Below are 57,671 nucleotides of genomic sequence, written 5' to 3' on the forward strand. Positions count from 1 at the left end.
ATGGAATCTGATGACCAATCGTACAATCATTTCTCCGGAATGAATGCCATATTCACTGGAAAAATAGTGAAGAAAGAAAGGGGGAATATCTACTACAAGTTACCACAAATCATTTCTCGATTATAGAAAAATCTTTGGCTACTGTTATTTTATCAACCAGCAATAAACACCTCCGCTCTCTCTCAAAAGATATTCAAAAACGTTATCCTGAAATAAAAGTATTTACCCAATGAATCTCTGGTGGAAAATGAAAAATACTATCAATGTATGAAAAGTATGACTGAAAAAAAACACTTATTGGTCTTATTGATAGCTGGATTGATGAATCGAGTATTTGGGAAAAATCTGATAGCATAGTCCTCGCTAAAATGCCATTCGATCCACCCAGTGATCCGTATTATCTTGCTCGAACCATTGGCATGAAGAATAATTTCGAGGAATATGGCTGTCCTCTTGCAATTGCAAAAATAAATACTCTTGTGGGAAGAATACGCAACGTGAATGAAGATGCTCCGATATATTGTCTCGATGAGCGACTCACAGAAACCACATGGTGACAAAAACTCTACAAAGAAATACTATAAAATACTCATTTTCGATAGATTTATCGATATATATCATGACTCATATTATTTTTTTGTAAATATATTCATCGGTTTTTCGCGGTGGAAGATTTGAAAAGCAGGAACTTTCTTATATAATTGCGCAGATTTCAGAAAAGAAGATACAAAATAAATTCTATATCTTCTCGATAATATCATTCAGAGTGGATTATTTTTTCATTCGTGTAACTTACTTATATTTTTCCCAATACATATGTTTTCCCTCATTACCAAAATATTCGGCGATCCATCAGAGAAAAAACTAAAGAAATACGCGAAAGATCTGGAAAAAATCAAAAAAATAGAAGAACGCCTTCTCGGTGAGATAAAAACAATTGAGGAAGTACAAGCAAAAACTCATGCATTTCAATCACTTTTTGAAGGACTCGATATCGAAAAGGAAGATGATAGACCGAAAATCCGTGAAATTCTGGAATCCATAAAATACGAAGCTATAGCACTTCATAGACGCGCTTGTGCACTCATTTATGGGAAGGAATTCGATTTCGGGAATGAAAAAAGAATCACATGGAACATGATTCCGTATGATGTTCAGATTATTGGTGCTCTTGCCCTTCACGAAGGAAATATCGCAGAAATGCGAACTGGTGAAGGAAAAACACTCGTGGCTACCATTGCAGCCTATCTCAATGCTCTTATTGGTACCCCGATTCATATCGTCACAGTGAATGATTATCTCGCACGTCGTGATGCTATGGAAATGTCTATTATCTATGGTGCTCTTGGTCTCACAACTGGAGTTATTACTCACAACCAGAGTTTTGATGAGAAAAAGAATGCCTATAATGCGAATATCGTATATGCAACGAACAATGAGCTCGGATTCGACTACCTGAGAGACAATATGGCTATCAACAAGGAGCGTCGAGTAATGGGAAAAAAATGGTTCGCTATTGTCGATGAAGTGGACTCCATTCTCATTGATGAAGCTCGAACACCGCTCATTATTTCTGCACCAGATGCAGAACCAACCACCAAATATGTCCGATTTGCAGCTCTTGCCCGTTCTCTGGTGCATGAGAAAGATTATAAAATCGATGAAAAACAAAAAACCGCTACTCTTACAGAAGATGGAATCAAGAAAGTAGAAAGTTTTCTCGGTGTGGACAATATTTATGTGAGTCAGCATTTCAATGATATACACCATGTAGAGAATGCTCTAAAAGCTGGAGCCGTATACCAGAAAGACATTGATTATCTCGTGCGGAATGATGAAATTCTCATTATTGATGAGCACACTGGACGTGTACTTCCTGGTCGTAGATATTCTGATGGTCTTCATCAGGCGATCGAAGCAAAAGAGAATGTCACTATCCAACAAGAGTCAAAGACACTTGCGAGTGTAACTTTCCAGAATTATTTTCGTCTCTATCCGAAACTCTCAGGAATGACAGGAACAGCAAAAACAGAAGAAGAAGAGTTCTATAAGATTTATCATCTGGAAGTTATCACTATCCCAACCAATAAACCGATCAAGCGTGTAGATCGTGGGGATTTGCTTTTCAAAAGTGAGAAAGGAAAATATACATACGTCGTGAAGCTTATCAAAGCGCTTCATGAAAAAGGTCAACCAATTCTCGTAGGAACTGTCTCTGTAGCCAAAAGTGAATATCTTTCTGCTCTGCTCCAGAAAGAAGGAATTCCTCATGAAGTCCTCAATGCAAAACAAGATTCACGAGAAGCAGAAATCATCGGTGCAGCTGGGCAATACGGCGCTGTCACCATTGCTACCAATATGGCAGGACGTGGAACTGATATCAAAATCGATGATCGTGTCCGAACACTCATAGGAACCGTCAAGATTGAAGGTGCTGCAGGTATCCAAGAGTATCCACTCGGTGGACTCTATGTTATCGGTACAGAAAAACATGAAACACGTCGCATCGACAATCAGCTCAGAGGACGTTCGGGTCGCCAAGGTGATCCTGGTCTTTCACAGTTCATGCTTTCTCCACAGGATGATATCATGCGTATTTTTGGTGGGAATAAACTTTTTGCGATTCTGGCAAGTTTCGAATCTCATCCTGAAGGAGATCCACTGATCGAGAGCAATATGCTCATGAAAAATATCATGACTATTCAGAAACAAGTGGAGGGTCGAAATTTCGATATTCGAAAACATATTCTCGAATATGATGATGTTCTCAATCATCACCGTCTTGCGATATATAACCGAAGAAACAAGATTCTCGAAGGAGTCGATATTCATGGTGAGATTCTCAATATGCTCGAGACTGAAGTTGCTCGCATCATCAGTATAGCTCAATGAGAAGAGAAAGAAGTGAGTATAGAGAGTCTCACGAGAGTTGTCGAGTGACTCAATGCTTTTTCTGAATCAGAAGGACTAGTTACTGACGATTTTGCGAATACGAAAAACTACGAAGAAGTAACTGAACGCGCATATTCCCTTCTATCAGGAAAGATAGAAAGCCTCCGAAATACAGGAACAGAAGAAGAATTTGCGGAATTCGAACGCAGACTGACACTCGCTGCTATTGATGAACTGTGGATGAATCATATCGACAGTATGGCACACCTTCGGGAAGAAGTAGCTTTTGAAGGATATGCCCAGAAAAATCCTCTTATTATCTACAAAGAAAGAGCCTACGATAAATTCGTGGCCCTCATAGAAACTATCGGACTTCGCGTAACGAAGTGACTCCTTACAGCAAGACCAAAGGAAGCAATAGAAGAGGTAAACCTCGAAGAAACACTTCTCTCAAAATATGCAGAGTCTGGTGAGGCAACGTTCGATAATCATGCCTCATCAACAGCAAGTCGCCTCTGACATTCAGAATACAATGGAGGCGAAGAGATGGAATGAGTCAAAGTTATCCAAGCAAATAACGAAAAACGAAATGAATATGTCTGAGTATGACGTAACGATCTATGTCCGTGTGGAAGCGGAAAGAAGTACAAACAATGTCACGGAAAACAATAAACAGAACCCCTCTTTTATATTCTAAAAAATAATTCATGTCTGACACTCAAGAAATATTCGAAACAACAGAGTTCGATGAAGGAAACAAAACCGTCAAAGAAGTTATTTCTTTCTTCCGAGATCTTATCATTATTCTTCTCGTTGTGCTTTTCATTCGAATGTTTATTGTCACTCCATTTCGAATCAATGGAAGCTCTATGGAAACAAATTATCATGACAAAGAATATATCCTTGTCGATAAGCTCTCCTATCTCAATCTTCCTGTTACCTATAATACAACTGGAAGTGGGGAGAACATGTGGACCAAGATAGAAAAAACGCTACTCTGAAATCTTCCCGTTCATGTATGAGATCCGGATCGTGGTGATGTGGTTGTAATTACTCCTCATATTGATAAAGAACGTGAATATTATATCAAGCGTGTTATTGCCCTTCCTGGAGACACTATCAAATTCGAAGATGGAAATGTTTTTATTAGGAAGGCAAATAGTGGTTCTGGTGATTTTGTAGAGCTTGATGAGACCTATCTTTCCTCTTCGAATAAAGGCAATACCCGTCTCCCTGACTCTGTAGAACAAAATATATTCACAATTCCTGAAGGATACTACTGGGTGATGGGAGACAATCGCAATAACTCTGCCGATTCTCGTCAGTGTTTCCAGAACTGTTATGGAAACAGTGAAACTGCACATTTTATCGGACGAAAAGATATAGTAGGAAAAGTATTACTCAACTTTTGATACTTTAATATTTTCAATACAGGATGACTTCTTCGTGACGGGAAATTCACATGGACACATCCACCACGATTCCTGAATCATCCCCGCACAGCAACGTATCCAGAACTCAACTAAACAACTCACTCTTCAAAAATTCAAGATTTCTCTCGTAGAATATCTTGAATTTTTACTATTTAATAATGTTTCTCATGTTTTATCTCATTGATAAACCAATTCAGATGACGAGTTTCGATGTGATACGAAAACTCCGAAAAATCCTGAATATCAAGAAAATCGGACATTCTGGAACGCTCGATCCACTCGCGACTGGTTGTCTTCTCATTGCTACGGGAAATAGTACAAAACTGATTCCAGAACTCGAGAATACATATAAACGCTATACTTTTCGTGTACGTCTCGATGGAAAAACAGATTCACTCGATCTCGGAACAGAAGTTATTCCAATGGATACCAAAAATATCCAAGAAAAAACCGCAGAAGAACTAAAAATATTTCTCGAAAATCAAAAAACGCAAATTCCTCCAAAATACAGTGCACTGCATGTTCATGGAAAACGTGCCTATGATCTGGTGCGACAAGGAATCGAATTCGAGATACAAGAAAGAAATATACATATAAAGGATGTGAAAATACTTGATTTTTCTCTTCCGGATACCATTTCTATCAGTCTGACTATATCTTCTGGAGGATATATCAGGTCCCTTGCTCCCACTATTAGTTCGTTTTTCGGACTCGAGAGCGGTTATATCAGTGAACTCCGGCGAACCCATATTTTTCTGGATAGAGGACATTATCTGGAGGAATCGATGTGTACCGATATCGAAAACCCGACGCCCATTCCTTACGATATTCTTTTTCCACATATACCAACTATTTCGATAGAAGAACCGGTCTACCTCGATCTGAAAAATGGAAAAGAAATTTTCCTTCAAAATAAGCACTCAGCTCTTGCTTGAGGAATGAAAGTATTTCTCAAGTATTGAGATATTTTCCTTTCTCTTTGCCTTTTTGATGGAGAAAAATTCACGGTTCTTCGGAATAATGTCTAATCTTCACGGAAAATTTACATTGGAGATTTGCTTTTCTGAATATTGCGAGTACTCTTCAGCCCAATGAAACGATTTCTTCTTTCCATCATTTTCTTTTTCTCCTTATTTTCTAGCATATTGATGCCTAGAAATAGTCTTTTTGCAGCCCAAGAAAATGAAGAAGTAACCAATGAGGTAACGACAGGAAGTGGAGAAGATATACTCGAAAAAAGTGCATCAGGCAGTATCACACCACAAGAAGATTCTCACATTATCACACCCGAGGAAGAGGAGCAAGTAAAGAAAGATCTCAATGAATATATCATCGAGTCATACAAAATTCAAGGGACAAAAATTCTCAAAGAACTCGATGCACAGCTCCAGAAGAGTTTACCTGAGGAGAGTGAAAGGAAGGAAGCCTACAAGAAAATACTAACATCACTTGAGTTACGAGAAAAACGTCTGGAAAAGATGAAAGTCAGTGAAACAAAAAAAGCGATTCTCAAAGAATTTCTCGAACATATGATATATATTCTCGAAAAGAAGGTGGAAAGTCTCCAAAAATAAAACTCTTGTTTGCAATACAGGAGTTTTATTTATAATGGCTCCATAATTTTGTATTCTATGCACCACGATCTATCCATCTGGATCAAGAAAATCCTTATTCTTATTTTCATAGTCTTCGGATTTTATATTCTATATATTCTCTCCCCTATCATTCTCATAATAGGAATTGCAGGATTCATTACTATTCTCGTGAATCCGCTAGTAGAAAAATGGGAGAAGTATCATATTCATGCAGGAGTGACAGTCATTATTGTATATATTATCATATTGCTTCTTGGAAGTATTGTGATTGGAACGCTTATACCGATTATTATTGACTATCTCACAGATACAGTGACTCTGGTGATCAATTGGGTGAACCAAGCTCAAGAGGTATATATGCGAGAAGGAATTACTGGATTTCACTTCAATGCATATATTGAGAAAATAATTCTTTTTATTCTGGGAGAAAATAATATCGAACATACTCTCGATATAATCAAACAAAATGCGGGAAATATCCAATCTATCCTCACCAATCAAATATCATCTCTCACAAGTGGCGGAATATCAATAGTCAGTGCCGTCGGGGGTGTTGTCACGAATTGGATTCTGATAGGGATTACCACATTTCTCATGGTACTCGAACGAAAAACTATTGGAAACTTTATCATAGAAATTGCCCCTGATCGCATCGATACATACCTCAGGAATCATTACCGATCGATTCAACAAGTGTGTACATCATGGATTCGAGCCACACTGATTCTCTCATTGAGTATATTTGTTACAACGTACATTGGACTTCTTTTGGTAAAATGGATTTTTGGTTTTGATACATGAAGTACCTTCACATTGGCACTTATTGGCGGAATCATGGAATTCATTCCATATATCTGACCACTGATTGCACTCATTCCTGCTGCTATTATTGGACTCTGAACTTCTTGGAAGGCAGCATTTGTCATTATTATCCTCTATATCATCATCCAACAACTCGAGAATAATGTTTTTGTTCCTTATGTTATGAGCAAAGCGCTCGATCTTTCTCCATTTCTCGTTTTTATTGTTATGCTTGCAGGGGCTTCTCTTGGGGGAATTGCTGGTATTATTCTCGCTATCCCAATCACTGGAGTCGTTCATGTGATGTATAGCGACTACAAAAATAGAAATCAGAGTATTCACGAAGTATCTACAGAGACTACGAAAAAAGGCAATATAAAAAGAAAGGTGGAGAAACATTAGGAGACATTTATCAGGAAAACTATTGTTTTTTATATTACAAGAGAGAATTATTATACTTCAATAGAAAAATTGTGGACAAATTTGCAAGAATAAGACGAAAGTGTTATTCTACAAGAAGTATTATTTTATTCTTTTTATGGTAAACAACACTCAAGAATCTGCTTCATGACAGGAATCTACTACTCCATGAACGGATGATAACACTTTTCTCACGAAGAAAGCAGATACCTCGGTATATAGTGACTTCTTCCAGGAAACAAGTGACGGGAAAATCAGTGTCGGAAAAAAGGCGGAAAAGTCGGGCCTCGAAACGGTCACAACTGTTCTTTCGTATGTTTTACCGATTGCTATTGTAGCGGTGATTTTGGGTTCGCTTCATGTTTTCTTGCGTTCTCAAGAGACTGGCTCATTCGCGACAAAATATCCATTCCTATGCCCGTATATGAGCTATGGTGTAAACCTTGATACTGAAACTCGAGGATGCAGTACAATCACGACCATTGGAAATATCTACGCCGAGAAGCAAAAACAACTTCAGGAAGACATTCTCAAAAAACTCAATGAATACATTCCCATTAAGATTACCCGAAATCTCATGGCGAATTCCAAGGAGAAACTTTTTGTGATAGATATGCATGACAAGAAAGTACGGGTCGACACAATTATGAATCAATTTCAAAATGTCATGAATACATCACAATATATGGTGAATAACATCCAATGTACTGGTATAAGTATTGATGCTGATGGTGTACTCACTACACAGTGTACTATCGATGGAAAAGATATTGGTGCAGACAATACCAACGGAGGGCTCGGATCATCCCGTATAGAAGCTCTTGATTTTATCGAGGCATTGAATGATACTACAAAGAGTCATTTTATTCTTCTCAATCCTCCAACAACGCTCAGTTCTGATAAAATCAACGAAACGGAAGGAAATAAAATCTTCAGTACACGAACAACTCTTCCTATTCAGGTACGATATGTACCATTTGATGAAAAATAATAACTTTTTTCTTTATGCTTACGAATTCCCAAAAAGAACATCTCACCTATACGGCTATCGGACAAGTTACAATTCTTTTTGTGCTTGGAATATGGACTTATTCATATATCGTTTCTGGTATTGATAAGATCAATGCTGCTACTGAAGTAACAAATGCAAATATTGATACGTATCAAAATACGGAAGCAAACGGATTGACACTCACTGATCTTGACACTATTATCGGGAAAAGAACTGAATATACTGAGCTCCTCAAGATTATGAAATCAGATGTGGATGGAACAAAAGAGGTTCTCAAGAAAAGTCCTGCTGCGCAAAATAACACATATCTTGAATGGCTCAAAGACGCCATGGGAAATGATGTAACGCAAGATGAGAAAAAAGTTATCAACCAATACAAGAAAAAACTTAACAGTATCCTTCCAACACTCAGTCCTGTATCAGGAACTATTGAAGAAGACAATATAACTCTAAAAGAATACGTCCAATTTATTGAAACAAAGATTCTCAAAAAATTCAATCTGGAAAGTAACCTTATCCTTTGAATGCAAGGAATTACGATCGGAAAAGAAGGCACAGAAATACCAGAAAATATTGGAACATTTGATCTCCAAATATCTTTCAAGGCAAAAAATAAAGATATTACGGATTTTATCCAATTCCTGAATATTACAGGTAATCCTGAGCTTCTCACAAGTACAGGTGTCATGACGGAAAAAGATATTCCTGGTGTCATGACAAATCCTCTGATTACAATCGTGAATTTTGGACTCCAAGATCCTGTAGAAGATCAACCAACAGACAAAGAAAATTCTGGACGTGTCACTCTGCGATTCTATGTACGTGGTGTTTCTGCAACTGATATGATTGCTCTCGAAGAAAATATCAAAGCACGTGAAAAAGTGTTGAGTGAATCTCTCACTCAGAATATAGAAGAATGTACAAAACAATGATCTTTGTGTGGAGATACGAAAACAGCACTCAGTACCCTTTCTCAGAAATTCCAAGAGTACAAAAATGGAACAAGCGGTATAGTTTCATCACCTACTGCAGATGCAGCAAGTCAAGTATATATGCTCGCTCAGAGAGCCAATACACTCCGATCTCTGGAAGATGAATTCGAAAAAATCGTTGTGTTCACCAAGAAATAATAAAAAAATATGTCTACTTCCTCTATAGAAATACTCAAAGAACAAATCTACAAATGAGAAAACGTCAGTCAAATCTGTGATCTCATGATTATTGGTGCGGTGGAAATAGGAAGTTCTGATATTCATATCGAACCTCTGACCAATATTGTCCGCCTCCGGTATCGTGTAGATGGTACTCTTCGTGAGATTCTTGAGTATCAGACATTTCTCCATCAACAGGTTGTAGCCAGATTCAAGATTATGGCGAATCTGAAAATCGATGAATCACGTATTCCACAAGATGGTCGTATCTCTACTGTTATCAACAATAAAGCTCTCGATCTTCGTGTCTCAACTCTGCCAACAGTTCATGGAGAAAAGATAGTAATGCGTATCGTAGACAAAAGTAAAAAAATTCCTGATCTTTTCGAACTCGGTATCGAGTGACACAATAAGGAATTGCTCGAGAAAGCAATTTCTCTTCCAAACGGAATTATCCTCACTTCTGGACCAACTGGTTCTGGTAAATCGACCACTCTCTACTCTTGCCTCTCGAAGCTCAATTCTCCTGATGTGAACATCATGACGCTCGAGGATCCAGTAGAAAGTCAAATCGATGGGCTCAATCAATCTCAGATGTTTCCAGACATTGGATATAACTTTGCCTACGGACTCCGTACTGCTCTCCGCCAAGATCCTGATATTATCATGGTTTGAGAAATCCGTGATCATGAGACCATCAATGTCGCGATCGAAGCAGCCTTGACAGGTCACCTCGTGGTATCGACGATCCATACGAATTCTGCTGCTGAGACAATTACTCGTATTCTCAACATGGGAATACAGCCATTTCTTCTTCCAGCTTCTATCAATGCTATCATCGCGCAACGTCTTATCCGAAAACTCTGTAAGTGTAAAAAACCTGTAACAATGCAGGATCTCGATCCGCACGTTCGTTCTCGTGTAGAAAAAGCTCTCAAGAGAACCAAAAAAGAAGAACTTATTTCTCGTATCCCTGCAGAAATTCTCCAGAAACCATTGTTTTATCAGGCAGTTGGTTGTCCAGAATGTGATAATGTCGGGTACAAAGGTCGAGTTGGTATCTATGAGATTCTGGAAATCACTCCAAATATCAAGAAAATGATCATCGAAGGATCAAGTGCTACAGCTATCAATGACACTGCAATCGATGATGGAATGACTTCGCTCGAGCAAGATGGTATCATCAAGGCGCTCAATGGACGAACTTCACTGGAGGAAGTCTATGCAGCGGCAAAAGAAAATACATAAAACCTTTATCTATACTCTATAAACGGAACTATGCCTACAAACACCAATGCAGATATCATCATCATGGATATCAAGGAATGAATCCAAGAAAAAAAGGAAGAAAGTATTCTGACGTACATGCTGGGGATTGTTTTCAAGAAATGATCTATCAGTTTGCGTCAAAAAGTAGTATTCTTCCGAATCATGGCGACAATGGTGAATGCGAATCTCACGGTTCTCAAGAGTCTTTCTGCACTGAAGAAACAAGAGAAGGACAAGAATATGATAAAGTTCTATGAATTTATGATCGGAAAAATCCAGGGATGATCACCGATGCACGATGCTCTGGAACAATATTATTGATGTTTTGCTGATGCTGAAGTATCTATCATAGAAGCCTGAGAAAAAACAGGAAAACTCAATCAAGCGCTCATACAAATCGCAGATCAGACAGAAAAAGTAGACTCAATCACACGAAAAATCAAAGGAGCTATGACCTATCCGATTCTCCTGATTGTCGGTATGGTGATATGTGTGACAGTCCTTATGGTAAAAGTTATTCCGACATTGACTTCGTTTTTCTGAGATCCTGAGACTCTTCCAACTGCGACACAATACATCCTGAAAACGAGTCATTTTTTCCAGAATAATTGGCTCACACTTGCAATAATAGGAGTTGGATTTTATGTGGCTCTCAATATCTGGAAACGAACAAGAGAGGGAAAATATCGTTACGATGGCATGTTATTGCATATGCCTATTTTTGGACCACTCCTCAGAAAAGTAGTACTTTCCCGCTTTGCACGTGTATTCTCGAACTTGATTGCCAGTGGAGTTTCTGTTGTAGAAGCGATTCGTATCGTAGCAAATGCTGTCGGTAATGAGGTATACCACCAACGCCTTCTCCTACTCCGAAATGATGTGAAAAATGGTATGAAGATGGCTGAATCCCTCGAAGATGACCCACTCTTCCCTGATCTTCTTATTTCTATGCTTCGCGTAGGTGAAGAAACCGCACAAATCGGGGAAACAATCATCAAGATCGCGGACTTCTACGATGAAGAAGTGGATATTGCTATCGGTGGTATCCAGAAAATGATTGAACCAATTATTCTATCTATTATGGCGGTTGTTATCGGTTTTATTGCGGTAGGTATTATGCAACCGATTATGAACCTCGCTGGTGCTATCTCTGGAGGATAAGAATCAAGAAAACAAACGAACATGATCTGAAATAGAAATGAGAAAACTTCATTTCTATTTTTTTATACGAAAATTTGCTTTTTCTCATATTTCCCTATAATGCGCAAGCTTATTTCATAACTCGCATTATTTATGCATACTCTCGAAGCAAAGATCCGTACAGAGACCGCTCGTGAAACCCGTGAAAACGGTTCAGTTCCAGCAGTCGTATACGGCAAGGATGTCCCTTCGACAAGCGTAAAGGTGGGAACTTCTGAGTTCATTCGCCTCTACCGAGAAGTCGGACAAAGTCATGTCTTCACTCTCAATGTAGAGAAGAAGTCTTACCCTGTTCTTATCCAAGAACTCCAGAAGCACCCTGTGACTGGAAAACCTCTTCATATCGACTTCCTCACAGTAGATATGAAGGCTGAAGTTCATGTTCATATTCCTGTGACTCTCGTTGGAACATCTCCAGCAGTCATCGAAGGTGGACAAATTCACCAATCACTCGAGTCTATCGAAGTAAAATGTCTTCCAAAAGATATCGTTGATGCGTTTGAGGTTGATATCTCTGCGCTCGACCATATGGGAAAGACTCTTCATATTTCTGATGTGAAAATTGATGCGAAAAAATTCCAAGTTCTCTCTCATGCGGAAGAAGCAGTCGTCACTGTACATGCTCCGAAGAAGCAAAAAGAAGAAACTGAAGCAACATCCGTTGCAGACGTTGGTGTCGCTACAGCAAAAGAAGAAAAAGCTGAATAATCGAAATACCGCCTTCGGGCGGTTTTTTCTTGCTTTTTTCTGGAAATTCATATTCTTTCTTGTGATATATACTCAGGAATTATCCCCTGTTTTGTCATCCCGAGGAACGAGGGACCCCTTTCAAACTCATCTTATGATGAAGAAATTATATTTATACTCATAATTGCAAGAAAAAGAGATTTCTCCTTCGTCGAAATGACAAAAGGCCCATAAAGATTACCAATAACTAATCACCATTCTATGCTCATAAAACTCGTTGGTTCTGGAACAGAACTCGAAAATCTCCAAACACTTGTAAACCAAGCACTGACAGAACTCGCGCTCGCAGATGCTGTACGCGTCGAAACTACCGATGATCCAGCCTACAAGATGGAGCTTGGAATCACAGAAAATCCTGCTCTTGCTATCGAAGAGGAATCTATCGAATTCCGCGATATGATATTTCAGGGTGAAGTACCTGCATATGATGAGATCAAGAGCATGTTCATCTCTATTCTCGGTGACGATGAGGATCATGAACACGGAGGTTCTTGTGGAACGGGAGGATGTGGAGATTGTGGTGGTGGATGTCATTAATCTCCTGATTCGTCAACTCCAATTCCTTGCGATAAAGCGAAATAAATGCTACTCTAAATGGAGTAGTATTTTTCTTTATATACATATGAAAATCAATGTCCTCTATCGTCTCGATGCTCCGTCCGGAGTTATCGAATCAGCTGAATCTACAAAACTCCCAGAAGATGTCGAAAAGACAGTACTCGCAGAACTCGGAAATCTCCTCAAAGATCCAGAGGTTATTACATGAGTACAAGATCGGGTAAACGCAATTCAAGATATCACTCAAAGACAACTTCTTCAGGCAACTCTCAATCGTATGGAACGAGTCGGCGATGGTGTTGCTGCAATTCACCAATCCACTCATGATAGACTCTCTTGGCTTCAAGATACAATCTCAGTCTAAATCATCTTCTGAAATTCCTCTATCCCAATACACTTCACACCAAGGCTTTCCGCCTTGGTTTTTTTTGAGCCCGCATCTGTCCCGACAATGAGATAATCAAGCTTCGCGGAAACTGAAGTTCGTACTTCTCCACCATTTTTCTCGATGAGTTCATGGATCTCATCACGAGAAATACCCTCAAAAGAACCAGTTACACAGAATGATTTTCAGGATAGTGGGCTGGTGAGTTGGTGAGTTGGTGAGTTGGTTTTAGGAAGAGTAATTGTGAGTTCATGAAGGAATCTCTCAATAAGCAGACTGTTCTCTTCCACATATTCAACAAAAGCACGGGCGGTTTCTGGTCAGATATCCTTCACTGCAATAAGATCTTCTTCTGTAACTGAGAAAATAGCGCTCAGGATTTTGTCATTCCGAGTGGAGGCGATAGTCGCAATCGAGGAATCTGCTTCGAGAAGTTTTTGAGCAGATCCATTCGACTCTACTCACTTCATTCGTTCCGCTCAGGATGACAACACAACGTTCGTGATCAACTTCGCCGTTTTCTTCCCAACATTCGGAATCCCAAGAGCCACAAATAACCGATCAAGCGTCGTATTTCGAGCATTTTCTATAGATTCCAGAAGGTTATTCACTGATTTTTCCTTGTATCATTCGAGTGAGAAGAATTCCTCTCGGTGACGAGAGAGATGAAATACAGACACGAAATCCGTAATCCATCCAAGCTCAAGAAGCAGTTCAATCTGCTTTTCACCCAGACCATCGATGTTGAGTCATTGTTTCGAGACGAACATTTCGAGTTGACCCTGGATTTTCGCTGGACAATGACGATTCGGACAAAAAATAGCAACTTTTCCCTCATCCTGTTCCAGTTTTGTCGAACATACAGGGCAAGATTCTGGAGGCAATAACTTTTCTTCGCCTCCTGTACGAACTTCTGTGATGACTGATACAACCTCAGGAATCACTTCCCCCGCCCGCATGATAAAAACACTATCCCCTACTCGAACATCTTTTTTCGCGAGTTCATCATAGTTATGGAGTGTAGCACGTTTTACGATAACACCTGTCACTTCTACTGCTTCCAGATTTGCGACTGGAGTCACAGTACCAGTTCGTCCAACAGAATGTTCGATAGAGAGTACCTTCGTGCGAACTTGCTTGGCTGGGAACTTGTATGCGATCGCATAACGAGGATGATGCTCTGTGCGTCCGAGTGAATCCCAGAGAGTCATATCATCCACCTTCAATACCATACCATCGATATCAAAGTCGAAATGCTCTCGCCGATTCCGAGTCTCATCCTCGATAATCTCGCACAATGTATCGATTCCGTCCACTTGCGTGAATGGGAAATCTTCACGCTCAAATCCCCAATCAGAAAGAAGAGTCATGAGTTCGTGATAATTCTGAATTTTGAATCCTGAATATTCAATATCTTGTTCTATCTGTGGTACGCTATAGGCAAAAAACTGGAGATTGCGCGAACGGGTAATCAGTGGATCGAGTTGACGCAGTGATCCAGATGCAGCATTTCGAGGATTCGCAAAAAGTTTTTCCTCAAGTTCAAGTCGCTCTCGATTCACACGTTCGAACGTCGTCCGACTCATCATAACCTCTCCGCGGATTTCCATACGCGGAACCTCTCGAAGCGAGAGAATATCTTTCGGAATATCCTGTATCTCGAATGCTCCAAGTGTCACATCTTCCCCTTCCACACCACTTCCACGAGTGATAGCTTGCACGAGTTTCCCATATTCATAGATGACCGCGAGCCCGAGTCCATCATATTTCGGCTGGACATAATAAGAAAACCCACCTCATCCCCTGTCCCCTTCTCCTCCAGAGAAGGGGAATTGTACCTGAGCCCCCTCTCCTTTAGGAGAGGGTTGGGGTGAGGTGAGTATCCGTAGCATCCGCTCATTCCATTCCCTAACTTCTTCGATACTGTACGTATTATCGAGAGAAATCATCGGATAGAGATGCTTCACCTTCTGGAATTGTTCGGATGCAAGGATAGCAAGCCGAGCTGTTGGAGAATCCACGTCAAACATGTCATGATCAGATTCCAGTCGAGCCAGTGCATGGAAAAGCTGATCATACTCGGTATCCGAAATAATCGGCTGTTCATCGATATGATAGAGGCGATTATGTTCGCGCACCACTTCACGCAGCGAGAGAATATCATCTTTTTTGAGATTATTTTTCCGAGCGAGAAAATCGTTCGAAAGCGAGAGAAGTTCAGATTGATTCATGAGATGAGTATAGAAATTTTTCGGAAAAAAGAAATATTGACAGATGAAAATTATAAATATTATATATATAACTTCTAACTTAAAAAAACTATGTGACTTGATTTTTCGGAAACCCAAAAACCTAATTGAGGAGCTTGATATATTCCATCGCGAGTTACACAATGATTACCGCCTTTAAAGGCCGATGAAACATCGGCTATCATTCTAGCAAAGATGCTCGCGTGATCCGAAAACCCTTCATGAATACAATGGATACTCCAACATCTCTATAAAACATGAGACGTTCTACGTCAAACATCTCTTCGAGTTGAGAAAAGAATTGCCCCAGAAACAGAACATCGTTGGTCTGGAAGATGCGTTCTCATGTGCTATTGTGGATGAGTGGAAGGTTGTCCACATAATGAATCTCCACTAATTAGGTAATATTTTTTGCCTTTTCCTCACTTTCTCATATAATTCTCCCGTTTTATTCGGGATTTTTATTTCTCATAAAATCGAATTTTTAATTTCTAATTCAGAACTGCAATGCAATCTACTGTTACTCGCAAGAATAGCTACCTCCTCTCTGTCACTGTGAAGGAATCAGGAGTAGAACTCGAAAAGGCGAAAAAAGTTGTCATCGAGAAAATCCGCGCCGAAGGTCGTGTGAAGGGATTCAAGAAGGGATCAAATATTCCTGATACTGTTATCATCCGTGAATACGGTGAGGAATTCATCCAGAACCAGGCACTCGATCATGTTGTTGAGAAGCTCTATCCGAAGATGCTCAAGAAGGACAATATCCTCCCTATTGCTCCTGGAAAAATCACCGAAGTAAAATCTCTTGATCCAATCGAGCTCATTATCGAGATCGAAACACTTCCAGAGATTGAGATCGATGAGAAGAAACTGGGCAAAATCAAAGTAAAGAAAACTCCATTCGAAGTCACTGACGAATCTGTGGATGCTGAGATCGAGGCTATCAAGGCTCGATTCACACATTTCCACGAAGCTGGTTCTCATACTGATGATGGTGCAGATACTTCTACTCTCACTATCGAGAATGGAGATCGTGCCACTATCTCTGCACAGGGATACGACAAGAAGGGTGGTGAAGCTATCGCGGAAACTCGCGTTCCGAACTATCCACTCGTGATTGGTTCTGGAAATTTCATTCCTGGATTCGAGGAGAAACTCATTGGTGCAAAAGTTGGAGATGAAGTGGCTTTCGATATCACTTTCCCGAAGGATTACCATAGCGATGATTTCAAGGGACGAAAGGTTCATTTTGTTGCCAATATCGAAAAGATCGAGAAACCACACACTCCAGAATTCACTGAAGAATTCATCGAGAAACTCCGTGGCAAGAAGACAGATCTCGCAGGTCTCAAGGAGATTATTCGAGGAGAGCTCTCAGCCAAGAAAGAATACGAAGCTCGCGCAAAAGACGAAGATACACTCATGCAACAGATGATCGAGGCTGCTTCATTCGAAGTAGGACCTGAACTTCTCGCGAATGAGATCAATCAACTCTTTCAGGAACATACAGCCAATCTCGAACAACAAGGATACAATATGAAGATGTACCTTGATCACCTGAAGAAATCCGAAGAAATGTACAAGGAAGAAACAGTAAAATCTGAAGCAGAACGTCGTCTCAAGGCAGAACTCCTTCTCCGTAAGATTCGTGAACTCAAGGGTACAGAAGCAACGGAAGAAGAAATCAAGGTAGAGGTTGAGAAAGTGATTTCTCAGTATGAAAATGAGGCAGTCGTGACTCGTCTTCGAGAAAAACTCGTTCCAGGAGATGCTTACTACGAAGATATCAAGAATCGTCTTGCATACCGAAAAGTAGTTGATACATTCTTCGAATAGAAACTCAAATCCCTCCTAAATCGGAGGGATTTTTCTATCATTTTCTCTCAAAACATTGACATAGCCACGAGAATACATATTATCCATTCATGCAAAAGAGTATTTCCTCTACATTCTTCTATTTCTCTTTCTTCTTTCAGAATACACTGAAGGGGAGATTTATGGAGTTTTAGAAATATTCCAAGAAATCATGTACCTCTCCTTCAGTAAAAACTGGAGGAGTTTTTATTTTCTACTATTTTATTTTATGAATGCACGTGTTCAGACGGAAGTTATGATTAATCCAATAGTAATGGAATCAATTATTGTCGATAAAAAAGAACAAAAAGAAGGAAGGAAAGTAATACAAGCCACTTGTAACGGAAAAGTTATAAGAATATTATTCCCTGATTATAGAGAGAATGGTGAAGGTATTCCTATCATAGACGCATCTGGAAAAGAAATTGGGAAACTCCCACAAAGTTCACCAATCATAGAAGCAATCCTCAAAGTGCAAAAAGTGGTCTATCTTCAAAATGCTATGGGAAGCCCTATTGGCAGATGAAGCTGGGTAAAAGTATAGAAAACTAAACCATCACCTGACTCTCAATCTCCATCAATATTCGCTCGATAACTTGTCGATCATTCCATGGTCGTGGGCCAAACTGAAGCACTTGTGTTGTCTCAGCACCTTTCCCTGCTGCGAGGAGAATATCTCATTTCTGAAGCATCAAGAGAGCTGTACGAATCGCATCTTCACGATCGGGAATAATCCAGAATCAGTTTCCTTCTTTTCGCTTGATACCAACTGCAACATCACGAATGATAGCAAGTGAATCTTCTGTATATGTATCATCATCCGTGAGAATCACAACATCGGAAAGAATATCGACAATACGTCCCATTTTTGGTCGTTTTGTTTTATCTCGATCACCTGTCGCACCAAAAAGAGTAATAATTCGTTTTGTTCCTTCGATTTTCTTCAGAGTCTCGAGAACACTCTTGAGAGACTCTTCCGTATGTGCATAATCGACAAATATCTTTGCACCGCGCATATTCGGAATTTCTTCGAGACGCCCAGGAATTCCACCTATTGTTCAGAGCATTTTCTGAATAGTTGCAATATCGACTTTCTGTGAGACTAATACACAAATCGCCGCAAGAATATTCATGATGTTGAACTCGCCCTGAAGTTTCGAATCAATATGGAACTGAGCAGAAGCCATACGAACATCGAATGAAACTCCCGTAGCAGAAAGAAAAACATTCTCTGCACGTACTTGCGCAGTAGGTGAGAATCCAAAAGTATACACATTATCGACAACAATATCTTTCGAGAGAAATCGAGAAGCATAGTCAGAATCAATATTTACCACACCGACTTTTCGTATATTCTTACGGATTCCGTATTTGTACAGATTCTTGAAAAGAAGAAGTTTCGTATCGACATAATTCTCCATCGTCTTGTGAAGATCGAGGTGATCCTGACTCACATTCGTGAGAACGGCAACGTCATAACGGAGACCGTAGACACGATTGTAGTAGAGTGCATGACTCGAGGTCTCCATGACGAGATAGTCACATTCTGCATCCTTGGCTCGACGGATAAAATCCCAAACAACAAATGGTGATGGCGTTGTCATTTTGAGTTTATTTTCTTCCTCTTCCCCATTGATGATCGTATTTACCGTAGAAAACATCGCTACTTTTTTCCCTGCAGCAATGAGTCCTTTTGCGACAATATTCGATGTCGTTGTCTTCCCCTTTGTTCCTGTGATGCCAATCACGACCATATCTCGCGCAGGATTCCCTGAGAGATAGTATGCGAGCATCCCTCGAAAAGAGTGATACATGACACGAATTGGAGAATCGAGAGCAATCAGTTTTCGGAGGAAATTAAGCATAATTCTAGAAATTATAAATCCATTTAGCCATTGAATTGACTTGAATTTTATGGGAAATACTCTATTATTCAACTAGAAAATTGCATTTTCCTTTACATTTCTTTTTATCTGTTTTTCCTTCTTTATAGCACAGAACTATGGCAAAATTTCTTATCGAAACCGGTGATGACAATGAAATTCTCAGATCCATCTCAGATACTATCCGCAATGACGAAATCCGAAAATACAAATCCCTCGCAGAAGATATGGTAAAGTATGTGAAAAATGTAGACAATGGTGCTGTCGGACTCGCTGCACCCCAGATAGGTGTCAACAAAAGATTAATTGCCGTCTCTTTGATGCAAGATTATGAAGATGAGAACTTCCGTACTATTGCCATGATCAATCCTGAAATCACAGAACATACGGAGGAAACTTGTTCTGATAAAGAAGGTTGTCTCTCTGTTCCTGGGAAATCAGGAGAAGTAGAAAGATGGACAGGTATCAAGGTTACATTTCTTGATCCTGATGGAAAAAAATACGTCATGAAGCTCTCGAATCTCTCTGCACGAATCGTACAACATGAAGTCGATCATCTCGATGGAATTCTCTTCACTGACAAAGTGAATACACCAATCCTCCAGAACAAAAAAAGAGCCTAGGCTCTTTTTTTTAGAATGTTTTCGCAACATTATTCAGAAGTGTTCGTTTATCTCATGCATAACGGATATTCTCGAGATAACGGATGAGTTTCTCGAATACGAGATATGGATTCAGTGAATCATAGATAAATGCATTCCCTTCGAACTTCATCGGATCAAATTCTGAGAAGCTTCCGATAAGTGGATGATTCTTTGGAAGGATTGATACTACAGAAGATTTTGTGAGATTGATGAGATTCAACTCACCAAGACCATCAGTTATGCAGGCATCGCACGCGCTCATATCCTCTTCGGAATCTGACTCGATGATCCCAATATTGAGCACTCTGGAAGCATCCATGATAAATGAATGGATCACATCATCTCGAATATCGAGCAAGATAACTGCTCGGACGGACTTTGGAAATGCAAACTTTCGAAGCAATGCTTCTCGTTTCTGTTCTTTCTGATTGAGAGTTTTTGGCATAACAACTATGTATATGTGTATGAATATGTCTTCATAATAGCATGTTCGAGGGAAAAAGGCGAAAAAATCTATTTGACATATTATGAATATAAATAATTGTAATATATAAAAGTTGGATTTTTCAGGATTTCTGGATATAAATTCGCCGATTATCACTGTATTTTCTATGAATAAGAACTTCTGGTCGGAACTCGCATCCCAGTGACCCATATCAGCACTTGCCCCTATGGATGGCTATACAGATAGCCCCTACCGTCAGATTGTAAAAAAAATAGCACCTCAAACGGTGGTTTTTAGTGAATTTTTCTCAGCCGATGGACTCGTACATTCGAAAGAGCTCCAGAAAAAAGCGCTCACTCATAATCCAAGCGAATATCCACTGATTATCCAGATTTTCGGGAAAGATCCCGTCATGTTCCGTGAAGCAGCAAAAATCATAGAATCCTACGGCATCACCGGAATCGATATCAACATGGGTTGTCCTGCGAAAAAAGTCGTCAAAAGCTGACATGGATCATCACTCATGATCAATCGTGATACCGCATTCAAGATTGTAGAAGAGATGGCGAGCGCAGTCAAGATTCCTATTTCCGTAAAAACACGTCTTGGTTGGGAAGATTATTCTCCACTCATTGAGTTCTGTCAGTGACTCGAGAATGCGGGTGCTAATCTCATATCCGTACATGGACGTACCTACAAACAAGCATTCACTGGAAAGGCAGATTTCACTGGCATCTACGAGCTCAAACAACATCTCCATATTCCTGTCCTCTGCAATGGAGATATCCTATCATATGAAGATGGGGCGCAAAAGATGATTCATCCTGAGAATAGATGAATACAGTGAACTAAGAATCTTAACTCTGAATCCAAAGATTGAGCCTTTCACAAAAATCTTGACGGTTTTATGATTGGTCGTGCATCTTTCGGTAATCCTTGGTGTTTTCTCCCAGGTAACTATATACCAACACTTGGTGAAATCCTCGAAACCATGAAACTACATGGAGAACTCCTGTGGGAATGGAAAAATAGAAAAGGAATGATGGAAGCACGAAAGCACCTTGTCCAATATCTCCATGGATTCCCATGAGTGAAAGAATACCGAACAGCACTCGTGCATGTAGAAAAACCAGAAGATATCTATGAAGTTCTCGAAAAAATCCGCAACGACCATCCGACACTTCTCTCAGAAAGACTCAAGAACACAAGCCCAGAGAGTAATCTCGCAGTATGGGATTGCGAATGTAACTAAGGATAGAACACTTCTTTATCGAAAGAGTGAGGCAGAAGCAAAATCTCTTGATTCGGAAAATGTGCACGAATATTCTTTTCGAGAAATGATGAGAAAATAATATGCTTCGTGTTGTCTGGTAGTACGCTCTTCAGGAGCGTAACATATCACCACTTAAAAATACTGACAATCATCCGCACAAGAGATAAGTCTCGTGGAATAAAAGCGAGGAGTGAAGCATTATTTGGAATCTGATTTTCTTCTGTGATATGCTGTGGAAATGGAGCAATAAGCCCAACGTCATGATGCGAAAGAAATACAGAAACATTTCTTCCTCGAGTATATCGTGCCACTTCTCGAACTCACCATATTCCCACATAGCGTAAAACGGAATGCATCCAGATCGCATCTGGCTGGTTTTGTTCGAGTATTTTTCTCAGACGAATTCACCTCCAGAAAGCAAAAAGAGACACTATAAACATAATTCTCCGTTTCCATGGAGTTGTTTTTCCATGATATCCGAAAAATAAAACTCTTTTCCCAAGAGATGAGAATGATTTCTTCACTGTTTCTATATAGTATTCCGCACCACCGATGAGATCATCATAATCATGCACAAGCAAAATCTGCTCTTTTCATCCGAAAATCTGACTCACACTATCTATCCAAAAATGTTGATCGTACTTTGAAATATCTATTGGATCTGGAATATCTTGATAAATGTATTTTCTGAGAATCTCCAGAAGAGAATCAACTGGTTCTAATGGATTGATAGCAAGTTCATCAGGAATAAATACATCGAGTCATCCTTTTTTCCATCCAATAATTGGAGTACCACATGCAAGCGACTCCAGAGCTGTCAATCAAAAAGTCTCGAGAAAACGTGATGGCATAAGAAGAAAGTCTGCCTCTTGATATAACTCTCGAAGTTTCTGTGGTTTTACTTTTCCATAATATTTCACATTCTCTGGATATTTTATCGCAAGTTCATGAATGGTATTTTCATATCAACCATCAGAACAAATATACCAATCCAAATATGGACCAAATTGGTCATCTTGCATGCTTTTCTCGATAGCCTCTATGATAATATCGACTCATTTTTCATAGACGAGTCGGGAAGCAAAAAGAAGTTTTATGTGTTTTTTATCGTGAAGCATGACTTCATCGTGAAGAGTAAGAAGCAAGATACAGCCCTATGACAATGAACAAGGAAAGCGACAACATACTTGATTCGAATGTATGAAGAAAGAAATTCATAATCAAAATGGAAATGAACATTCCCGAAAGAATCACATGAACTCGGAAAAGTCAGAAAAGTATGAATCACATAAGAATAAGAAATATGAATCCTCATAGAAATCCGCCTTCTATAAATTGCTGGATATACCAACTCTCAGGGATGTAATATGTATCGGTTTTCTCTATCTCGTTTTTTTCTTTCCCCGCAAGATCGAGTACATGGCGATATGCTGGACCTGCAGAGCCAAGTCATTGTCCAAGAGGATGGGATACAGATCGTTGGACTCCGATAAGCATGCGTTCTGCATGTCATTTTGACGACCCACCACGCTCTATGATAGCTTTTATGTTTCCACCATACTGGAGAAATATACCACCGATTCCGAGAAGTGCAATAAGGGCTAATGCAATAGTTTGTTTTGGGAAATTTTGGTACAAATATCGCCCAGAGAAAAGTATGATAAATCATACTCAACCGAAAAGCCCCAAGAGTGCGCTTCGAGAATATGTGTAAATAATACATGCGATAAACAGCAACACAATTCCTCCAATGACAAAATGCCATGCTTTATAATTTCGGAAATAGTATACAAAAACTCCAATATAGAGAAGAAGGAATGCTCCCATAGTATTTGGTCAATCAAAGAGCCCCTGAAATCTCCGAATATTTGCTCACTCTACTCCATGAAAAATCGGAACTGCAGAACCAAACTGCCAATTCGAAGGATTTCCTGAATAACCAAAATAGAGAAGAATATCTTCCGAAAGCGGCCACTTGAGAAGCATACCAAGAAATAGTGCTATTCAACCGGAAATAAGGAAAATCCGTATATAATATGATGCTGGTCGAGAGAGAAAAATAAAGCCATGAAAGACAACAAAAAACACAACCAAGAATTCAAAATCATACCTCCCTCCATACACGAGTCCCGAAATACCTGTTGTAAATAGTGTAATACATGCAAGAAGAATAACATACACTCCTATAAGGAAATCGTATTTTGTCCACTGTATCTTGATTTTTCACTGCACATATCCAATAAAGAGACAGAAAAGCATCACAAAAATAAGCCCTTCTTTCAAAAATGAGACTCATGGAATCCCAAGTTTCTGTGATGTAAAAACAGACAGAAAAGTTGTGAACGGAAGAATACCGATCAATATCCTGAGAGAATAATCGTAGATGCGCTGAAGATGCATAAGAAAATGACAAAAGTTATTCTTGCGAATAATAGACATTTCTCTATAATACGCAAGACTTTATGAGTTATTTATTCTCTTTATTTTTCTATGAACACCGACGCAATCAACACTCTCAAGAAAATACGAAAACCGCACGTTAATAGTACTTGTATCGGCTGTAGCGCTTGTACCGCTATTTCAGGGAATGTCTTCGAACTCAATGACCAAGGGCTATCCATCGTACGACACTGTGAAACATACGAATGACAAGATGTCGATGATTCTATTGCTGCGTGTCCAGTGAATGCTATCAGCTGGCAAGAAGCATACGAAAACGGTGAATACACCAACGGTGTTGTCGAACATCAGGATATTGTCTAGCAATTATTTTCTTGTTATTTGAAAAATCTCCATAATTAATGGAGATTTTTGTTATACTTTCTTTCTTTTCTGCAGTGAAGAAAATCCATGCATTGCATTGGGACGGTACTCTACATAGCGAGAAATATTGAGGAGAATTCCTGTCGCAATCAGGAGTGAGATCAGAGATGAGCCTCCATAACTCACAAATGGCAAGGTAACTCAAGTAAGTGGTACTACATTGAGGTTCACTCCAACATTGATGAACATCTGTACAAGAATCAGTGTAGTGATGCCGAAAGCAGCATACTTTCAGAATGGATCCTTCACGCCTCGAGCAATCGCATACCCACGATAAGCAATCATCAAATATGCTGAAAAAAGAAGCATCACACCAAAAAATCCGAGTTCTTCCACAATAACCGAAAAGATAAAATCTCATTGCACTTCTGGAAGATATCCGAATTTCTGGATGGATTTCCCAAATCCAAGACCAAAAAATCCACCACTTCCGATAGCAATGAGCCCTTGCTTTATTTGATAATCTTTCCCATCAGGATTTTGTTTCTCGAATAATACTTGAGTATCTTGGAAGAAGTTATCAATACGTCATGAAATATATGCTAGAGAATTTTGTTTTGGATCGCCCAATTTCCCCAATCCATAAATGCTTGCAGCCCCAATAAAAGCAATAAAAAGCGTCACAAGCAGGTAGCGAATATTTCATCATGCTACGAAATATATTGCCGTAACAACAGGTGCAATAATGAGAATAGAACCAAAATCTGGCTGAAAAGCAAGAAGCAAAAATACAGAAGATGCAATCAGAAAAAATGGAATAAACCCCTCAGTAAAACTCGGAAGCATGGAACGGCGTTTCTTCACAAAAAATGCGAGAAAAAGTACTAACCCAAGCTTCGCAAATTCCACTGGTTGAATCGATGGAAGTCCAGGAATATTGAGCCATCCTCGTGCACCATTGTATTCTACTCATACAAAAAGCACAGAAAACAATAACAACAGGGAAACGAAGAAGATTATTTTTACATGTTTTTCGAAAAAGAAGTAAGGAATCTTCGAGAAAATCATGAGAGAAAAGAGTCCGATAATAACGTGCGCAATGTTCTTCGAGAGATAGAAATAGTTATTGGATTCTGAAAGAAGTCACTGGCTCACCATACGAGAAGTGATCTTGAACGATGGATATACACTCACGGAACTAATCATAATCATTCAGAAGATTACGAGTGCAATAACAATAAAAACGAGTGTTGAATCAATACTTTTTTTTTGCATTTGTAGGGAAAAAGAGAAGGAAAAAAATACCGAGCAAGCTCGGTATAAGAGATATTAGAGAGTTCTTTTTCTCATCAATAGAAATGCGAGAGGCAGAATCACCACGAGAAAGAAAAATGGATTCATACCTGTCAGAGGAAGTTCTTCAGTAACTGGTACAACTGGAGTAGCTCCTGTTGCTGTCTCAGAAGTAGAGTCTACTGGACGGAGATTCGGAAGCCCTGAAGTAGTAGGAGTCAATCCTGTACTAGTAGTCATCACTGCATTTGGATTGGTTGGAGCATTGAGCGATTCGTCACTCTTTTGGAGTATAGTCGGAGTGATGAAATCACGAATCGCAAGAGCACCATCAGTGATCACTGCACCACTTTCTGCAACAACAGATATAACAGTAAGTGTGTAGGCAGTTCCTTCCTGAAGTTCCGTGTCGAGATTCACGCCCACCATAGAGCTATCCTCTATACTTCCAGTGAGAGAAGCAATCTTCAGTGTACTATTATCAGATTGTTTGGTGATCTTGAGTTTTACTGTGTCGAGATTTACTCTCTCAGAAAAGATGACATTCAAGCGAAAGTTATCTACCGTGTCTACTGAAGTAACCTTCAGTGAAGCAATTGTCTGATCTGAGACGGTATCGGACGTCATGTCACCTGTGGCCGCAAGAGCTACACCGCCAGAAACAAAAACAAGAAACGAAAGAAGAAGAGTAAAAATATATTTCATATTTGAAAATAAGGAAAAATGAATAAAATCTGTGTGAATAATAAAAATTCTCTATGAAAAGGCAATACCACATGTGGAAAATCCAGAAATATGGCTTTACAATGGTTGAAATTATGCTCGTAATAGCAATGATTGGGATTTTTATCGGTGCTACCAATTCATTCAACTGGAAACCACAGACGGATATAGAGAAAGCTAATCGAATAAAGTACGCCGTTTCTGATAAGCTGCGCGATGAATCTCTAAAAATCTTCACTGGGCATATGCCAAACTATGATGGAGAGATTGCACGAGAAACAACATTAACAATTGGGAGTGGAGGCATAGAAACAACTTATAAAGACGCAAATGGAGTTATCTTGTCAACAGGAACATTTCAGCGACCTTTCTATGATGGCGATCGAAAATATTCTATCATCAATGTTGCATGGTGTACTGGTTCAACTATAGAATCTGCCGTTTGGAATGGTACTGGACAAATTCTTATGACACAAACTGGTACATTTTTTAGTACTGGATCGGCGGGTGTTATCAATAGAAATATCATTATGCTTTTTGTGGAAGTATGATATGATTCTCGTTCTCGAAAAGTTTCATTCGATAGACGTACAGGAAAGATCAGTGTCGATAGCTAGCCACCGATGATGGCCTTCTGAGACAGTAAGTACACAAAATCACTGATTCCCTCATGACTCCGTGCCGAGAGAAATATTGGTTTTAGATCTTGAAACTGCATCAGAAGGTTCTTTTTTTGTTCATCAGAAATAGTGTCAGATTTATTGAAAACATAGATTCGTTTTTGATGTGCCCCGATTTTTTCGAGTGTCTCATCGACAATTCGGATTTTCTCATCGATCCAAGGATCTCCAGCATCTACCACATGAAGGAGAATATCTGATTCTATCGAATCCTCAAGCGTGGAACGAAATGCGGCAATCAGATTCGGTGGAAGATCACGAATGAAACCAATTGTATCATTCAAGAGAATCTCTTGTCCTCTTCCATCTTCCGTCTCGATATACATCTTCCCTACACTGGTTCCGAGTGTCGCAAAAAGCTTATCTTCTGCAAGGACTCATTTCTTCGTCAGTGCATTGAAGAGAGATGACTTCCCTGCATTGGTATATCCGACAATTCCCACAGTGAGAAATCCTTTTCGTTTGCGATTTTCGCGATGAAGCGAACGGGTTTTCTGGTACGTTTTCAGTTTCTCAAGAAGGACAAATTCTTTCTCACGCAAGTGTCGCTTCATGATTTCTGTATTGGTTTCACCTTGTCATTTTGCATTTTTAGATCCACCTCATTGGCGCGAAAGTTCCATTCCCATACCAAAGATTCGTGGTCACATATGTTTGATGGCAGCGAGCTCAATCTGGAGCTTGGATTCTGGCGAGACAGCATGAAGTGCGAAAATCTTTAGAATCAAATCCACTCGATCCCAGGCTTGGATTTTTGATTTCGCTTCTCGAAGATATTCATTCACGTTCCAGACTTGAGCAGGTTTCATGATGTTTCCGATGATGAGAAGCTCCGCTCCGAGTTCTTCCCCGATAGCAATAATCTCATCGAGTTTTCCACTTCCGATAAATGTCCGATAATCAGGAGTGAATCGCTTCTGAACACGCTTCACGATCGTCACTCATCCATAAGTCGAAACAAGTGATTCGAGCTCATTCATGCGATGATCAAGTTCCTCATCCGAGAGTCCTGGTGGTGCAATGTCGATGATAATAGTTTTGAGTTGATTGGCAGTCATATATTTTTTGGGTAAAAAAAGTCTCGAGGAAAAATCCCCGAGACGAAAATTTCGTATCTTAGGGAGGATTATATGCGAAGAATTACATTGCTCATGATGATAGATGGAGTTATCAAGTGGGCCCTATTGTATTAATTCCCGAGAGAAAATCAATGGCATTAAAGAAGTTCTATCCAATACCTCCTCGACTTTTGTCCATTAAATTCGGTATACCGCTCAAATATCCCACCATTTTTTTCGATGGTTCGGATAAAACCAATATTGTCATCGAAACATCCGAGCATAACTCGGTCGAGTCAGATTTTTCGAGCTTCATCGAGCGCGAGTCGGAGCATCTCCGTCGCATATCACCGACGTCGCTCACTCGGACGTATTCCATAGCCGATATGTCAGCCATATTCTTTCAAATTCGGATGTTCGATATGATGTCGAATCTGGATTCCTCCAAGAATTTTCTCTCCATCCATGAGAAAAAAGAGCGTGGCAGGAACTCATCGATTCCGATCGTCAGTGAGGTCACCTTCTGATATTTGGAGAAATTCCTCGAAAGTATTCCCACGAAAGAGTGCTCACGGAGAGACATGTCATTGCTCAAATTCTCCGCTTTGCTTCCATTCAGTGAGCATTTCAAGGTAAGCAGATTTGTGCGAGATGTTGGGGAAAGAGAGGTGGAGCATAGGGAAATATTATAAAGTATCAAAGAATGGAATCTTTCCTTCGGAATCTCTCGTGAGATCTCGCCATCGAATCGCTTCTTTTCCAGGATGACTGAATAAAACTGTGTTCGCAATTCGCGAAAGCACTTTATCATAATCTGCGCGCGTTGTAAAAGCAATTCGCTTGCACTGATTCGGGAAATCATATTCCAAACGGATACCAATTTCTCCAAGCATTCATACATGGGTGGATATATCAGAATCTAATTCACTAGGAGCTATCCGAGCATTTTCCATAATAAGTCCTCCGATATGTTTCTGGAAATTATCTATAGGAATTCGATTTTCTGTGGATCATGCCTCAAGTGATCAAACCGCATCAGAATAAGAAGAAAATTGATGAAGCGGACACACAGAATGCATATTGGAATGGGTTTTTATGGCGCCTCTTCCCATTGCTCATATTTCTCCAAGTCTAATATGAAGCAAAGAACAATCCACTTCATATCCTATATCCCTATGAGTGCAATTCATACACATAGCATCAAGTGGAAGTTCGATAGGATCATTCATCGAGAGAAGAGTAATCCTAGAAAGTAGTCTCTGAATAGTATCTTTCATTTTAAGTATTTCCATCCTTGCAAAAGAGCCTATGAAATCATACGAATCAAGCCCAATAGGTTTATCTGGAGCATAGATTTGTACTCACGCTACATCAGCAACCGGAAAATATTCTGGTCATCGATTTTGTTCGGCAATGTATCCTTCGAGAGTATATGGCATGTAAGGTATAATACTAATTCACCCCCGTAACCTCCTTCACCACCTTCATCTTCGACCTCAAACGTTCGTTCATGATACGAGCTCATTCGGCGAGTTTCGCTTCGACGATGTCAGGATTGGCGAGGAGTTTTTCTCTCGCTTCGCGATACGGGCGGAGGTACTCGGTGAGCACGTTGAGAAGCTCAGTTTTCGCATGACCATAACCGAATCCGATATTCTCTGATTCATACTTCACACGGAGTGCAGCAGTTTGCTCAGCGCTTGCGAAAACTTTATACAGATTGAAGACATTACATTCATCTGGATTTTTCTTCTTTTCATCGACTCACTCAGAACCCGTCACGATGGACATGACACGTTTCTTGAGCGTCTTGTCGTCGTCAAATACGCCGATGAAGTTATCGTAACTCTTCGACATTTTTCGTCCATCAGTTCCTGGAAGTGTTGCGAGTCACTCAGTGACAATTGCCTCTGGTTCGCGGAAAACCTCTTGACCGTACGTCTTGTTGAACGCTCGTGCAATATCACGAGTCATCTCGAGGTGCTGTATCTGATCCTTGCCCACTGGCACCGCGTCGATATCATAGCCAATAATATCCGCCGCCATGAGGATAGGGTAGTTGAAAACTCACATGTTTGGTGTTTGTGGCAATTTCATTGCTATTATTTCTTCAAGTTTTTCTGTATTTATGTTAAAGTTCTTGAAAGCCTCATCTAAACTTTGAGTTCTAAAATAGCGCATTATAGCATGCATTGTATCTATATCACTGATGCCGTTAACCTCTCTTTTTAATCACTCAAATAAGAAGGGCATAATAGTATCTTCATAAAAATGAAGCTTATTAAGGTAGTCTTTATGACTATGCGCGCGTTCCATTAAAGAATATGGTGTCACATTGGACATTACCCACATGAGCTTGGTGATGTCGTGGATGTCTGATTGGCGAAAGATGGTGAGCTCGGTATCGAGTCCGAAGATAGAGAGGTATTCGACAGCGAGTTCATATGATTGGTCGCGCATTTTTGCCCCATCCTTCACACTCGTGAGTGCGTGGAGGTCAGCGATAAATATCGCAGCATCATTTCCCTTCGCGAGCTTCTGAAAGGGAAGTACGGCACCGAGGAGATTCCCGAGATGCATCGATGAGCCGGTTGGTTTGACACCGGTGATGATTTTTTTCATAGAGGAAATATTATTTTTTGATTATAAGTTCTTGTGTAGGGAAAGCAATATCAATATGCGCTTTGGTGAATGATTCTTTGATACTCAGATTGATGGCAGTTTTCTGCTTCAGATAGAGACTATAGTCATCGATGAGAGAAAAGTATGTCACAGAAATACCAAGTGAAAAATCCCCAAAATTATCAAAATTCACTCGATACGAATCCATCTCTCATTTTTCTACGAAGCCTTCGAGAATCTTCTCGATGATCGCCATCGCTTCTCTGAGCTTCACGAGACTCGTGTCATACGTTACTCCAATAGTGAAGTCAGTTCTGCGATTGGAACGCTCAGTGAGATTTTCGATACTTGCTGAGAGGAGATTCTCATTCGGGATGAGGATCGTGTGTCATGCGAGATCAGTGAGAGACAGGTATGTGAATCCGATGTCAGAAATCGTTCCGATCATCCCATTGATACGGATCGTTTCTCCGATTTTGAATGGCTGATTGACGAGAACTGAGATAGCACCAAAGACATTCGAGAGAGACTTCTGAGCCGCAAGAGCAATAGCGATACCTCCAATTCCTGCTCCCGTCACGAGCGCGCTGATATTGTAGCCGAGATTCCCGATGATGGTGATGCCACCGATAATCCAGAGAAATACAATAAGTATCTTTTTGATAATCGGGAACATCTGTTTCGAAAGTGCAGAAGTTCCATAACTCTTCGCCACTTTCCCGAATGTGCTATTGATCAGTGAAGTGAGGAGGATGAGTACGACTACGATGAAGACGACGTCAAAAACTATGTCGACAATGCTCTGTACGCTCGGTGGTATCGTGACCATCTGAAATCCCACATAGAGTGAAGCGAGATATTTGGAGAGGACGATGAATCGCATCAAGATACTCACCAAAATATCATCATACGTGTTTTTGGTTTTCTTTGCCCATTTTTCCAGAGACTTTCCGATTTTTTCTTCGATGATTCCGATGACTCCATAGAGCACAAATACGAGCACAAGAGCGTTGAGATACGAGAATCACATATCGATCGTTTCGTGACTCTGCATGAATCCTGCATACATCGTCGAATACGATGAGAGCCCGTAAATGAGAAAAAAATAGAGGATGCCTCCGACAGCAGAGAGATAATGTTTCATGACAAAAAAGGAAAAGTAACAATTCGTCTTGAAGTATCTTAAAGAAAAAGGGGGAAATGGCAAAGTAAATTATTTGTAGGAAAGCATTCTCTGAAGTTCATTTTTCAATATTTCATATCCGTTTTCACTCATGACGGACTCGGGATGGAACTGGAATCCAGAGATATTTCTTTCCTGAATCACATCCAACGGATAATGATTTGCTCAGGCATCAAAGTACCCTGATCGTTTATGAAAAATTGGAACAAATGAATTATAGAATCACACATTTTCGTAAGCCCCATTTATATAAACTTTATCTTGCTGTCATTGTTTTGATTCACTCATTGCTTGAACGGATAATCCCATTTCCTTTGCAATCGACTGATGCCCGAGACAGATTCCGAGGAGATTCTTCTTCTGCTTCATGAGTTCTCTCGTATGTTCTGCGAGTGTTTTCATTTTCGAGTCACTCATATCGTTGATATTGCCAGGACCAGGTCAGATAACGATGATATCAGAAGCATCAGTAGTTGAGTCAAAATCAATAGTTTTCACGATATCTACTATCATTCCCATTGTCGTCATCATACGAGCAAGCATGTTTGTGAAGTTGTCCTCATTATCGATGATGGTTACCGTCTTTCACTGGAGTTGTTCGCATGTCTTTTGCTCAGATTGTTCGAGAAAATGAAATTTGGAGAGGTATTTATTTCGTTCCTGGAGCTTGGTTATCACCTCAGGGTCATCGAGTATTGACTGAACATCTGGGGGAGTTTGGGATTTCCCGAGAAGCGCTGCTTGCATACCACCAGTTTTCATCTTTACTTCTTGAGCTTCTCCCAGTGGCTTAGAGTTCTTGGTGATGCCAGCACCAGCCTGAATCGTCACCGTGCCATCTGCGTCAAAGTGAGCCATTCGGATGAGGATAGCGGTATCGAGATCTCCATCTGGTGTGAGAATCCCGATTTCTCCACCATAATACCTCCGAGATTGTTTCTCGTATTTTTTGATGAGTCTGGCAGCACTCTCGATCGGTCAACCAACGAGCGTCGGGGCATGGAGAGTTTCTCGCAGTGCGTCAAGAGGTTCGATACGAGGGCTTCTCTTTCCGATGAGCTTATACTCTGTATGTACAACAGCTCCATTTTGTCTCAGAAATGGTCATTCGATTTTTCCTCATTCATCACACACAATCTCCATCATCTTGAGCTCTTCATCAAGCACTTGAAAGAGCTCATTTCGCTCCTTTGTATCTTCGAGAAATTGGAGAAGACGTTCTCTGAAAGTTTCTGGAGCTCACTTCTTGAGGGTGCCTGCAATAGGATCCATAGTAACCCTATCAGGAGTTATCATGAGGTGTTGTTCTGGTGTGAGTGAAACAAAATATTCTCATTCCCCATCACTAAAAAAAAGAGTCATATACTGTCACTTTTGCCTCAGTGCATTCCGGAAAGCTGACTCGACATCATGTTCTGAGAAATCCTGAATCTTCCCAGTATATGGTTGTGAGAGAATCATCTGACAGATATTCCCACCTGCGATTTCTGTCTGTTGAATCTGTCTTACAATATCTGCAAATTCATCATCACTTTGGAGCGGAGTGATAGGGTGCTCGAATCGAATATCCTTACCAGAAAGAGTCTTCTCGATAGATTCACGAGTCAGTGAAGTGATGTTGGAAACCTGAATAGCAAGGATTGGCTCATCTCCATGTGACTCGAATCCACGTTCACGAATCGTACAAAATGGAGTCAGAAAGATAATGGTCGATGTCTGTTGTTTATAGAATTCCTGAAGCCCCTGAAGCGAGGCAAACTTATAGAGAATTCCATCGTATCGAGTAATCACATCATCTTTCTCGATGATGGCATATGGTTGGTGTGAATGAGTTTTCATATAATAAAAGTTAAAAAAGTTAAATAAAAAAATCTGCCAAAAAGTTTCCTCTCTGACAGATCGATAAAGCAGGTTCACTACAATATCCGCCAAAAAGGAAGAGGAATATTCCACCAAGATGTGAGAAAAGTAATTATGAACATATGAGTTATTATTTGCGACGTTTTACAATTTCTTCTTCAACTGCTTTCCAAGGAATATCCGCTTTTACGAGAAGTATCTGGAGACGATACATAAGATCAGCTACTTCTGAAATTAAAAGTTTTTCATTGTTCATTCTTTCAAGAACTGGTCTATCAAACATTTCTAGTTTTGCCTTATCTGGAAAACTAATTCCATTTAATTGCTTGACTGTATTTATTGTATCATCGATCTCATCCAGTGCACGATTCGATGTAGCAATGTCCATAAATGCAAGAGAGACCTCTACTCATTCTTCTGCGACCTTCTGGGCGATACGACTCACTTTTCACTGAAGTGCTTTTGCTGTAGATGATTTTTCAGGATCCGCATCTTTTCTGGTCATTATCATTTTTTCTTCATCTTGAAGAACTCGAGACCAATTCGGGAGATCAGTTGGCTGCTGTTCTATATCTCCCGTTATAAGATTCACTCTTCTACGGAAACAAGTTCTCCAACCATCAATGTGACAAGCACCAGCTCCATTTACTTTCACGAGATATATGAGGGTATCATTATCGCAATCGGTGAATATATCTTGTACTTCAAGAGTATCTCATGAGGTGAGTCATTTTGTCCAGAGTTCATTGCGACTCCGTGACCAGAAAGTGGCAAGACCTGTCTTTCGGGTTTCTTCGAGAGCAAGAGGATTTACGAATCCTACCATCATAATAGATCCTGTATCAATATCTTGGGCAATAGTAGGCATAAGATTTTCTGTGTACTTTTGGAAATCAAGCGCAAGATTTGGTGAATTAAGAGTTTTCATAAGTATAAAAATTATAGATAAATAAAATCCGCCTATTTCTGGCGGATGATTTTTTGTGGAGAGATTCTGAAATAAATTCAGAATGACACATGAAAAAATTACCGCCGATGCGACAAAAAATGATGCCAGATATTTTGCCAAGTTTGTTTGGATTTGAAGTAGAAATACATATGAATTTGATTAAAAAAAATCCCCCGAAAGTTAGAAAACTCACGGAGGATTTTGGAAAATATTTTTTCGAAATATCTAGGCAAAAATACCACACCGTGAGGTGAGGGTACGATGCCAAGATGCGATAAAAATTTGTTGAGTCATACAATGAGTATATGGATTCGTAGAATTTGTCAAATCTACGCGTATTCTCCGCTTTTCATCATGCAATAATCATGACCATAAGTCCGCAAGAGAAACTCCTGTTTCCAGTATTCTGCAGCTCATCGAGTGACGAATGGATTCATATTTCCGAGAACTTTTTTATTTTCCCCGACTCATTTGAGATTATGCAAATCAGAACCGAAAGTGAATATGAGATTATATTCTTTTCGTACCATGGCAATAGCTCTTACCCATTCTTCAGGAGCATCAGAATTTATCTCTACTGCATTGATTCATTGTGCGACAAGCCCACCGATTCGAGCGCGGAATTCTTCGATACTTTCGAAAGTTTTATGCGGATGAGCCACCGATACTACTGTATTTTTCATGTCCAATTCTCTTGTCACAGATGCAAGTGTTGGTTCATATGGTGGAAGTTCTTCTGGAAGTGATACGATTTTTGTGTATTTCCCTTCTCGTTTGAAGCCTTCCTGATAGATGTTATCTTTAGTGATTCCATCATCCGTCAATCGACGGAGAATTGCTATATTTTCTGGAAGTTCTTCAACCAATGCAATCAGATGTGAATTATTGATACCATCAGCACGAGTTCCAGGAAAACGTGACTGTACAGAGAGAAATGAGAAAGGAATGTTTCTAAATGGAGTACGAATCATGAGTCCGATTTTTCCGAGATGATCACATTGGACTTGGATTTTATCCATTTTTCCCTGGCGAATACCAGCGAGAATCGTATCTATTTCTTCCGAGAAATGACGAGCATACATCGTGATATGAAGAGATTTCTCATAATCGCTGTCTTTGTGACCGATAGAAACCTCGACTCATTCCACTGCATCGATATACGGAATCTTCTTGAGACTCCGACTATTTTCTCGATTGTATTCTCAGATAATTGCCAATACTTCACGATTCACGATATCATGATCCGTACAAGCGACAAGCGATACCTGACGGCGGATGATTTCTTGTGCGATTTCTTTTGATGTATTTTGTCCATCAGAAAGAGTAGTATGAAAGTGAAGATCAACCATAGAAAAAATGAATATGTATGCATCATATGGATTCTCTGAACGGATTCCGTATTTATCGACAGATGTGAACAAAAATAATTCCATATTCCCAAAAAGAGTGTACAGAAAGCAGAAAATCAATATACTAAAACTGTACTTTTAAAAATACACTTTCAGAATATGCAGAAATATATTCATCTCCTAGAAAGAATTGGCATGAACGAAGCGGAACGAACCATATACATGACGCTCCTGAAGAATCCATATATCACCCTTTCTGAGATATCGAAAAAAAGTCATTACCACAGACCGACTGTCTACAAGTGTATTCGCGGATTTGAATCAGATGGACTCGTAGAAAAATCGTATCTCGATGGGAAACGATATTACTACCATGTGACGAGTCCTGAGAAACTCAGACAAAAAATCCTCAACGTATCCCAGATGGCAGATCAACTCCTTCCTGAACTCACGGCAATATATCAGAAAACCCAAGATGCACCGATACTCTCTATCAAGGAATGAATCGAATGAATCCAGAATATTCACAAAGATCTCCTCGAAAGTGTACCAAAAGGTGGTATATATTACCGTTATAGCTCTCCAAGACGGGAGTACGATGGAAGAAGTCTCTATGTACCTGAGAATTATTTCGAAACGCAGAAAAAGAAAGAAATAGAACGAATCGTTATCACAAGTGATTCGAAAAAGAAATTCCGTCTCTGAAATCCAAATAGAGAAGTTATCGCCATTCCAGAATCTTTCGATACATTCGATGACAATATCACAAAACTCATCTATGCGAACAAGGTAGCAATTATCGACTATGATTCTCAGATAGGATGGGTCATCGAGAATGAATGATTCGCACGCTATGAAGAGAAAATATTTCGTCTTCTCGCAAAACTCCTGAAGGAACAAGAAACAAAAAACTCCAATCTATAATGATTGGAGTTTTTATATTGAGATAACTATTTCTTCGCTGGAGCCTTTTTTGCAACTGGAGTCTTAGTAACCTTTGGAGTTACTACTTTTGCTGGAGTAGCTTTCACTGAAGTCTTTTTTGCTACTGGTTTTTTGGTTGGAGTTTTGCGCGCAACAGGTTTCTTGACGGCAGGAGATTTTGGAGCTGGAACAATAACTTCAGTAATAACGGGAGTTACAACTTTTTTTGTGATAGATTTCTTGGCTGCAATCGGAGTCTTCTTGGCTACTGATTTTTTAGCTGGAGTTCTACGAACAGTAGGCTTCCGATTAGAAGGAGTTTTTGTTATTACTTTTGTAATAGGTCTTTTTACCACTACTAGTGTTTCATCCACTATGAGTTTCTTTTTAGGAGTAGATTTGGCCTCTTTTTTAGCAGAAATTCCTTTGACTTTCTTTGCTTGGATTTTTGCATTTTTCCTTGCCAGTTTTTCGAGTTTTTTCTTATCTTTACGAGCTCTCTTCTCGGCCTTCTTTTGAGCTTTAAGAAGAGTTTTAGCAGCCCTTTTTTCTTCTTTCATCTTTCTTTTGAGTTCTTTCTTCTGTGCCTTCTTTGAGAGAACTATTTCTTGTTCTTCAGAAGAATGTTTTTTATGTTTTGACATAATGAGTAAATTAAGATACTGGGTATTGTATATATTTATAAAACCCTGTCAAATAAATACAGACAAGGGTATTACAAAAATATATTGAATATTACTCTAATTATAGAATAATCAATTATTCTATGGCAACTATCAATGAACGATATTGCATAGTTCACCACTTTCTCATCCATTCGAGATACGGATATACATGTCTTCCTGTATATGTATCCCACACCACGACATGCGTTGGTGAATCTTTTTTTCCGAGGTATCAGAGCAGGAGAAATGCATGCTCTCACGATAATCATTGTATCTCTTTTCCACTTGGAGTTTTCCATGAAAGAATACGATCTTCGTGAGATCGACCACACGGATTAATAGCAGAAATCGGAAGATTATTTACGATATATGTATCGACTTTTTTTACGATACCATCATCACTCGATGATGTCGTACACCAGTCTCACCAGAGAATCACTCGTTTATCAGATTCTATAGCATCAAAAAGTTTTATAAGACGTTTTCTGGGGATGATATTCTGTCCATCCATCATATTCCCTGTCTCTGTCACAAATCCGAGACTTGTCAGATATTTTGCAATTGGTTTTTCATAGATTCCATATCCTGTTTTCAGATACTGACTTCCCGTAATTGATCCAACGAATCCAACATCTGGATCTCACCAAATACCTTCGGACGAAAGAGGTTCTGGCATAACTCGCAACGAACGAAAAATATCATCTTCCGAGATATTAATATTGGTGAGACTTTTTATAGTCATCTGTGTTGCAGCAATCTCACACGAAAGTTTATATTTCTGAATCACAAACTGAAACTTCGAGGAAATATCGAATGTTGGAGTAGCACGAGATCCGAGCTGGAAAGACTGATAGAGCCGAAGAGAATCATCAAGAAGTGCTTGACGTTGGACACTCATACGACTAATAATTGGCTTTCCAGAATTCGTCTCAATATATTTCCCAATACTCATAATCTGACTGAGATGACGCGTAAAAGTTGTATAATCCTCCGTCAGCATGAAGCGAGAATTACTCGCAAAAACTCAAACTGGTAAGAGAAAAATATATATCAATAAAAATGATTTTCGAAACAACATTTGAAAAGAAAAGAAGGAGTATCTTGAGTATACGAATTACTGAATTTTTCCAAATATTTCTCATAATTTAGAATCCACTTTGAAGCTTCAACATTCTCGCATAGACTCAATTGTTTGCAATCAATTCATCATGTTTGCCTTGTTCCGATATTCGACCGTGTTCGAGCACGAGAATCATATCCGACTCTCGCACCGTCTGCAATCGATGAGCAATGATGAGTACCGTTCTTCACTCGAAAAGTGTATGGAATGCCTGAGAAATTTTCTCCTCAGAAAAACTATCAAGCGCACTTGTTGGTTCGTCCAAGAAGATAAGTTGAGGGTTTTTGAGAAATATTTTCGCGATTGCAAGTCGTTGTTTTTGTCCTCCAGAAAGCTTCACTCCACGTTCACCGATCTCGGTCTCAAGTCCTTCGGGAAGACTGAATACAAAATCTGCCTGTGCATCCTGAAGTGCCCGCATGAGTCGTTGGTCAAGTTCTTTTTCTCTTTTGTCATCCTCAGCCTTAGCCGAGGATCTCTTTGTATTTTTGGAAAGGGATTCTCTTTCAGAGAATGACAAACCAGAAACACCTGAAACCCCAGACATAAGATTCTCACGAATCGTGCCGTCGAAAATCTGAGGATCCTGCGTCAGATATCCGATATTCGGATAAAATGTAGAGAGATTCACCGTCGAAAGATCAAAACCATCCACCGAAACAATACCTTTCTGTGCAGAGAGAAAGCCTGATGCAAGCTTCATAACAGTGGTTTTTCATCCACCCGATGGACCAACCAATGCATACTTTTTTCCTGCTTCGAAAACGTATGAAAAATCCTTCAAAATCAGTTTCCCTGGAACGTATGCGAAGTTGATATTCTGGAAAATAATTTCTCATTTCTGATATTCAAAATTATCACCAGAAAAAAGATTTTTGGTTTTCGGAGCATTCTCAATCTTATCCCATAATTGTTCGATACTCACCATCTGATCCGAGAGATTCATATAGTGTTCGGTCATATCGAAGAAAAGCCCATTCAAAGTCGCAACAAGAGAAGCAAGGAGAATCAGATGCGGAAGTGTCACTCATCCATCGAGATATTGATGTCCGAGAATCCAATAGAGTGCAATCAGAATCACAAAAGAAAGAACACGCGAACCCTGGAACATCAGCATCTGGATTCCCATTTGTTTCCGGAAAGCCTTCCAATAATTCATATTATATTCATCGAGTACTGCAAGATTTTTCTCGAAGCTGAGATTCTGCGTAATTTCGAGTCGAGACTGAATAGCACGGATAAAACCTCGATCATATTCCATAGTTGACTTCGCGCGTTCGACTTTATAGATTCGCAGACGCTTATTCAGAAAATAAATAACAATTCCCCCGATTGTAATCGTCACAGAAGCAGCAAGTACCATGATTCATGATTGACGAGCAAGGAGAATGATCGTCGGAATCGCGATAATCAGAAGTCGAGAGAATTCCTGGAATGATGTCTTCAATGCCTCAGCCCATGCTTGTCCTCACTTATCAATGATAGAAAACAGACGACTGGAACCAATCGTTTCGGCGTAGTTATTATCGAGCTCACAGACCATCCGCACATAGCGACGATGGATAAATCTCCATACCTTCTGACGCATTCATGGAATCCCAGTATGCCGCATCAGAAAAACAAATATATAGTACAATACGAGTGTGATTCCAAATCCACATACGAGTTGTTCAAAAGCAGCTACATTTCGTGCCATCAACAAAGAAGAAATCGTAGACAAAAGATAACTGATGACAAATGTTCAGAAAAAAGTGAATATCACTATTCGTATTGCAAAAAGGAATACGTCCATTTTTGCCTCAGCATATGGGAGAAAGAAAAGTTTGAGTCGAGATTTCATATAATGTATATTTTAAGTTCAGTTCTAAAATCCACTCTGAAGTTCCAGCATTCGATTATAGATTCCATTTTTTGCAACGAGTGATTCATGATTCCCACGTTCCACCACTTTTCCCTGTTCGAGTACGATGATATCATCCGCTTTTTTCACCGTCTGGAGTCTATGAGCTACGATGATGACGGTACGATTCCGAAAGAGCTCATCGAGTGCGATAGTGATTTGTTCTTCACTGAATGAATCCAGTGCAGAAGTTGGTTCATCAAGGAGGATGATTTCAGGATTTTTGAGGAATATCTTCGCAATGGCAAGTCGCTGTTTCTGTCCTCCTGAGAGCCTCACGCCACGTTCTCCTATCTCCGTATCGAGTCATTTCTCGAGTTCGAAAACAAAATCACAATGAGCAAGCTTGAGTGCTTTTATGAGTTGTTTTTCCTGAAGCTCCTTTTGTAAAGGAGCTGTCTGAAGCAAAGCGGAAGACTGAGGATTTTGCTCTGTTGTTTCGGACACAAAATCTCCCCGCCCTTCGGGCACTCCTCTTTGCAAAGAGGGTAAGGCAGAAACAAGATTCTCTCTGATGGTCGCATCGAAGACTCCAGGATCCTGAGTGAGATATCCGATGTGCGGGTAATAGGTCTTCAGTGCTGTCTCATCGAGACGATTCCCAAGCACAGAAATGTTTCCGGATTCTGGATGGAGATATCCAGCGATGAGCTTCATGAGCGTTGTTTTTCATCCTCCGCTCGCACCGACGAGTGCAATCTTCTTCCCGGATTCGAGTGAGAGTGAGAAATCCTCGAACACTTTTGTCTCATTGTACCCATAGGAAACATTCCGGATTTCTATATTTTTTCCCGATGAAGAAAAAGTACTTCCAGAATCGTATCACTTGATAGGAGCAAGGGAATCGAAAGTGGACCAAAGTTGTTCAATATAATCAAATTCACGTGTAAGTTTTCTGAAAGTATCATACGTCGTACGCATAGCAGTCTCAATCATGGTGACGATGAGAATATACGTCGAAAATGTCCAAAAAGTACTCGTATGATCAAAAATGGATTTCCCAACAAAAATATACACAGAGAGGCGTATCAAGAAACTGATTCATCGAATTCCGATATACATCCCTCATACAGAATTATCGATGAGAAGATTATTTCTTTTTATATCATCCAGAAGAGAATAAATTCTTTTTTGTTCCTGATGGAATTCTTGATTCTGCATATACTCCATCTTGGACATAAAAACTCTGGCAAGAACACGAGAATACTCAGTCTCAGCCTCTCTTCGACCATTACGTGCAGGAATAGTAAAGTGCTTATCAATATAATACGTAGAAATAAGTAATACAACCAATACTCAAACAATCCCAAAACTATAGAGAGGATTATAAAATCCAATACGAATAATTCCATATACACTAGCCACGAGAAGAGCCAGATCAGAGGCTAAAAATTCGTGAATAATATGCATCCAAGTATCTTTTCCTCTTTTATAAATAGAGATAAAACGTCCTGTCCCTATTCGTTCGGTTATATTCGGTTCTGATTGAATAAATCTCGGAAGATAAGTATTTGCTATGAAAGTATCAATAGCAACATAAATATTCACCCAACCCCAATGAATGACTCGTATCTTAAAGGCAACATACAGAACCATGAATATACCATATGCAATCAGATAATTCTCAAAAAGATTCCAATTATTTGATTGGATTGCTGCACCAATTTTCTCAAAAAAATAGAGTGAACTAATAAGATATAGTCCGTCAAATATTCCTTCAGTACCACTCTGAATAAAAACCTTTCTTGCATAAAAAACTGGCTCAAGGAATCTCTTTATTTTTTCAGTAAAAGTCATATAGGGAAATTTTATTATTCGAGTATAAATATTTCCTCTCAAATATCAAAAAACTCCATCCGTAAGAGATAGAGTTTTTATAATTATTTTGTTTTCTTCTTTGTAGCTGGCTTCTTGGCTGCTGTTTTCTTAGCTGCAGCTTTTTTCTCCTTGAATGCATCTGGAATTTGTTCCGTGATCATTTCTTTCACCTCATCGAGTGTCAGAGCTTGGATTTCTTCTGCTTCCGTGATTTTCTTCCCACCACGCTTGAGATAGACATTCGCTTTTCCGAACTTGATATACGGCCCATAACGACCGTTCTCGACGGAGATCTTCAGTTCTGGCCAGTTGTGGATATAGCGATTCGCTTCTTTATCGACCTTGGCAGCGATGAGTTTCTCCGCCTCTTCTGGAGTGATGTTCTCGAAATCGATCGCACGAGGGACGTTCACATAGAGATTTTTCCACTTGAGAAACGGGCCGAATCGTCACTTCCCTTTCGTGTATGGTTCTCCATCATAGGTTCCGACTGGCGCGTTCTCAATCTTTTTCGCTTCGATAATCTCGACCGCACGGTCGAGATCAACCGAGTGAGCATCTTCCCCACGAGGGATAGAGATAAATTCCTCTCACCACTTCACATACGGCCCAAATCGCCCTTGTCCGATGATGACATTTTTCTCTTCGTATTGCCCGATTTCTTTCGGAAATGAGAACAACTTCAGTGCTTCTTCGAGAGTGATATCATCGATAGACATCCCTGGAGCAAGATTCGCATAGCGAGGTTTCTCCTCTTCTGCGAGTTCATCAGGCGCGCCAATCTGCACTACAGGCCCAAATCGACTCATACGAGCAAGAACTGTCCGTCCTGTTGCTTCATCTTTCCCGAGAATACGTTCTCCAGCAAAACGTCACTCCGTACCGAGTGCCTCCTCGATAGACTCATGGAATGGATTATAGAAATCTTCAAGCATTTTTTTCCATTCGAGTTTTCATTCCGCAATCTGATCGAACTGACTCTCCACTTCTGCCGTGAATGTATACTGCATGAAGTTCGAGAATTCCTGTTCGAGATAATCCGTCACGATGAAGGCAATATCCGTCGGAAGAAGTTTCTTGGATTCGATGACAACATATCCGCGATCCTGAATCGTCTGAATCGTCGCAGCATATGTCGATGGACGTCCGATACCTTCGCTTTCGAGTTTTTTCACGAGTGATGCTTCTGTGTATCGCGGAGGCGGGAGAGAGAATTTCTGATTCCCGACGAAATCCGTCGAAACCACGGTTTCTCACTTTTTTACAACTGGGAGTTTTTTTGACTCTGACTCCTCATCCTGCTCTTCATCCGTTCCTTCGATATAGAGCTTCATAAATCCGGGAAACTTGATCACCTCGCCCTTCACGATCCAATCCTCATCATGACCCGCCGGAGTGAAGTGATACGTCGTCGTCTCGATTTCTGCTTCTTTCATCTGACTGGCAACGGTACGCTCCCAGATAAGACGGTAGAGCTTCGCTTCCATAGCATCAAGTCCGATATTTTCTGGGGTCTTATCCATGTATGTCGGTCGGATAGCCTCATGCGCCTCTTGAGCATTCGCTTGCTTTGTTTTATATTTTCGGCCATTTGGCATCGCATATTCTGGACCGAATTCCTTCTCGATAAATGCGCGGGCGGAACTGATGGCGAGATCAGAAAGGTTCACCGAATCGGTACGCATATAAGTAATATGTCCTTCCTGATAGAGTCGTTGTGCGATATCCATCGTTGTTTTCACACCATATCCGAGCTTACGAGAAGCCTCTTGCTGAAGCGTCGAAGTCGTGAATGGAGCTCCTGGTGTTCGAGTGGAAGCCTTCACTTCTGCATCTTGGAGAACGAAATTCTCTGCATGAGACAAAGTGAAAACGGTATTTCCTTTTTTGTCCTTCTCAGGCTTGGTGGAGGTAATATTGATACCGTGATCCTCGAAAAAGTGAAGTGCATCAGATTCCTGTTTGAATTTCTGATTTTTGCCGCCGATTTTTGCGAGTTCAATCATCATAGGAGTTGTGCCGCCGATTTTCGCAGCGATTTTCCATGATTCCTCAGGAACGAATGTTCGAATCTCACGTTCACGCTCCACAAGAAGCTTCACAGCAACCGACTGAACACGACCAGCCGAGAGACCAGTACGGATTTTGCGCCAGAGAACCGGTGACACCTCGTATCATACAATACGATCCAAGATACGACGAGATTGTTGCGCATTCACGAGATTGATATCTATCTTCGATGGATGAGAAAAAGACTCAGCAATCGCGCTCTTGGTAATCTCATGATATGTCACTCGTGTTGCTTCCTCGGGCTTGATACCGAAAACATGAGCCAAATGCCAAGCAATAGCTTCTCCTTCACGATCCGGATCTGTTGCGAGGATGATATTTTCTGCATTTTTCGCGAATGCCTTCAGTTCAGCGACACGTTTCTTCTTGCTCGGAGAAACCTCATATTCAGGAATGAATCATCCTGCAATATCTACACCCATATTTTTCTCTGGAAGATCGCGGATATGTCCTATGGATGCCTCTACTCGGTAGTCGCTTCAGAGATATTCGGAGATTTTTCGGGCTTTCGCTGGAGACTCGACGATAACGAGATTTTTTGGCATATTTGGAGTATTAACTTGTCTAAGAAGGTAATAAGTGTCAAGCGAAAGTCAAAAGATTTTTCAAAAAGATAGAAAAATTTTGTCTCAAGATATATGGAAAATCATATATTTTCTCTATTTTCCAAAACGCAAAAAAAGACCTATACATACAGGAATTGTGAGAGAAAATTTTGAGAAATCACTGACCAAAGAGATTATCTCGATATAGCACGTGCAAAAACAAGAGGTTTGCTTTAACAAAAATATTCTATGAAGTTCGAGAAAAAATGCAAATGAATTTTGAAATATTCACATTTCCGATACAATTTCTCTATACATTTCTAAAAAATCCACTATGCGAACCACTCTTTCTATTCTTGTTATTAGTAGTTTTTTTCTCACAGGATGTCTCCAGAATAATCAGCCACCAACCGATGTCACACCTACACCACAAGAGAGCAACTCTGGAGTGAATATGACCAATTCTGGAACAACAGATACAAGTTCTGGGAAATTCGCTCCCGAAGATACCAAAGAAGTCGAGAAAGAAATCTCTATCGAAACGAGAGTCACTCAATCAGGATCAAAAGAAGTGGACAAAGCGATCGATGATAGTCTCAAAGCGATCGATAACATTATGGGAAATTAGTTCCACATGGGAAATTAGTTCCACAAAAAAACCTCCAATTGAATTGGAGGTTTTTAGAGAGGTTTTAACGAACCGTTTTGAGCAGTACTCGAATCTCATCGAAATCTGTCTCAGCCAGTGCTGTTTTTTTCTCACTCATGCGCTCAAAGGCACAGAGAATCTCTTCATTGGCAGCCTGTCCCATAGCACTTCTGATAGCAGAAAGTTGCTGAACAATCTCCTTCACATTCGCTTCATCTTCGATCATCTGGATGACGCCACGAATCTGTCATTCGATGCGACGAAGGCGGTCTGATACGCGCTTCTTTTGTGATAAATCTTTGATTTTCATAGTGTTTTTTGAATTCAGATATAGGAAAACTCAACTAGTTACATACGGGAGTATATACAAAAATGGGCTCTATGCAAGAAATAATTTGACTTTCTCGGAAAGAGCCTATTCGTGAATATTTCGCGAGTCAAATGGCGGATCAAGGACAGCCTGAGGCTAGAGAGGGGGATTTGCGAGTCAAATGGCGGAGAGAGGGGGATTCGTTCCTTTCGGTACTTCGTACCTGCAGGAGACAGCTCGGAGTCGAAAACTCAATTCGATGAGTTTTCTTTCGCTTTCAGCGAACTCCTCTATTCGAATCCAATCTTTTCCTGTTATTTTGCTCTTGAAATACTCACTTCGTGAATATTTCGCGAGACAAATGGCGGAGAGAGGGGGATTCGAACCCCCGATACCTTGCGGTATACACGCTTTCCAAGCGTGCGCACTAGGCCACTATGCGACCTCTCCATATCGTACGGCCCGATTCTATAGAAAATATATACTTTTGCAAATTCGCGAGAATAAAATTTTCCTTTTTTCATTTTCTCTATATACTTTTGCCGATAATTATTCACACCTATGCAAGAACTTTTCGATACATTTTTTCGTTGACTCGGTATCGCAGTCACTTCAGTCTCTGTACAAGAAGAAGGAGATGATATTTCTGTAAAAGTTGAGACTTCTGATTCTCCTCTCATCATCGGTATGCATGGGAAAAATCTCGAAGTATTCCAACACCTTCTCGGACGTATGGCAGAAAAGAAATTGAATCGTTTCATTCATCTTCACCTCGAAGTGAATGACTACATGAAATCCAAAGACGAGCGACTTTTCCGATTTCTCGACTCCAAGATCGCATTCGTAACAGAAACAGGGAAAACTTCTCGTATACCGAATCTGAATTCATACGAACGAAAAAAAGCGCATAACTATATCGCAGAAAAGGCAATCAACGGGCTCGAAACAAAAAGCGAAGGAGAATGAGCAGAGCGCGCACTTTTTCTCTCATATACTGGTGAACTCAAGAAAGTAGAAGTCAAAGACTCTGCTCCCATATCCAGAACTCCTCGTATTGGTAACGATCTTTCCGAAGATGGAATCGGAATCTAATAACTTCAACTAGAATAACGATGAGAAGAACGTTTATTATCATCAGAGCTTTCTTCTATATATTCCTCCTTTGTGGAGGTTTTTGGATTTTCTATCACTTCAATACGAATCAACTCTACGGAGAATACAGCAATCTCTGGGATTATCGACGTCTGCATCCAGAATTTCAGAGTGATGAAAAAATTATTCGACTAATTGATGCTGGACACGATACAACATATGCTGATATGTTATGGATAAATCTTATCCAATATATTGCTGACAATCTCCGTGATATGAGATTCACTGAGTTCACGACACCGCTTCTCGATACCATTGCGGAACTCCACCCACATTTTACACGGAGTTATACTCTAGCTCTTCTCCTATCACCATCACTCGATCCAGAGAGTGATTCATATGAGAAAAATCGGAAAATGGCAGAATATACACTTTCTCTCGGAGAACGTTGAATCCAAGAGAACTGCGACCAAAAGAAGATACAACAAATCCAAAGTGGAGGAATCGCACTTATGCCATGGGAAAAACCAGAACTGCAGAATCCTTGTATTGATGGAAATATTCCATACTATGCTGCATATGTTGCAGATACTCTAGGAGAGAGAGAAAAGTCCTCAAATTATTATACCATTGCCAGTGCAAACACAGATGCTCCTGAAGCATCTCGATTTCTCGCAGTGCTAGAACAAGGAAAATGAGGAAATAGACTTGATGCTGCACTGCAGTTTTTTTTCATCGCTTCATCGGGATATGATGAATCTCCTTATATTTGTCAACAAGAATCGGTGCAACTTCTGACTCTCATAAAAAGAAATACCATTCTCGACGAAAGTATCATACAAAAGCTCCAGGAAACAGAAAAACTCATCAAGGCTCCTGAAGACACGAACAATCCGCTCGCAAGAAGTACGACGAATTGTTATGATTCGATCAATCGTGGAATCAAACAAATGTATCTCGAATACATCACAGAGAAATCCAAGAACTTCCCCAATATAAAAGATGGTGTATCCCTCGTTCAAGAAAAAATCGTCCCTTCAATTCCAGTTCCTCTGACACACTCAGGATTCACCGTCAGACGTGAAACGGATGGCAGTTGGGAATATAGGACGAATTACTAGATTATTTCCTTATGTCATATACAATGCTTCACTTCGACAAAAATACTCTCGAAAGATGGAATATATCCAACATCAAAGATATCACATGTGTCTTGGAAAATGGTTGATGCGAATGAATGAAGCTCAATGTGAGAGAATGAATTGCTGAATGAGATTTTTCTATCGCCATCGATTGATCTGAGATACGTTGTTCTATAGAGAAAGATAGTCTACCAACTTTCGAAGATGCTTATATCACACATACTCCGGAAGGAAACTGGATACTCTCGAGCAAGAATATATTGACAAGATGTGGTTGTGGAAAAAGCTTTCAGACAAAATCAGGTGACCCAAAAATCGATAAAATTAAGCTCTTAAAGTCGAAACTGCACGAGAAAAATCATACACATCATCATTAAAAAAAGAACCTCGAGAAGGTTCTTTTTTCGAATGGAGGCTACTACTTTCCAGAACACACAGCAGTATACTTGGTCACAAGCGATGTATCTTTGCTATAGGTAGCAATTACTTGAGCATCACAGGCTGTTTGCTTGTCGAGTTTCCCTATCGCTTCGATTTTTGCGATTTCTGCGAGCGATTCTGTATATTTCCCGATAATGAAGTATGTTCGATAACGAATTCGGAGAAGTTCATACGTTGGAGTATTTGCAGTGAGATAGCTATTCGAAAGAGAAATAACGGAAAGATATCGTTTTTCTGAATATGCCTTCTCAATATCTGTAAGCGATACCGTGGATGTGCCTGTGGGTGTCTGAGTGGTTGTACCAGAAGATGTAATAGTAGGGGAAGTCGAAACGCTCGGAGAAGCTGCTGTGGCAGTTGTCGGTGTTGTAACAGTTCCTATAAAAAATGGATCTTGAATAAATGTACGACTTACTCCTGCGAATGGATTGGATCCACTACGAGTGGTATATCTTTCAGTAGTCGCATTGTATTCGAAAAATCCAACCAATTTTCGTTTATACTGAGTTTTCTCGAATTGATAAAGGATTTTCGCATCATAAATTCCTGTTGTACCAGTTCAGAAAACAATGTCTACAAAAACATAATCTCCAGATCCAGATTGTACGAATTCATATCCACCAATATTTGCATTTTCTGGAAGACTATATGCATTTCGTATATCTTTCCATTCTTTGTGGATTCGGTTCACAAATCCAGAAACATCAGCGCCATACTGGGCTGTAAATTGAGCTGATACTACTCCTGACGACACCGTGGAAGTGGTACTTGAGGCAGTGAGATTCGCCAAAATTCCTGTGAGATATACTGATGGTATAGATCCGCTTGATGTTGTGTTTTGTACAACAGCTCCTGTATATTCCGCGAGTGATATCTTGATTCCTGCTTTTACCATCTCATTCTTGAGAATATTATTCTCAGATTCGAGAAACTTGATACGAGCATCATATTGACTCACGAGAAGAATGAGTTGTTTGAGTGTTTCTTCCGTCGAGAGACTTCCTGTGGCTTCAGCAAAAACAGAAACTGGAAAGAGAAAGAGAAGCATGACAGCAATACGTCGAAATGCGTGCATAAGGACAAAGGTTAATTTATTTTTAACTATAACGACGAAGAAGGAGAAATCAATCTTTTCACGGGAGCATAGCTCTTGCGGTGAATCGGAGTTATTCCATAATTAATAAGTGAATCTTGATGTTTCCTTGTTCCATAGCCTTTATGTGAGTCAAATCCGTACTGTGGAAAATCCTCATGAAATTCACACATTATCCGATCACGAATCACTTTCGCCACAATCGATGCTGCAGAAATCACAGGAACGAGAGAATCACCGTGAATGATATAGAAAATAGCTATGAGATATGAATTATATGATATAAGATTTTTTTGTTTATTTATTTCATCTCTCATACCTCATATCTTATCGTTTATATCTATCCTTCTCCTCTTCTTCGCAAATACATATTCACCGTCAAAACTATCAAACCTATAATTATCACATCCATCTATATAAATCTCAACAGAATCAGTATCATCTACGAATTGTAACAACGAAAGAATCACATCCTGCATACACTGACGATTCGCTTCGCGAATTCCGAGTTCATCGATGATATCAGCATCACGATACGAAAAAGCGTATTGGCACTCAGAACGATACTGCATCATTTCTATCTGAGAAAAAAGACTTTCCCGTTTTTCATGCGAAAGCTGTTTCGAATCATCGAGTCCAGAAAGTGAAGAGAGAAGTCATTGAGCAATAGATGATTCTGCCATCCAACCTCCGACAACTACTGGCCCAGCCCAAGGACCACGTCCTGCTTCATCAATACCAATTATATATGTTTTTTTCATGGAATGATTCTAGTGAAAAGTTGCTTTTTTCCAAGTTTTCCCTATCATCAACTCGCTCTCATAAGGGACAGATACATGCGCCTTCGGGTGAGGAAAGTCTGGACATCACTCCAAGAGGAGAAAAGCTAACGGCTTTGGTTCTGTGATATATCGAAAACACGGAACACGGAAAGTGCCACAGAGACAATACTACTTCCGCAAGGAAGAAAAGGTGAAAAGTCATTTGGTGTCTCACTTTTGATTATATGAATATTCGTATGTAAAAAGGAAAGGCTACAGATGAGTTCTGTGCAAACAGAAGTGGTAAACCCTCTCTGATGCAAGGAGAATGGTATTCATACTGATAATGTCTTGGAGCAGTTGGTGTGAATATACTCCGCTTGAGGTACTACGTGAGTAGTATCCTAGATAGATATGTATCGATCGTACAGAATCCGGCTTATTATCTTTTATGGGAGCGTTTTTGGAAATTCAAGATGCAAGATTAAAGATTCAAAATTATGGTAGATACTGATAATCTTATTCAGAAGCTCACATATGAATTTGCACTCAAGAGTATTGGAGTCTATAAAACTCTTACTGAAAATAAGAAAGAATTTATTCTTTCGAAACAATTTCTCAGAAGTAGTACTTCTATATGAGCAAATGTCGAAGAATCTTTATGAGGACAATCTCGAAAAGATTTTATTGCAAAAATGTCTATCGCACACAAAGAAGCAAAAGAAAGTCATTATTGGATTCGACTTTTACACGATAGTTGATATATTTCAGATGATGAATTTTCTATAATAGAAACTGATATTCTTTCTATTATTCGTATTCTCTCAAAAATTCTTCTCACAACAAAATCAAATATTTCTGAGTAATCTTGAATTTTTAATCTTTAATTTTGAATTATTTATGTCTCATCTCATGCTCATCGGAATCCAGGGCTCTGGAAAAGGAACTCAAGCTCGCAAGATCCTCGAAAAATATCCAGAATACGTATTGTTCGAAATGGGAACTGAACTCAGAAAGTTCGCAGCGAATGGAACTCCCGATGGAGAATATGTTCGCTCTTTTCTCGAGCAATGACTCAAAGCTCCAACAGAATATATTGTGAAACTTACAGAGAAATTTCTTGCAGACAATAGAGATAAAAAGATACTCATAGACGGAGCTATTCGAAGTGCTGAGCAAAATGATGCTCTGGAAACTGTTTGGGGTGATTTCGAAGTCCTCTGGCTCGATCTGAATGAAGAAACAGCAGTCGAGAGACTTTCTGGTCGTCGTATCGATCCTGTGACGAATGAGACATTCCCTGCAAGCTTCACCGGAGATACGAATCCAAAAACAGGAAACACTCTCGTCACACGAGCAGATGATACCCCAGAGGCTATACGAAAACGCATTGCCTGGTCCAAATGAGACACACTCCCACTCATCGAAGTCTGGAAGCGTCACGGACACACGATTCACCATATTGACGCAAGTCAGAGTGAGGAAGATATTTTCCACTATGTAGAGAATGCTATCAATAAATAGAACAAAAAAACAAGGGGCACAAAGCCCCTTTTATAATGCACTTTTCAGTGCGATGACCGCTCAGCCCTTCTTTCAGCGTCGAAACGATTCCGTTGATTGGGAGTCATACTGGACTTCCCATATTGACGATAGTTTCGTTCCTCCGTTTCACGAAAATGCTTATCCTTCTGAGCCTGCTTAGCGACCCTTTGTTTTTGTTTTTCCTGAGCCTCTTGGGCTCGTTTTTTGCGAGACATGATTATCTCCATCGCCACTATGTGTCCATAAGACACTCAAATAGGACGATACCTAAAATGGTAAGGAGATTATAATCAAGAAAGTGGAAAGTCAATCCTATTTATAATATATAATATTTGTCAATTTTTGATTGTTTGCTTTTTTCTATTGTATAGCTAATCTTCTTGTCGTAAATTATGAATCTTGAACTATTTCTACCTCCACATCCCTTTTTGCCGCCAGAAATGCCCGTATTGCAAATTTGCTCTGACGCCCATTTTTGATGACATGAAGAAAAGACGATACCTCGAATATCTGAAAAGGGAAATTCGAGGATATTTCTCAATTTCCAGTACTAACCTACTAACCAACCAACCTGCTACTATCTATTTCTGAGGAGGCACACCATCAATTCTCACTACTACTGAAGTCAGAGAAATCCTCGAATGTTTCCCTGAAGTTCCTTTTCTAAAGGAGCTGTCTGAAGCAAAGCGGAAGGCTGAGGATTTTTCATGGATTTCTCAGGAAAAAAATCCCCCCTACCCCCCTTTACAAAGGGGGTTTCCAGAGATTTCTTTCGAATGTAATCCAGAAGACATCACAGAAGGATACGTACGACGACTTTTCGATCTCGGGATCAATCGAATTTCTCTTGGAGTTCAGAGCCTGAATAATACAACTCTACAATCAATTCACCGCAGTGATAGAGAAAGTATTTTTCATGCACTGGATGCAATACAATCCATCTATAATAGATGAAAAACAATAATTGGGGGTTCGGGGGTGGAAACTGTTTGAGTCAGATGAAAAATAGAAAATTGATGAGCAAAGCGAACGAGTTTTTCCACCACCGAAACTTTTGATACTTTTGGTTACAAAAGTATGGAGAATGATATGAAAAGAAATATATCAATTAACATGGACTTCATTCTCTGACTTCCCTTCTCAAAACCTGGAGAAACGCTCAGAAATATTCAGGAACTTCATGAGAAATTCCCGTTCATCACTCACACAAGCGTCTACATGCTCGAAGAGGGAATGTACCCGAAAGATTGGAAAAAGAACTCTATAAATGAAATCGAAATAGAACAGGAATATGCTGCAATCTGCAAGCATTTCGAGTCACTCTGATGGAATCACTACGAGATATCGAATTGGGCGAAGCCAGAATACGAAAGTGTACATAATCGCGGATACTGGAATCATACGAATTATCGAGGATTCGGACTCTCTGCAACCAGTTACGAAGATGGGAAGCGATGGGAAAACAGCACCAGTTTTTCTCATTATTATCGATGAGAAAATATTTCTTCTGAAAAACTCACTCCTGAACAAATAGAGCTGGAAGAAATCATATTTGGAATCCGAACTTTTTCTCTTGATGCTCAGATCTTCCCCAGAGAAATAGTGGAAGAATTGACGCAAGAATGAGCAATAAAAATCGAAGATGAAAGAATAATTCTCACTCCGGCTTGAATTTTCAGAGAAAATACTATAATCGCGAAACTGATAGAATATATCGAGTAAATGCCGCCATAGCTCAGTTGGTAGAGCGCATCCATGGTAAGGATGAGGTCTCGGGTTCAAGCCCCGATGGTGGCTCCAGAAGATTTTATTTCGTAGAACAAGATGAAAAATGTGAACAGAAAAAGGAAAATGGGATCTTTGATGATTTGCTCCTCCAAAGAAGAATAATACAAATTCACGTTACTGGCCTCTTGGTTGGAAGCCATGACAACTCGATACAGTAGGAAACACCACAGGAAAAGTCGATACAGTAGGAAACACCACAGGAAAAGTCGATACAGTAGGAAACACCACAGGAAAAGTCGATACACTTCTTTCTAAAAAAGAAGATCCAGGAAATAAAAAAAGGAAATAGTCTTGACTTCCCTGTTTTCTCAATATAATTCAGAACGTTGACATCCCCGAGAGGGGATTTTAAAATGCTTTGACGAAGAAGAAGTTTTCCATATACTTTTCTCGTTATTTTTGGAGAATGTTTCTATCTCCTCATTTCCTATCATCTTATCTTCCAATATTTTATGTTCAAATTTTTCTCTGACGCAAAACAAGAACTCGAGCACGTTGTCTGGCCTACTCCAAATGAGACAAAAAAATACATGTACTACACTGTTGGCGTTATCGTTATTATGGCTTTTCTCCTTGCTGTTGCTGGATATGTCATGCAGACTTCTCTCTCATCTATGAGAACTGCTCTCGACATGGGAAAAGAAGTGACAACAACAACTTCTGGAGAAGAAAATGTGACACAAGAAGATCTGAGCAACATCATCGACAGTTTTTCAGGAATCACTACAGATCTCTCATGATCAGTAAGTAATGAGACAAACTAATATAAACCTCTTTAACCTTCAATTTTTTATGTTTGATTTTTCCAAAAAAGAGCTCTGAGAATGGTATGTTATTCGTGTTATATCAGGAACAGAAGAAAATGTCCGCCAATCACTCATGCAACGTCGTGAAGCATTCGGTCTCGAACAATATATTCTCGATGTTTTCGTTCCCACTCATGATTCTGTCTCTATCCGCGCTGGTGGCAAGAAAGTTCAACGCAAAAAGAATATTTTCCCTGGATATATTCTCGTACAAATGGTAGTAACCAATGAGAGTTGGTATATTGTCCGAAATACTCCGAATGTGACTGGTTTTCTTGGTGCAGGTACAGTTCCTGTTCCTGTTCGTGGTGAAGAACTCGAACAACTCAAGTGAATTCTCACAGAAAAGAGCGAAGAATATAATACTGATATGCAGATTGGTGATTATGTGGTTGTGAAGAACGGTCCATTCGAAGGCAGTGAAGGCAAAATCATCGAAGTCAACACCAGCAAGGGTACTATCAAGATTATGATCAACCTTCTCGGACGTGATACTCCCGTCGAGATCGAATTCGGAAGCGTAAAGTCAAAGAAATAGTTTCCTAAATTTCTTCCAAAAACCTATGCGAATAGCACTGATTCTTCTTTCCATCGTCGCTCTGATGTTCATCGGAAGTATCTCCTGGTCGCTCATACAATCGAGTGGAACATGGATACAACCGAAATCGAATACAGAAAATTCATCGAATGGAACAGACATCGAAACTCTCAAATACCAAATAAAAACGGAAGAAAAGCTCAAAGAACTCGACAGTGTCGTACAAGAACTTGCGAAGAAAAATGGAATCAATCCTGGAACAAAAACAACAACAGAAGAAAATACAGGTAGTAAAGATGTGACCGATGTGAAACTCTCAGGAAAATTTCTCGCACAGATCATGCCAACTGCGACGCTCACACTGACGAAAAATAATGGCATATTCTGACTCTATACATTCGATACCAATACAGAATACTCCACATACGAAGATGAAAAAATGAGTATGAAAGTTATCGCCAGTTCCGTGAACTACGATACAATGCTGAAAAATATGAAGGCTCTCGGAAAAGATGTATACACCGTAAATGAAACTAAGACTTTCCCCGTCAGAAGTTTCTATCTCAATCCTCCGAAAACAGATACTATTGTTCGTCTCGTACTCGAATATGAATCCCAATCGGTTGTTATAGAAATATCAAAAACAAAATTCCCTACTCTCAAAAATCTGCTCCTGAAGAAGTAATTCCTCATTCATTATAATTTTTCCTACTTTCTAATTTCCTTATTTATGGCTGCTGACAAGAAAATCCTCCTTACTCGCGAAGGTCTCATAGAACTCCAGGAAGAACTCCGTTTTCTCCGAGAAGAAAAACGTGTAGAAATTGCTGAAAAACTCAAAGAAGCTATCTCATACGGTGATCTCTCAGAAAATGCAGAATACCAAGAAGCTCGTGATGAACAAGCTCAAGTAGAACTTCGTATCGCAGAACTCGAGGAAATGCTCAAGCCTGGGAACTACGACCTCATCGATGATGAGAAAGGAACAAAAAAGAGAAAAACTGGTATCAATGTCGGAAATACTGTTATCCTTCAAGAAACTGGAAGCTCAGAAAAAATCACTTATGTCATCGTTGGCGCACAAGAAGCTAACATTTTCGAAAATAAGATATCCAATGAGTCTCCTCTCGGAAAATCTCTCATCGGGAAAAACGCTGGAGATACAGCAAAAATGACTGCACCATCTGGACAACGAGAATACAATATTATCGAAGTAAAATAATTTCTTCCCATGATTCTCAGAGACATTCATTCCTACTTTTTGGAATATACCATCTCGATACCATTCTTCGCACTTCTTTTTGCTATCGGAGTCAAGTGACTTGTTCATGCACTCAAGGGACATTTTAGTGTGGCGCGCATGTTCGGAAGTGGTGGTATGCCATCAGCACATTCGACATTTGTCATCGCACTTGCTACTTCGATGGGTATGAAATACGGCGTCTGGAGTGATATGTTTACTGTCTGTCTTGTATTTTCTATTATCATCATCTACGATGCTATGAACGTCCGCTACCAAGCTGGCCTTCATGCGAAAATCCTCAATCGTATGAATCACCCGAAAGAAGAAGAACTTAATGAATCTATCGGACATACTCCGGCCGAAGCACTTGTCGGAGGAATTATCGGATTCAGTACAGCAGTTCTCCTTCTCGGAATATAGTCCCATTCCCCAATACCAATACAAAGTTGCTACATTCTGGCAACTTTTATTATTTCTAAAAGCTATTCTATGTTCTCCATCCACGACGAAAAACAAATTATCAATCTTCTCGAATCCAATGGGCACAAGAAATTCCGTTATGCTCAGATCGAGAATGCAATATATAAGAATCTCATCACAGACTTCGATGCTATAGAAACACTTCCGAAGGAGATTCGCGAACTCCTCAAGGAAAATTGTTTCCATAATTCTCTCATGATTCACTCAGAAATCACGAGTGACAACGGACAGACGACAAAGTTTCTCCTCAAAACGCAAGATGGGAAAATGATCGAAGCGGTGATTATGCGCCACCTCTCAGGACGCAATACTCTCTGTGTCAGTTGTCAGGCTGGTTGTCCTATGGCCTGTAGCTTTTGTGCGACTGGAAAGCTCGGACTCCTGCGCAATCTTGAATTCTATGAGATTATCGATCAGATCATGATAGCGAATATCACCCTCGCGAAAGAA

General features: G+C 39.8%; 58 protein-coding genes, 2 tRNA genes and 1 other RNA gene (2 of these 61 cut by a window edge). 36 read left to right on the forward strand and 25 right to left on the reverse strand.

What is annotated here, in order from left to right:
- The 13 genes from PHY14_03720 to PHY14_03780 form a co-directional block, all read left to right on the forward strand.
- On the forward strand, positions 1–584 hold the end of the coding sequence (locus PHY14_03720; GenBank protein ID MDD2694016.1) for an exonuclease domain-containing protein. The gene continues 1,726 nt to the left of window position 1, outside the view; the window shows 584 of its 2,310 coding nt (coding positions 1,727–2,310); its start codon lies off the left edge, out of view; its stop codon occupies positions 582–584.
- Positions 585–816: 232 nt separating this feature from the next.
- Entirely contained in the window at positions 817–3,564 is a 2,748-nt protein-coding gene (gene secA / locus PHY14_03725; GenBank protein ID MDD2694017.1) for a preprotein translocase subunit SecA, read from the forward strand.
- Positions 3,565–3,599: 35 nt separating this feature from the next.
- The gene (gene lepB / locus PHY14_03730; GenBank protein MDD2694018.1) at positions 3,600–4,418 is read left to right on the forward strand and encodes a signal peptidase I; all 819 of its coding nucleotides are present in this window, start codon (positions 3,600–3,602) and stop codon (positions 4,416–4,418) included.
- 74 nt (positions 4,419–4,492) lie between these two features.
- Positions 4,493–5,353, forward strand: a complete 861-nt coding sequence (truB, locus tag PHY14_03735; protein ID MDD2694019.1) for a tRNA pseudouridine(55) synthase TruB — start codon at positions 4,493–4,495, stop codon at positions 5,351–5,353.
- Between the two features lie 120 nt (positions 5,354–5,473).
- Complete coding sequence (locus tag PHY14_03740; protein MDD2694020.1) at positions 5,474–5,899, forward strand: hypothetical protein; 426 nt, start codon at positions 5,474–5,476, stop codon at positions 5,897–5,899.
- A 57-nt stretch (positions 5,900–5,956) separates the two neighbouring features.
- The gene (locus tag PHY14_03745) at positions 5,957–7,123 is read left to right on the forward strand and encodes an AI-2E family transporter (GenBank protein ID MDD2694021.1); all 1,167 of its coding nucleotides are present in this window, start codon (positions 5,957–5,959) and stop codon (positions 7,121–7,123) included.
- A gap of 136 nt (positions 7,124–7,259) precedes the next feature.
- Complete coding sequence (locus PHY14_03750) at positions 7,260–8,132, forward strand: hypothetical protein (protein MDD2694022.1); 873 nt, start codon at positions 7,260–7,262, stop codon at positions 8,130–8,132.
- Positions 8,133–8,146: 14 nt separating this feature from the next.
- Complete coding sequence (locus PHY14_03755) at positions 8,147–9,283, forward strand: hypothetical protein (protein ID MDD2694023.1); 1,137 nt, start codon at positions 8,147–8,149, stop codon at positions 9,281–9,283.
- Positions 9,284–9,292: 9 nt separating this feature from the next.
- Entirely contained in the window at positions 9,293–10,552 is a 1,260-nt protein-coding gene (locus PHY14_03760; GenBank protein ID MDD2694024.1) for a GspE/PulE family protein, read from the forward strand.
- A gap of 30 nt (positions 10,553–10,582) precedes the next feature.
- A complete protein-coding gene (locus PHY14_03765; protein ID MDD2694025.1) occupies positions 10,583–11,734 on the forward strand; it encodes a type II secretion system F family protein in 1,152 nt (383 codons plus the stop codon).
- A 132-nt stretch (positions 11,735–11,866) separates the two neighbouring features.
- Positions 11,867–12,481, forward strand: coding sequence for a 50S ribosomal protein L25 (locus tag PHY14_03770; protein ID MDD2694026.1), 615 nt, complete (start codon positions 11,867–11,869; stop codon positions 12,479–12,481).
- A 240-nt stretch (positions 12,482–12,721) separates the two neighbouring features.
- Positions 12,722–13,057, forward strand: coding sequence for a hypothetical protein (locus PHY14_03775; GenBank protein ID MDD2694027.1), 336 nt, complete (start codon positions 12,722–12,724; stop codon positions 13,055–13,057).
- Between the two features lie 85 nt (positions 13,058–13,142).
- A complete protein-coding gene (locus tag PHY14_03780; GenBank protein ID MDD2694028.1) occupies positions 13,143–13,442 on the forward strand; it encodes a hypothetical protein in 300 nt (99 codons plus the stop codon).
- On the opposite strand, the gene ligA is transcribed toward PHY14_03780, so the two are convergent.
- Both ligA and PHY14_03790 read right to left on the reverse strand, forming a co-directional pair.
- Complete coding sequence (ligA, locus tag PHY14_03785; protein ID MDD2694029.1) at positions 13,439–15,694, reverse strand: NAD-dependent DNA ligase LigA; 2,256 nt, start codon at positions 15,692–15,694, stop codon at positions 13,439–13,441. The two genes, PHY14_03780 and ligA, sit on opposite strands and share 4 nt — an antisense overlap.
- Before the next feature lie 196 nt (positions 15,695–15,890).
- Entirely contained in the window at positions 15,891–16,091 is a 201-nt protein-coding gene (locus tag PHY14_03790) for a hypothetical protein (GenBank protein MDD2694030.1), read from the reverse strand.
- 128 nt (positions 16,092–16,219) lie between these two features.
- Between PHY14_03790 and tig the strand changes: the two genes are divergently transcribed.
- A complete protein-coding gene (gene tig, locus PHY14_03795) occupies positions 16,220–17,548 on the forward strand; it encodes a trigger factor (GenBank protein ID MDD2694031.1) in 1,329 nt (442 codons plus the stop codon).
- Between the two features lie 247 nt (positions 17,549–17,795).
- The gene (locus PHY14_03800; protein ID MDD2694032.1) at positions 17,796–18,110 is read left to right on the forward strand and encodes a hypothetical protein; all 315 of its coding nucleotides are present in this window, start codon (positions 17,796–17,798) and stop codon (positions 18,108–18,110) included.
- A 4-nt stretch (positions 18,111–18,114) separates the two neighbouring features.
- Here the strand turns inward: PHY14_03800 and PHY14_03805 are convergent, their stop codons facing one another.
- Positions 18,115–19,431: a UDP-N-acetylmuramoyl-L-alanyl-D-glutamate--2,6-diaminopimelate ligase gene (locus PHY14_03805; GenBank protein ID MDD2694033.1), complete on the reverse strand. Its 1,317-nt coding sequence runs from the start codon at positions 19,429–19,431 to the stop codon at positions 18,115–18,117.
- Between the two features lie 137 nt (positions 19,432–19,568).
- Here PHY14_03805 and def point away from each other — a divergent pair, with 137 nt between their 5' ends.
- A complete protein-coding gene (def, locus tag PHY14_03810; protein MDD2694034.1) occupies positions 19,569–20,072 on the forward strand; it encodes a peptide deformylase in 504 nt (167 codons plus the stop codon).
- Positions 20,073–20,082: 10 nt separating this feature from the next.
- Here the strand turns inward: def and PHY14_03815 are convergent, their stop codons facing one another.
- Positions 20,083–20,538, reverse strand: a complete 456-nt coding sequence (locus tag PHY14_03815; GenBank protein ID MDD2694035.1) for a hypothetical protein — start codon at positions 20,536–20,538, stop codon at positions 20,083–20,085.
- Positions 20,539–20,704: 166 nt separating this feature from the next.
- On the opposite strand from PHY14_03815, the gene PHY14_03820 reads away from it, so the two are divergent.
- Positions 20,705–21,790 (forward strand): tRNA-dihydrouridine synthase family protein, encoded by a 1,086-nt coding sequence (locus tag PHY14_03820; protein ID MDD2694036.1) that lies wholly within the window; start codon positions 20,705–20,707, stop codon positions 21,788–21,790.
- Here PHY14_03820 and PHY14_03825 read toward each other — a convergent pair.
- Together PHY14_03825 and PHY14_03830 are read right to left on the reverse strand one after the other, a co-directional pair.
- Positions 21,787–22,929, reverse strand: a complete 1,143-nt coding sequence (locus PHY14_03825; protein ID MDD2694037.1) for a glycosyltransferase — start codon at positions 22,927–22,929, stop codon at positions 21,787–21,789. The genes PHY14_03820 and PHY14_03825 overlap by 4 nt on opposite strands.
- Positions 22,916–24,211, reverse strand: coding sequence for a hypothetical protein (locus PHY14_03830; GenBank protein ID MDD2694038.1), 1,296 nt, complete (start codon positions 24,209–24,211; stop codon positions 22,916–22,918). The genes PHY14_03825 and PHY14_03830 overlap by 14 nt, the downstream gene beginning before the upstream one ends.
- A gap of 90 nt (positions 24,212–24,301) precedes the next feature.
- On the opposite strand from PHY14_03830, the gene PHY14_03835 reads away from it, so the two are divergent.
- Complete coding sequence (locus PHY14_03835; protein MDD2694039.1) at positions 24,302–24,574, forward strand: ferredoxin; 273 nt, start codon at positions 24,302–24,304, stop codon at positions 24,572–24,574.
- A 51-nt stretch (positions 24,575–24,625) separates the two neighbouring features.
- Here PHY14_03835 and PHY14_03840 read toward each other — a convergent pair whose 3' ends face one another.
- Together PHY14_03840 and PHY14_03845 are read right to left on the reverse strand one after the other, a co-directional pair.
- Positions 24,626–25,849: an FtsW/RodA/SpoVE family cell cycle protein gene (locus tag PHY14_03840; protein MDD2694040.1), complete on the reverse strand. Its 1,224-nt coding sequence runs from the start codon at positions 25,847–25,849 to the stop codon at positions 24,626–24,628.
- A gap of 54 nt (positions 25,850–25,903) precedes the next feature.
- Positions 25,904–26,572: a hypothetical protein gene (locus PHY14_03845; protein ID MDD2694041.1), complete on the reverse strand. Its 669-nt coding sequence runs from the start codon at positions 26,570–26,572 to the stop codon at positions 25,904–25,906.
- A 53-nt stretch (positions 26,573–26,625) separates the two neighbouring features.
- On the opposite strand from PHY14_03845, the gene PHY14_03850 reads away from it, so the two are divergent.
- Positions 26,626–27,207 carry a type II secretion system protein gene (locus tag PHY14_03850; protein MDD2694042.1) on the forward strand — a complete coding sequence of 194 codons (582 nt, stop codon included), beginning with the start codon at positions 26,626–26,628 and terminating at the stop codon, positions 27,205–27,207.
- Here the strand turns inward: PHY14_03850 and hflX are convergent.
- The 8 genes from hflX to PHY14_03890 form a co-directional block, all read right to left on the reverse strand.
- Complete coding sequence (gene hflX, locus PHY14_03855; GenBank protein MDD2694043.1) at positions 27,204–28,328, reverse strand: GTPase HflX; 1,125 nt, start codon at positions 28,326–28,328, stop codon at positions 27,204–27,206. The genes PHY14_03850 and hflX overlap by 4 nt on opposite strands.
- 158 nt (positions 28,329–28,486) lie before the next feature.
- Positions 28,487–29,005: a GNAT family N-acetyltransferase gene (locus PHY14_03860; protein MDD2694044.1), complete on the reverse strand. Its 519-nt coding sequence runs from the start codon at positions 29,003–29,005 to the stop codon at positions 28,487–28,489.
- 9 nt (positions 29,006–29,014) lie between these two features.
- Entirely contained in the window at positions 29,015–29,767 is a 753-nt protein-coding gene (locus PHY14_03865; protein ID MDD2694045.1) for a hypothetical protein, read from the reverse strand.
- A gap of 13 nt (positions 29,768–29,780) precedes the next feature.
- Positions 29,781–30,950 carry a tryptophan--tRNA ligase gene (trpS, locus tag PHY14_03870; protein ID MDD2694046.1) on the reverse strand — a complete coding sequence of 390 codons (1,170 nt, stop codon included), beginning with the start codon at positions 30,948–30,950 and terminating at the stop codon, positions 29,781–29,783.
- A gap of 10 nt (positions 30,951–30,960) precedes the next feature.
- The gene (locus tag PHY14_03875) at positions 30,961–32,094 is read right to left on the reverse strand and encodes a mechanosensitive ion channel (GenBank protein MDD2694047.1); all 1,134 of its coding nucleotides are present in this window, start codon (positions 32,092–32,094) and stop codon (positions 30,961–30,963) included.
- Between the two features lie 69 nt (positions 32,095–32,163).
- The gene (locus tag PHY14_03880) at positions 32,164–33,972 is read right to left on the reverse strand and encodes a chorismate-binding protein (protein ID MDD2694048.1); all 1,809 of its coding nucleotides are present in this window, start codon (positions 33,970–33,972) and stop codon (positions 32,164–32,166) included.
- 151 nt (positions 33,973–34,123) lie between these two features.
- Positions 34,124–34,921 (reverse strand): phosphoribosyl-AMP cyclohydrolase, encoded by a 798-nt coding sequence (locus tag PHY14_03885; GenBank protein ID MDD2694049.1) that lies wholly within the window; start codon positions 34,919–34,921, stop codon positions 34,124–34,126.
- Between the two features lie 350 nt (positions 34,922–35,271).
- A complete protein-coding gene (locus PHY14_03890; GenBank protein ID MDD2694050.1) occupies positions 35,272–36,363 on the reverse strand; it encodes a PHP domain-containing protein in 1,092 nt (363 codons plus the stop codon).
- A gap of 87 nt (positions 36,364–36,450) precedes the next feature.
- Here PHY14_03890 and PHY14_03895 point away from each other — a divergent pair, with 87 nt between their 5' ends.
- A complete protein-coding gene (locus PHY14_03895; protein ID MDD2694051.1) occupies positions 36,451–37,215 on the forward strand; it encodes a helix-turn-helix domain-containing protein in 765 nt (254 codons plus the stop codon).
- Between the two features lie 26 nt (positions 37,216–37,241).
- On the opposite strand, the gene PHY14_03900 is transcribed toward PHY14_03895, so the two are convergent.
- From PHY14_03900 to topA, 5 genes are all read right to left on the reverse strand, one after another.
- Positions 37,242–37,925, reverse strand: a complete 684-nt coding sequence (locus PHY14_03900; GenBank protein MDD2694052.1) for a hypothetical protein — start codon at positions 37,923–37,925, stop codon at positions 37,242–37,244.
- A 49-nt stretch (positions 37,926–37,974) separates the two neighbouring features.
- Positions 37,975–38,880, reverse strand: a complete 906-nt coding sequence (locus PHY14_03905; protein ID MDD2694053.1) for a C39 family peptidase — start codon at positions 38,878–38,880, stop codon at positions 37,975–37,977.
- A gap of 145 nt (positions 38,881–39,025) precedes the next feature.
- Positions 39,026–40,840, reverse strand: coding sequence for an ABC transporter ATP-binding protein (locus PHY14_03910; GenBank protein ID MDD2694054.1), 1,815 nt, complete (start codon positions 40,838–40,840; stop codon positions 39,026–39,028).
- A gap of 24 nt (positions 40,841–40,864) precedes the next feature.
- Positions 40,865–42,697, reverse strand: coding sequence for an ABC transporter ATP-binding protein (locus tag PHY14_03915; GenBank protein ID MDD2694055.1), 1,833 nt, complete (start codon positions 42,695–42,697; stop codon positions 40,865–40,867).
- A gap of 83 nt (positions 42,698–42,780) precedes the next feature.
- Positions 42,781–45,333: a type I DNA topoisomerase gene (gene topA, locus PHY14_03920; GenBank protein ID MDD2694056.1), complete on the reverse strand. Its 2,553-nt coding sequence runs from the start codon at positions 45,331–45,333 to the stop codon at positions 42,781–42,783.
- 334 nt (positions 45,334–45,667) lie between these two features.
- Here topA and PHY14_03925 point away from each other — a divergent pair, with 334 nt between their 5' ends.
- Positions 45,668–45,961, forward strand: a complete 294-nt coding sequence (locus tag PHY14_03925; GenBank protein MDD2694057.1) for a hypothetical protein — start codon at positions 45,668–45,670, stop codon at positions 45,959–45,961.
- 64 nt (positions 45,962–46,025) lie between these two features.
- Here PHY14_03925 and PHY14_03930 read toward each other — a convergent pair whose 3' ends face one another.
- A complete protein-coding gene (locus tag PHY14_03930; GenBank protein ID MDD2694058.1) occupies positions 46,026–46,292 on the reverse strand; it encodes a metal-sensitive transcriptional regulator in 267 nt (88 codons plus the stop codon).
- Between the two features lie 362 nt (positions 46,293–46,654).
- Positions 46,655–46,742, reverse strand: a tRNA-Ser gene (locus tag PHY14_03935).
- Positions 46,743–46,853: 111 nt separating this feature from the next.
- Here PHY14_03935 and PHY14_03940 point away from each other — a divergent pair.
- Genes PHY14_03940 through PHY14_03950 form a run of 3 tightly spaced genes read left to right on the forward strand, consistent with a single transcriptional unit; the run spans position 46,854 to position 48,903 of the window.
- Positions 46,854–47,384 carry a hypothetical protein gene (locus tag PHY14_03940; GenBank protein ID MDD2694059.1) on the forward strand — a complete coding sequence of 177 codons (531 nt, stop codon included), beginning with the start codon at positions 46,854–46,856 and terminating at the stop codon, positions 47,382–47,384.
- A gap of 20 nt (positions 47,385–47,404) precedes the next feature.
- Positions 47,405–48,505, forward strand: coding sequence for a hypothetical protein (locus PHY14_03945; GenBank protein MDD2694060.1), 1,101 nt, complete (start codon positions 47,405–47,407; stop codon positions 48,503–48,505).
- A gap of 11 nt (positions 48,506–48,516) precedes the next feature.
- Positions 48,517–48,903 carry a hypothetical protein gene (locus PHY14_03950; protein MDD2694061.1) on the forward strand — a complete coding sequence of 129 codons (387 nt, stop codon included), beginning with the start codon at positions 48,517–48,519 and terminating at the stop codon, positions 48,901–48,903.
- A gap of 41 nt (positions 48,904–48,944) precedes the next feature.
- Here the strand turns inward: PHY14_03950 and PHY14_03955 are convergent, their stop codons facing one another.
- Together PHY14_03955 and PHY14_03960 are read right to left on the reverse strand one after the other, a co-directional pair.
- On the reverse strand, positions 48,945–50,042 hold the full coding sequence (locus PHY14_03955; protein ID MDD2694062.1) for a hypothetical protein: 1,098 nt from the start codon (positions 50,040–50,042) through the stop codon (positions 48,945–48,947).
- A 26-nt stretch (positions 50,043–50,068) separates the two neighbouring features.
- Positions 50,069–50,821 carry a ribonuclease HII gene (locus tag PHY14_03960; GenBank protein MDD2694063.1) on the reverse strand — a complete coding sequence of 251 codons (753 nt, stop codon included), beginning with the start codon at positions 50,819–50,821 and terminating at the stop codon, positions 50,069–50,071.
- A 59-nt stretch (positions 50,822–50,880) separates the two neighbouring features.
- Here PHY14_03960 and rnpB point away from each other — a divergent pair.
- The 12 genes from rnpB to rlmN form a co-directional block, all read left to right on the forward strand.
- Positions 50,881–51,279: RNase P RNA component class A (gene rnpB, locus PHY14_03965), an RNA gene on the forward strand.
- A gap of 42 nt (positions 51,280–51,321) precedes the next feature.
- Positions 51,322–51,687, forward strand: a complete 366-nt coding sequence (locus tag PHY14_03970; GenBank protein MDD2694064.1) for a four helix bundle protein — start codon at positions 51,322–51,324, stop codon at positions 51,685–51,687.
- 34 nt (positions 51,688–51,721) lie between these two features.
- A complete protein-coding gene (locus PHY14_03975) occupies positions 51,722–52,345 on the forward strand; it encodes a nucleoside monophosphate kinase (protein ID MDD2694065.1) in 624 nt (207 codons plus the stop codon).
- A gap of 420 nt (positions 52,346–52,765) precedes the next feature.
- Positions 52,766–54,088: a radical SAM protein gene (locus tag PHY14_03980; protein MDD2694066.1), complete on the forward strand. Its 1,323-nt coding sequence runs from the start codon at positions 52,766–52,768 to the stop codon at positions 54,086–54,088.
- A 2-nt stretch (positions 54,089–54,090) separates the two neighbouring features.
- Positions 54,091–54,166, forward strand: a tRNA-Thr gene (locus PHY14_03985).
- A gap of 31 nt (positions 54,167–54,197) precedes the next feature.
- Complete coding sequence (locus PHY14_03990) at positions 54,198–54,443, forward strand: hypothetical protein (GenBank protein ID MDD2694067.1); 246 nt, start codon at positions 54,198–54,200, stop codon at positions 54,441–54,443.
- Between the two features lie 163 nt (positions 54,444–54,606).
- A complete protein-coding gene (gene secE, locus PHY14_03995) occupies positions 54,607–54,918 on the forward strand; it encodes a preprotein translocase subunit SecE (protein MDD2694068.1) in 312 nt (103 codons plus the stop codon).
- A gap of 28 nt (positions 54,919–54,946) precedes the next feature.
- Entirely contained in the window at positions 54,947–55,498 is a 552-nt protein-coding gene (nusG, locus tag PHY14_04000) for a transcription termination/antitermination protein NusG (protein MDD2694069.1), read from the forward strand.
- 25 nt (positions 55,499–55,523) lie between these two features.
- A complete protein-coding gene (locus PHY14_04005) occupies positions 55,524–56,183 on the forward strand; it encodes a hypothetical protein (protein ID MDD2694070.1) in 660 nt (219 codons plus the stop codon).
- Between the two features lie 45 nt (positions 56,184–56,228).
- A complete protein-coding gene (gene greA, locus PHY14_04010) occupies positions 56,229–56,720 on the forward strand; it encodes a transcription elongation factor GreA (protein MDD2694071.1) in 492 nt (163 codons plus the stop codon).
- 9 nt (positions 56,721–56,729) lie between these two features.
- Positions 56,730–57,161: a divergent PAP2 family protein gene (locus PHY14_04015; protein MDD2694072.1), complete on the forward strand. Its 432-nt coding sequence runs from the start codon at positions 56,730–56,732 to the stop codon at positions 57,159–57,161.
- A 69-nt stretch (positions 57,162–57,230) separates the two neighbouring features.
- A protein-coding gene (gene rlmN, locus PHY14_04020; protein ID MDD2694073.1) for a 23S rRNA (adenine(2503)-C(2))-methyltransferase RlmN crosses the window boundary here: on the forward strand, positions 57,231–57,671 show its 5' end (the start). The gene runs 639 nt beyond the window's last position; 441 of the gene's 1,080 nt are visible here — the first part of the coding sequence; it begins with the start codon at positions 57,231–57,233; its stop codon lies beyond the right edge, outside the window.

This window comes from Candidatus Gracilibacteria bacterium (assembly GCA_028687475.1).
Classification (GTDB): domain Bacteria; phylum Patescibacteriota; class Gracilibacteria; order BD1-5; family UBA2023; genus STC-74.